The 56,048-nt window shown below is 61.4% G+C and carries 58 protein-coding genes and 1 pseudogene (2 of these 59 cut by a window edge); 21 read left to right on the forward strand and 38 right to left on the reverse strand.

Features of this window, described 5'->3' with window-relative positions; translation table 11 throughout:
* A protein-coding gene (locus ESZ53_RS09260; RefSeq protein WP_129072564.1) for a MarR family winged helix-turn-helix transcriptional regulator crosses the window boundary here: on the reverse strand, positions 1-362 show its 5' portion. 121 nt of this gene lie to the left of the window's left edge; 362 of the gene's 483 nt are visible here — the first part of the coding sequence; its start codon is at positions 360-362; the stop codon falls past the left edge of the window.
* 137 nt (positions 363-499) lie between these two features.
* Between ESZ53_RS09260 and ESZ53_RS09265 the strand changes: the two genes are divergently transcribed.
* Positions 500-1,285 (forward strand): SDR family NAD(P)-dependent oxidoreductase, encoded by a 786-nt coding sequence (locus ESZ53_RS09265; protein WP_129073568.1) that lies wholly within the window; start codon positions 500-502, stop codon positions 1,283-1,285.
* Positions 1,286-1,412: 127 nt separating this feature from the next.
* Here the strand turns inward: ESZ53_RS09265 and ESZ53_RS09270 are convergent, their stop codons facing one another.
* The 3 genes from ESZ53_RS09270 to ESZ53_RS09280 all read right to left on the reverse strand — a co-directional run bounded on the left by ESZ53_RS09270 (position 1,413) and on the right by ESZ53_RS09280 (position 5,058).
* Positions 1,413-3,650: an LLM class flavin-dependent oxidoreductase gene (locus ESZ53_RS09270; RefSeq protein ID WP_129072565.1), complete on the reverse strand. Its 2,238-nt coding sequence runs from the start codon at positions 3,648-3,650 to the stop codon at positions 1,413-1,415.
* A gap of 101 nt (positions 3,651-3,751) precedes the next feature.
* On the reverse strand, positions 3,752-4,180 hold the full coding sequence (locus ESZ53_RS09275; RefSeq protein WP_129072566.1) for a nuclear transport factor 2 family protein: 429 nt from the start codon (positions 4,178-4,180) through the stop codon (positions 3,752-3,754).
* Between the two features lie 44 nt (positions 4,181-4,224).
* Positions 4,225-5,058, reverse strand: coding sequence for an SDR family NAD(P)-dependent oxidoreductase (locus tag ESZ53_RS09280; protein ID WP_129072567.1), 834 nt, complete (start codon positions 5,056-5,058; stop codon positions 4,225-4,227).
* Between the two features lie 97 nt (positions 5,059-5,155).
* Here ESZ53_RS09280 and ESZ53_RS09285 point away from each other — a divergent pair, with 97 nt between their 5' ends.
* Positions 5,156-5,644, forward strand: a complete 489-nt coding sequence (locus tag ESZ53_RS09285; RefSeq protein WP_197122529.1) for a MarR family winged helix-turn-helix transcriptional regulator — start codon at positions 5,156-5,158, stop codon at positions 5,642-5,644.
* Between the two features lie 104 nt (positions 5,645-5,748).
* Here ESZ53_RS09285 and ESZ53_RS09290 read toward each other — a convergent pair whose 3' ends face one another.
* Positions 5,749-7,728 carry a heavy metal translocating P-type ATPase gene (locus ESZ53_RS09290; protein WP_129072568.1) on the reverse strand — a complete coding sequence of 660 codons (1,980 nt, stop codon included), beginning with the start codon at positions 7,726-7,728 and terminating at the stop codon, positions 5,749-5,751.
* A 70-nt stretch (positions 7,729-7,798) separates the two neighbouring features.
* Here ESZ53_RS09290 and ESZ53_RS09295 point away from each other — a divergent pair, with 70 nt between their 5' ends.
* Positions 7,799-8,101: a DUF2470 domain-containing protein gene (locus ESZ53_RS09295; RefSeq protein ID WP_129072569.1), complete on the forward strand. Its 303-nt coding sequence runs from the start codon at positions 7,799-7,801 to the stop codon at positions 8,099-8,101.
* 130 nt (positions 8,102-8,231) lie between these two features.
* Positions 8,232-8,639 carry a DUF4383 domain-containing protein gene (locus ESZ53_RS09300; RefSeq protein ID WP_129072570.1) on the forward strand — a complete coding sequence of 136 codons (408 nt, stop codon included), beginning with the start codon at positions 8,232-8,234 and terminating at the stop codon, positions 8,637-8,639.
* 25 nt (positions 8,640-8,664) lie between these two features.
* Here ESZ53_RS09300 and ESZ53_RS09305 read toward each other — a convergent pair whose 3' ends face one another.
* Complete coding sequence (locus tag ESZ53_RS09305; protein WP_246837278.1) at positions 8,665-10,179, reverse strand: MFS transporter; 1,515 nt, start codon at positions 10,177-10,179, stop codon at positions 8,665-8,667.
* Between the two features lie 108 nt (positions 10,180-10,287).
* Here ESZ53_RS09305 and ESZ53_RS09310 point away from each other — a divergent pair, with 108 nt between their 5' ends.
* Positions 10,288-10,935, forward strand: coding sequence for a heme oxygenase (biliverdin-producing) (locus ESZ53_RS09310; RefSeq protein WP_129072571.1), 648 nt, complete (start codon positions 10,288-10,290; stop codon positions 10,933-10,935).
* 99 nt (positions 10,936-11,034) lie between these two features.
* On the opposite strand, the gene ESZ53_RS09315 is transcribed toward ESZ53_RS09310, so the two are convergent.
* Both ESZ53_RS09315 and ESZ53_RS09320 read right to left on the reverse strand, forming a co-directional pair.
* Complete coding sequence (locus ESZ53_RS09315) at positions 11,035-12,051, reverse strand: Gfo/Idh/MocA family protein (protein WP_129072572.1); 1,017 nt, start codon at positions 12,049-12,051, stop codon at positions 11,035-11,037.
* Complete coding sequence (locus tag ESZ53_RS09320; RefSeq protein WP_129072573.1) at positions 12,048-12,641, reverse strand: N-acetyltransferase; 594 nt, start codon at positions 12,639-12,641, stop codon at positions 12,048-12,050. Before ESZ53_RS09320 ends, ESZ53_RS09315 begins: the two co-directional genes overlap by 4 nt.
* A 209-nt stretch (positions 12,642-12,850) precedes the next feature.
* Here ESZ53_RS09320 and ESZ53_RS09325 point away from each other — a divergent pair, with 209 nt between their 5' ends.
* The 7 genes from ESZ53_RS09325 to ESZ53_RS09355 all read left to right on the forward strand — a co-directional run bounded on the left by ESZ53_RS09325 (position 12,851) and on the right by ESZ53_RS09355 (position 19,840).
* Positions 12,851-13,591, forward strand: a complete 741-nt coding sequence (locus ESZ53_RS09325; RefSeq protein ID WP_246837279.1) for a GntR family transcriptional regulator — start codon at positions 12,851-12,853, stop codon at positions 13,589-13,591.
* Positions 13,591-14,514 (forward strand): N-acetylglucosamine kinase, encoded by a 924-nt coding sequence (locus tag ESZ53_RS09330; RefSeq protein ID WP_129072574.1) that lies wholly within the window; start codon positions 13,591-13,593, stop codon positions 14,512-14,514. The genes ESZ53_RS09325 and ESZ53_RS09330 overlap by 1 nt, the downstream gene beginning before the upstream one ends.
* Positions 14,511-15,275 carry a sugar isomerase domain-containing protein gene (locus ESZ53_RS09335; RefSeq protein WP_129072575.1) on the forward strand — a complete coding sequence of 255 codons (765 nt, stop codon included), beginning with the start codon at positions 14,511-14,513 and terminating at the stop codon, positions 15,273-15,275. The genes ESZ53_RS09330 and ESZ53_RS09335 overlap by 4 nt, the downstream gene beginning before the upstream one ends.
* Positions 15,272-16,693, forward strand: coding sequence for a beta-N-acetylglucosaminidase domain-containing protein (locus ESZ53_RS09340; RefSeq protein ID WP_129072576.1), 1,422 nt, complete (start codon positions 15,272-15,274; stop codon positions 16,691-16,693). The genes ESZ53_RS09335 and ESZ53_RS09340 overlap by 4 nt, the downstream gene beginning before the upstream one ends.
* Before the next feature lie 2 nt (positions 16,694-16,695).
* A complete protein-coding gene (locus tag ESZ53_RS09345; RefSeq protein ID WP_129072577.1) occupies positions 16,696-17,964 on the forward strand; it encodes an ABC transporter substrate-binding protein in 1,269 nt (422 codons plus the stop codon).
* Positions 17,965-18,065: 101 nt separating this feature from the next.
* Positions 18,066-18,947 carry a carbohydrate ABC transporter permease gene (locus tag ESZ53_RS09350; protein WP_129072578.1) on the forward strand — a complete coding sequence of 294 codons (882 nt, stop codon included), beginning with the start codon at positions 18,066-18,068 and terminating at the stop codon, positions 18,945-18,947.
* On the forward strand, positions 18,944-19,840 hold the full coding sequence (locus ESZ53_RS09355) for a carbohydrate ABC transporter permease (RefSeq protein ID WP_246837280.1): 897 nt from the start codon (positions 18,944-18,946) through the stop codon (positions 19,838-19,840). The genes ESZ53_RS09350 and ESZ53_RS09355 overlap by 4 nt, the downstream gene beginning before the upstream one ends.
* 74 nt (positions 19,841-19,914) lie before the next feature.
* Here ESZ53_RS09355 and ESZ53_RS09360 read toward each other — a convergent pair whose 3' ends face one another.
* Entirely contained in the window at positions 19,915-21,213 is a 1,299-nt protein-coding gene (locus ESZ53_RS09360) for an ATP-dependent RecD-like DNA helicase (RefSeq protein WP_129072579.1), read from the reverse strand.
* Between the two features lie 95 nt (positions 21,214-21,308).
* On the opposite strand from ESZ53_RS09360, the gene ESZ53_RS09365 reads away from it, so the two are divergent.
* Positions 21,309-22,355 carry a hypothetical protein gene (locus ESZ53_RS09365; RefSeq protein ID WP_129072580.1) on the forward strand — a complete coding sequence of 349 codons (1,047 nt, stop codon included), beginning with the start codon at positions 21,309-21,311 and terminating at the stop codon, positions 22,353-22,355.
* Positions 22,356-22,392: 37 nt separating this feature from the next.
* Here ESZ53_RS09365 and ESZ53_RS09370 read toward each other — a convergent pair whose 3' ends face one another.
* From ESZ53_RS09370 to ESZ53_RS09410, 9 genes are all read right to left on the reverse strand, one after another.
* Positions 22,393-24,354, reverse strand: a complete 1,962-nt coding sequence (locus ESZ53_RS09370) for a cytochrome c oxidase assembly protein (protein ID WP_210403787.1) — start codon at positions 24,352-24,354, stop codon at positions 22,393-22,395.
* A 122-nt stretch (positions 24,355-24,476) separates the two neighbouring features.
* Positions 24,477-24,767 (reverse strand): HU family DNA-binding protein, encoded by a 291-nt coding sequence (locus ESZ53_RS09375; protein WP_100387826.1) that lies wholly within the window; start codon positions 24,765-24,767, stop codon positions 24,477-24,479.
* Between the two features lie 72 nt (positions 24,768-24,839).
* Entirely contained in the window at positions 24,840-25,145 is a 306-nt protein-coding gene (rpsN, locus tag ESZ53_RS09380; RefSeq protein WP_129072581.1) for a 30S ribosomal protein S14, read from the reverse strand.
* A 2-nt stretch (positions 25,146-25,147) separates the two neighbouring features.
* On the reverse strand, positions 25,148-25,315 hold the full coding sequence (rpmG, locus tag ESZ53_RS09385; protein ID WP_009773536.1) for a 50S ribosomal protein L33: 168 nt from the start codon (positions 25,313-25,315) through the stop codon (positions 25,148-25,150).
* Entirely contained in the window at positions 25,315-25,551 is a 237-nt protein-coding gene (gene rpmB / locus ESZ53_RS09390) for a 50S ribosomal protein L28 (RefSeq protein ID WP_129072582.1), read from the reverse strand. Before rpmB ends, rpmG begins: the two co-directional genes overlap by 1 nt.
* A gap of 160 nt (positions 25,552-25,711) precedes the next feature.
* A complete protein-coding gene (locus ESZ53_RS09395; protein WP_129072583.1) occupies positions 25,712-26,095 on the reverse strand; it encodes a Fur family transcriptional regulator in 384 nt (127 codons plus the stop codon).
* 10 nt (positions 26,096-26,105) lie between these two features.
* Positions 26,106-27,017 carry a metal ABC transporter permease gene (locus ESZ53_RS09400; protein ID WP_129072584.1) on the reverse strand — a complete coding sequence of 304 codons (912 nt, stop codon included), beginning with the start codon at positions 27,015-27,017 and terminating at the stop codon, positions 26,106-26,108.
* Complete coding sequence (locus ESZ53_RS09405; RefSeq protein WP_129072585.1) at positions 27,014-27,862, reverse strand: metal ABC transporter ATP-binding protein; 849 nt, start codon at positions 27,860-27,862, stop codon at positions 27,014-27,016. The genes ESZ53_RS09400 and ESZ53_RS09405 overlap by 4 nt, the downstream gene beginning before the upstream one ends.
* Positions 27,863-27,875: 13 nt before the next feature.
* On the reverse strand, positions 27,876-28,883 hold the full coding sequence (locus tag ESZ53_RS09410; RefSeq protein WP_129072586.1) for a metal ABC transporter solute-binding protein, Zn/Mn family: 1,008 nt from the start codon (positions 28,881-28,883) through the stop codon (positions 27,876-27,878).
* 153 nt (positions 28,884-29,036) lie between these two features.
* On the opposite strand from ESZ53_RS09410, the gene ESZ53_RS09415 reads away from it, so the two are divergent.
* Positions 29,037-30,290 carry a D-arabinono-1,4-lactone oxidase gene (locus tag ESZ53_RS09415; protein ID WP_129073573.1) on the forward strand — a complete coding sequence of 418 codons (1,254 nt, stop codon included), beginning with the start codon at positions 29,037-29,039 and terminating at the stop codon, positions 30,288-30,290.
* 4 nt (positions 30,291-30,294) lie between these two features.
* On the opposite strand, the gene ESZ53_RS09420 is transcribed toward ESZ53_RS09415, so the two are convergent.
* The 5 genes from ESZ53_RS09420 to hisC form a co-directional block, all read right to left on the reverse strand.
* The gene (locus ESZ53_RS09420) at positions 30,295-31,437 is read right to left on the reverse strand and encodes an AI-2E family transporter (RefSeq protein WP_129072587.1); all 1,143 of its coding nucleotides are present in this window, start codon (positions 31,435-31,437) and stop codon (positions 30,295-30,297) included.
* Positions 31,438-31,507: 70 nt separating this feature from the next.
* Entirely contained in the window at positions 31,508-32,911 is a 1,404-nt protein-coding gene (locus ESZ53_RS09425; protein WP_129072588.1) for a dihydrolipoamide acetyltransferase family protein, read from the reverse strand.
* 14 nt (positions 32,912-32,925) lie between these two features.
* Positions 32,926-33,903, reverse strand: coding sequence for an alpha-ketoacid dehydrogenase subunit beta (locus ESZ53_RS09430; RefSeq protein ID WP_129072589.1), 978 nt, complete (start codon positions 33,901-33,903; stop codon positions 32,926-32,928).
* Positions 33,903-35,018 carry a thiamine pyrophosphate-dependent dehydrogenase E1 component subunit alpha gene (locus tag ESZ53_RS09435; protein WP_129072590.1) on the reverse strand — a complete coding sequence of 372 codons (1,116 nt, stop codon included), beginning with the start codon at positions 35,016-35,018 and terminating at the stop codon, positions 33,903-33,905. The genes ESZ53_RS09430 and ESZ53_RS09435 overlap by 1 nt, the downstream gene beginning before the upstream one ends.
* A 24-nt stretch (positions 35,019-35,042) precedes the next feature.
* On the reverse strand, positions 35,043-36,113 hold the full coding sequence (gene hisC, locus ESZ53_RS09440) for a histidinol-phosphate transaminase (RefSeq protein ID WP_129072591.1): 1,071 nt from the start codon (positions 36,111-36,113) through the stop codon (positions 35,043-35,045).
* A gap of 62 nt (positions 36,114-36,175) precedes the next feature.
* Between hisC and ESZ53_RS09445 the strand changes: the two genes are divergently transcribed.
* Positions 36,176-36,571, forward strand: coding sequence for a phage holin family protein (locus tag ESZ53_RS09445; RefSeq protein ID WP_129072592.1), 396 nt, complete (start codon positions 36,176-36,178; stop codon positions 36,569-36,571).
* Here ESZ53_RS09445 and ESZ53_RS09450 read toward each other — a convergent pair.
* Both ESZ53_RS09450 and ESZ53_RS09455 read right to left on the reverse strand, forming a co-directional pair.
* Positions 36,568-37,995 carry a hypothetical protein gene (locus ESZ53_RS09450; RefSeq protein WP_129072593.1) on the reverse strand — a complete coding sequence of 476 codons (1,428 nt, stop codon included), beginning with the start codon at positions 37,993-37,995 and terminating at the stop codon, positions 36,568-36,570. The two genes, ESZ53_RS09445 and ESZ53_RS09450, sit on opposite strands and share 4 nt — an antisense overlap.
* Complete coding sequence (locus ESZ53_RS09455; protein WP_129072594.1) at positions 37,985-38,245, reverse strand: hypothetical protein; 261 nt, start codon at positions 38,243-38,245, stop codon at positions 37,985-37,987. Before ESZ53_RS09455 ends, ESZ53_RS09450 begins: the two co-directional genes overlap by 11 nt.
* Before the next feature lie 125 nt (positions 38,246-38,370).
* Between ESZ53_RS09455 and ESZ53_RS09460 the strand changes: the two genes are divergently transcribed.
* Both ESZ53_RS09460 and purB read left to right on the forward strand, forming a co-directional pair.
* Positions 38,371-38,901: a low molecular weight protein-tyrosine-phosphatase gene (locus tag ESZ53_RS09460; protein ID WP_129072595.1), complete on the forward strand. Its 531-nt coding sequence runs from the start codon at positions 38,371-38,373 to the stop codon at positions 38,899-38,901.
* Positions 38,902-38,909: 8 nt separating this feature from the next.
* Entirely contained in the window at positions 38,910-40,301 is a 1,392-nt protein-coding gene (gene purB, locus ESZ53_RS09465; RefSeq protein WP_129072596.1) for an adenylosuccinate lyase, read from the forward strand.
* Positions 40,302-40,410: 109 nt separating this feature from the next.
* Here the strand turns inward: purB and ESZ53_RS09470 are convergent, their stop codons facing one another.
* From ESZ53_RS09470 to ESZ53_RS09525, 12 genes and pseudogenes are all read right to left on the reverse strand, one after another.
* Positions 40,411-41,166: an ABC transporter ATP-binding protein gene (locus ESZ53_RS09470; protein WP_129072597.1), complete on the reverse strand. Its 756-nt coding sequence runs from the start codon at positions 41,164-41,166 to the stop codon at positions 40,411-40,413.
* Complete coding sequence (locus tag ESZ53_RS09475; protein ID WP_371683528.1) at positions 41,163-42,329, reverse strand: iron chelate uptake ABC transporter family permease subunit; 1,167 nt, start codon at positions 42,327-42,329, stop codon at positions 41,163-41,165. Before ESZ53_RS09475 ends, ESZ53_RS09470 begins: the two co-directional genes overlap by 4 nt.
* A complete protein-coding gene (locus ESZ53_RS09480) occupies positions 42,322-43,308 on the reverse strand; it encodes an ABC transporter permease (protein ID WP_129072598.1) in 987 nt (328 codons plus the stop codon). Before ESZ53_RS09480 ends, ESZ53_RS09475 begins: the two co-directional genes overlap by 8 nt.
* Before the next feature lie 91 nt (positions 43,309-43,399).
* Positions 43,400-44,383 carry a siderophore ABC transporter substrate-binding protein gene (locus ESZ53_RS09485; RefSeq protein WP_129072599.1) on the reverse strand — a complete coding sequence of 328 codons (984 nt, stop codon included), beginning with the start codon at positions 44,381-44,383 and terminating at the stop codon, positions 43,400-43,402.
* 201 nt (positions 44,384-44,584) lie between these two features.
* On the reverse strand, positions 44,585-44,830 hold the full coding sequence (locus ESZ53_RS09490) for a hypothetical protein (RefSeq protein WP_129072600.1): 246 nt from the start codon (positions 44,828-44,830) through the stop codon (positions 44,585-44,587).
* Positions 44,827-45,474: a DUF308 domain-containing protein gene (locus tag ESZ53_RS09495; RefSeq protein ID WP_129072601.1), complete on the reverse strand. Its 648-nt coding sequence runs from the start codon at positions 45,472-45,474 to the stop codon at positions 44,827-44,829. Before ESZ53_RS09495 ends, ESZ53_RS09490 begins: the two co-directional genes overlap by 4 nt.
* A 72-nt stretch (positions 45,475-45,546) precedes the next feature.
* A complete protein-coding gene (dnaB, locus tag ESZ53_RS09500) occupies positions 45,547-46,935 on the reverse strand; it encodes a replicative DNA helicase (protein WP_129072602.1) in 1,389 nt (462 codons plus the stop codon).
* A gap of 394 nt (positions 46,936-47,329) precedes the next feature.
* Positions 47,330-47,782: a 50S ribosomal protein L9 gene (gene rplI / locus ESZ53_RS09505; protein ID WP_129072603.1), complete on the reverse strand. Its 453-nt coding sequence runs from the start codon at positions 47,780-47,782 to the stop codon at positions 47,330-47,332.
* Between the two features lie 12 nt (positions 47,783-47,794).
* Positions 47,795-48,058, reverse strand: coding sequence for a 30S ribosomal protein S18 (gene rpsR / locus ESZ53_RS09510; protein ID WP_009773575.1), 264 nt, complete (start codon positions 48,056-48,058; stop codon positions 47,795-47,797).
* A gap of 42 nt (positions 48,059-48,100) precedes the next feature.
* Positions 48,101-48,622 carry a single-stranded DNA-binding protein gene (locus tag ESZ53_RS09515; protein ID WP_129072604.1) on the reverse strand — a complete coding sequence of 174 codons (522 nt, stop codon included), beginning with the start codon at positions 48,620-48,622 and terminating at the stop codon, positions 48,101-48,103.
* Between the two features lie 152 nt (positions 48,623-48,774).
* Positions 48,775-49,116: pseudogene (gene rpsF / locus ESZ53_RS09520) on the reverse strand (30S ribosomal protein S6); the annotation flags it as partial.
* 169 nt (positions 49,117-49,285) lie between these two features.
* The gene (locus ESZ53_RS09525; protein WP_129072606.1) at positions 49,286-50,713 is read right to left on the reverse strand and encodes a CCA tRNA nucleotidyltransferase; all 1,428 of its coding nucleotides are present in this window, start codon (positions 50,711-50,713) and stop codon (positions 49,286-49,288) included.
* A gap of 124 nt (positions 50,714-50,837) precedes the next feature.
* Between ESZ53_RS09525 and ESZ53_RS09530 the strand changes: the two genes are divergently transcribed.
* The 4 genes from ESZ53_RS09530 to trxA all read left to right on the forward strand — a co-directional run bounded on the left by ESZ53_RS09530 (position 50,838) and on the right by trxA (position 55,721).
* Positions 50,838-52,514, forward strand: a complete 1,677-nt coding sequence (locus ESZ53_RS09530; protein WP_129072607.1) for a DUF6049 family protein — start codon at positions 50,838-50,840, stop codon at positions 52,512-52,514.
* The gene (gene murJ, locus ESZ53_RS09535; RefSeq protein WP_129072608.1) at positions 52,507-54,192 is read left to right on the forward strand and encodes a murein biosynthesis integral membrane protein MurJ; all 1,686 of its coding nucleotides are present in this window, start codon (positions 52,507-52,509) and stop codon (positions 54,190-54,192) included. Before ESZ53_RS09530 ends, murJ begins: the two co-directional genes overlap by 8 nt.
* A gap of 157 nt (positions 54,193-54,349) precedes the next feature.
* Complete coding sequence (gene trxB, locus ESZ53_RS09540; protein ID WP_129072609.1) at positions 54,350-55,336, forward strand: thioredoxin-disulfide reductase; 987 nt, start codon at positions 54,350-54,352, stop codon at positions 55,334-55,336.
* Between the two features lie 58 nt (positions 55,337-55,394).
* Positions 55,395-55,721 carry a thioredoxin gene (trxA, locus tag ESZ53_RS09545; RefSeq protein ID WP_129072610.1) on the forward strand — a complete coding sequence of 109 codons (327 nt, stop codon included), beginning with the start codon at positions 55,395-55,397 and terminating at the stop codon, positions 55,719-55,721.
* Positions 55,722-55,754: 33 nt separating this feature from the next.
* Here the strand turns inward: trxA and ESZ53_RS09550 are convergent, their stop codons facing one another.
* Positions 55,755-56,048 carry the end of an oxidoreductase gene (locus ESZ53_RS09550; protein ID WP_246837281.1) on the reverse strand. It continues 654 nt past the right edge of the window, so only the last 294 of its 948 coding nucleotides appear in the window; its start codon lies beyond the right edge, outside the window; it ends in the stop codon at positions 55,755-55,757.

The raw sequence follows: 56,048 nt of genomic DNA on the forward strand, positions 1-56,048 counted from the left end.
TGGCCGGGGGTTGCCTGTTCGACCTTCTCTCTGCCGCGATCAGTCAGGCTTGCAAGCGTGTATCTGCCATCGCCGGGGTCGGGAACGCGGCATACCCAATTTTTGGTCTCTAGCCGCGCAACCGCCCGCGAAAGCCGCGACAGCGAGCTGTTCGAATAGGTAGCGAGCGTACTCATCCGGAGGGTGCAGTCAGCAGCGTCCGAGAGCGCGAACATGATGCCGTATTCGAAGTGCGTGAGATCGGAGTCGCGCTGCATCTGGGAGTCGAGGGCGGCTGGCAGCCATTCGAGAAGCGTCGCCAACGCCGCCCAGGTCTCGAGCTTTTCATCGTCGAAAGCTGACGCAGGGCTGATATCTGTCATGGCTGAAGATTACCTGAAATCGAAGGAAGTCACCGCAATTTGACTTTACCGAGAAAGTCAATCAGGATCAGTTTCACTTGCTTGGGAAAGTGAAACGGGCTCGTCGTTACTCATCGAGAGCAGGAGAAATTGTGGATATGCAACTCAGCGGCAAGAAGGCGTTCATCAGCGGATCGACTCAAGGAATCGGCTACGCGATTGCCCAGGCGATGCTCGCTGAGGGTGTTGACGTGACGATTAATGGGCGGAGCGAAGCCAAGCTTCACCAAGCAGTTGCCCAGCTCCGAGCATCCGAGCCGGGTGGAACCGTCTCCGGAATCGTCGCCGACCTCAGTGACGCCACTGCGACCGAGAACCTACTCGAGCAGCTAGGCGACATCGACATTCTGGTGAACAATGTCGGGCTCTTTGAGCTGTCGCCCTTCCACGACATTCCCGACTCAGAGTGGCAACACTATTTCGAGGTGAACGTCATGAGTGGCGTGCGGCTCTCGCGGCACGCACTGGGCGGCATGATCGCAAAAAACTGGGGTCGGATCATATTTATCGGCAGCGAGTCGGGAGTGAACATCCCGGCGGACATGGTCCACTACGGTCTCTCTAAGGCGGCAAACCTCGCCCTGAGCAACGGACTCTCGAAGCTCACACGCGGCACAAACGTGACGGTCAACACGATCCTCGGAGGACCAACCTATTCCGACGGGGTGGCAAACGCCGTCAACGAGATCGCTGAGGCACAGGCGATCTCCGCAGACGACATGAAAGCCGCCATCATTGGCGGCAACACAACCTCTCTTCTCCAGAGGTTCATCGACCCCACTGAGATTGCCAACCTTGCTCTTTACCTAGCCAGCCCCCGGTCTTCAGCAACAAACGGGGCGGCGGTTCGCGCAGATGGTGGAGTTCTCACCACACTGATCTAACAGGGCCTCGTAAAGCTGGGCCCCCTGTCGCCGGTCGAGGATTATCCGGCACCAGGCGAGTGGCAGTGTGATTTCGCACGCAGCCCCGAGCTTCACGCTACTCGCGTGACCGCGTCATCCGGCGGCGTTAGGCCTGCGCCGCCGGAATCACCGAGAAGTTGTCGCGGAACAGCCCCTGCGGGTCAACGCGCGCTTTGATGTCGCGAAGACGCGAGAGTGTCGGCGGCGGGAAGGCATCGTGGATTCGTTCGGGGTCGAGCGATGTTTCGAAGCTCAGGTAGGTTCCGCTGAGGAACGGCTTCACCTTGGCCCACTCTTTGGCGAGGCGTTGGGCGTTGGAGCTGCCCGCACTGATCGCAAAGTTTGCTGACCGATGGGCGTAGGCCGTGGCATCCGCCGCAACATCTGAGACGGCACCGCCGACGCAGCGAATCTGGATGAACGTGCTGGCCCCGCTTTCGATGAAGCGCGCCAACGCCTCGGCAACGTCAGGCGTGAGGTGCTCGATGAGGCCGGATGCGGAAACGGGTTCGCCCCGCCCGGAATGTGGTGCCGGGCTGGCATTGCCCATCAGCGCGCTGTACGGCAAAAGCTGAACGGATTGACTGGTGAGGGGCGCAATTTCGGCGAGCGGTTGGAGGCAGTTCAGGATGGTGTCGGGCTCGTCTGATGCCACAGCGCCCAAGACGTTGACGCCAACGTACGGCGCCGAGTTTTGGCGAACGATCGCAAGCTCGGTCGTGAGGTCGCGGGGAGCTTCCTCCATCGCAGCACCCCACCGCTCGAGCAGCTCCGGCATGTTTCCGGGATCGAAACCCAGCTGGGCGAATCCGATGTCGGCGACTTCCTCCACCACAAAGTCGAAGCTGACGACGATTCCCATGTTGGCGCCGGCACCGCGGATGGCCCAGAACAGATCCGGGTTCTCTTCAGCGCTGGTGTGCACGAGCGAGCCATCGGCCAACACGATGTCGGCGGCGATGAGATGGTCGATCGTGAGCCCCTGTTGGCGCGCAAGCCAGCCGACGCCACCCGCCGTCGCGAGCCCACCCACTCCTACTCCGCCGTAGTCGCCGGAACTCAAAGCCCAGCCTTCGTCGCCCAAGACGGTCGCGACATCCGCCCACCGAGCGCCCGGCCCGATGCGTACGGTCTTCGCTTCGCGGTCGAGAATCTCGATCGAGTTCAGTTCTTTGAGATCGATGACCAGGCCACCATCGTTGGTACTCCGTCCGCTGATGCCGTGGCCACCGCTGCGCACAGCAAGTTCAAGATGGCGATGAGTGAGAGCGAACTCGACGCTCTCGACAACCTCCTCCACAGTGCGGGGCTGCAATACCAGACCCGGGGAACCGCCGCGCATGTAGGTGGATTTCACACTCGAAAAGTTGTAGTCACCGGGCTCGATAACGCGCACGCCCTCGGGCGCAGCGTCATAGTCAATCCCACTTCGCCGCGCGGCGACCGCTGCGGCGCTCTTCACTTCGGCTGGCTCAAGACCCGTGCGGGCGCGCTCCGTCGCGACCAGTTCGCGTACCGCAGGCATCACTTCTTCGGCGAAGAGCTGCAAGACCATCGCGCTGTCGTTGGCGAGAATGAACGTACTCGCACCGTCTTCTAAAGCCAGCGTTGCAAGCTGCTCAGCCCAGCCATCCAGACCAGTCTGAGGAACGGTGATGTTGGCGAGCCGGCGAATTTCGCGAGGATCGCGGCCGGCCGACACTGCAGCCTTGTCGATGGTGGCGTTGCCACGTGCGAAGTCTCCGGGCTGGAGATACCCCAGCGACGGCAGCCAGCCATTGGCTTTGCGACCAATGAGGCGCAAGCCGCGCGGTTTGAGAGCGCCAATCCAGATCGGAATATCGTGGGCTGCGAGCGGCCCGCGTTGAGCGCCGCGAACGCTGTGCACGGTGCCATCCAAGCGCAAAAGTTGCCGATTTCCGGCATCCCAGATTCCCCGCATAATGTCGATCGCCTCTTCGAGCGCGGTGATCGATTCTCCGGGAGTCAGCCGCGGAACGCCCATGGCGACCACAGCATCCCAGAACGCTCCCGCCCCCAACGCCATGTCGATGCGCCCGCCCGACAGAAGGTCGAGGCTGCTCGCCGCTCGCGCCGCAACAGCGGGATTACGCAACGGAACATTCATGACGTTCGGCGCGATGTGAATGCGGTCAGTTCTCGCCGCAACGTACGAGATCAACGTCCAGGTGTCGAGGAACGAGGGTTGGTAAGGGTGGTCCTGAAAGGTGACGAGATCGAAGCCCAAAGACTCCACGAGCTGCGCCGTTTCGACGGGTGCTTGCGGCGATGCATTCGCGGGTGTCACAAATGCGCCGAATTTCAACGGATGACCGTAGTCCATGAGGGCTCCAATTCTGAGGTAAAGATTTTAGACAGAGAGGCAGTACGCCGGGTGTTCGACCGAGGCCAACATCCGCGGCGCACTGCCGCAACAGGGTTCGGTTAGAACATTCCGTGACCGTTGACGGGGCTAACCGCGGCCGTGATGGGCTGAAGAACATCCCAGTGCTCGAGGGCAACGCCGTCGGCATCCATCTTCCAAATGTCGACGCCGGCCACGCCCAGGTCGTCAGCGTCATCGTTGTACAGGTTGAGGAAGTTAACGTGTGCCCACACCCAGTCGCCAGAAGCAATGATGCGGTGGATGACGACGCGCGCGTTCTGGCGCTCAGCCGTGAGAGCAGCGAAGGTGGCACCGAGCCCGGCAGCGCCATCCGGCAGCAGCGGGTTGTGCTGAATGTATTCGTCGGCGACGAGCTTGTTTGCCGCCTCAACCGAGTTCTTCTGGTTGATGGCTTGCTCATAAAAGTCGATGAGGTTGTTCTTGTTGCGAACGGCACGCTCGTCGGTGGGGTCTACTGCTTCAATCATGATCTGTTTCCTTTTCTATGGGGGGATGGGTTAGGCGGTGTTGGTTAGGCGAGAGTGAGACGCAGGGCGTCCTGCTCCTCGGGGGTTGATGAGCTAAGGAACTGCACGAGCTGCGCAGCGTCGTCACCGATCGTGGCGGTGCTGGGGGCAGGGGTGCGTTCGGCGATGTCAACAACTTCGACTGCTGCGGCCGCCGAAGTGAGGCCCTTCGCTTGGCCGTCGTTGAACCCAGCCGCAAAACGGGCAAGAGCTTCGCCGTAGTGTTCGCGCTGGTCATCGGTGAGAGTGTTCGTGAGTTCGCCGAGGAGAGCGGCCGATTTGGTGGGGCCTCCCGTGAGCATGCTGCCGGGCTGGATAATCGTGACCTCAACCCCGAAGCGGTGAAGTTCGGTGCGGTACGCCTTCATCAGAGCTTCAACGGCGATCTTGGAGGCAGCGGATGGCGCGTTGAACGCCATCGGAAATGCGGCCGAAATGGTGCTGATCTGAACGATTCGCCCCTGAGCTGCACGCAGCTGCGGCAGGAACGCGTTGACAACAGTGAGCGGCGCGAAGGTGTTGACTTCGAATTCTTGGCGAATCGCGTCAAGAGGCACAAGCTCAAGCGGGCCTGGGGTCAGGATGCCCGCGTTGTTGATGAGCAGGTTGACCTTTCCCCCCGACTTGGCCGCAACATTTGCGGCCCAGATACGCACGGCATCAGGGTTCGTGATGTCAACGCGGGAGAGAACAATGCGCGGGTTGCCACTTGCCGGCTCGCTACTGAGCGTCGTTCCGTACACGGTGTAGCCCTTCGCTGCGAGCTCCTCGGCAATGTCTTTGCCGAGCCCGCTCGCCGCGCCCGTTACTACCGCGGTCGCGCTTTCGTGTTCGTTCATGGTCTCGCCCTTACCGATCTCGAGCCTGTCGCCCGGTGAGAATTTACTTGACTGGGCAACTATAACACTTACTTGCTTGATCAAGTACAATTGCGTTATGGCTCACCACAACAACGGCATGACCCGCGACGAAAAGGCTCTAATGCAGGCACTCTCGCGGGCGATTAGCGTCGTACCGCGCGTGCTCGATGCCGACCTTCAGCGCGACCAGCAGTTGCCTCTCACCGACTACTTCGCCCTCACCTACCTCTCTGAGGCAGAAGGCCAGCGCCTGCGCATCAACGAAGTCGCCACCCGGCTATCGATGACCATCAGCGGCGCGACTCGCACCGTGAACCGCCTCGAAGCCCTCGAGCTTGTCGCCCGAGAACGCTCCGCTAGCGACGGTCGGGGCGCGGATGTCGTACTCACCGACGTCGGCCTGAAACGCCTCAAAGCGGCCTGGCCCAGCCACCGCGACAGCGCCCGTCGGCGCGTGCTCGACCGTCTCGACGCGAACGAACTCGCGGTCCTCACAAAGGCACTGAACAGCATCGGCGCAGAACCCGACGATTTCGATTCCACGGACTGCCCTCCCCAATCCTGAAACCACCCTGGCGACGAAACCACAGCGCTGTCGAAGCGCTGTCGAAGCGCTTTCGAAGCGCTAGCGACGCCGAAGCGCGCGCACTGTGAGAGCTCGGCCGCTGGTTAGTCCTTGGCGATAACCGCCTCGGGCCGCAGGTCGAGGCGGCGCAGCAGCTGCGCGTTCGCCGCGACAACAACGGTCGAGGCTGACATGAGTAGCGCGCCCACCGAGATGGGCAGCACGAAGCCGATAGGCGCAAGCACGCCAGCAGCGAGGGGCACTGCGAGGAGGTTGTAGCCGGCAGCCCACCACAGGTTTTGGCGCATCTTGCCGTAGCTGCGGCGCGAGAGTTCGATCACGGCAAGCACTGAGCGCGGGTCGTCGCTCGCGAGCACGACGCCGGCGGAAGCGATTGCTACGTCAGTTCCGGCGCCGATCGCGATTCCGACGTCCGCCTGCGCAAGGGCCGGCGCATCGTTCACGCCGTCACCGACCATGGCAACGGTGGCGCCTGCCTTCTGCAGTTCGGCGACTTTGCTTGCTTTGTCTTCGGGATGCACGCCCGAGAACACCCGGTCGATGCCGAGTTCGGCGGCTACTGACTGAGCAACGGCATCCGCGTCTCCAGTGATCATCACGACCGTGACGCCCTGCGCGTGCAGCGCATCGATTGCTTGGCGCGAGTCTTCGCGCACTTCATCTGCGAGCCCAATTGCCCCGATCACGTGACCGCCAGAGAGCACGTGCAGAATGATCGCGCCGGCATCCGCCCACTCGGTTGTTACGCCGACGGGCTGCTGGTTGTGCTGGCGCAACATGCTCGGCCCTCCAACACTGATCGTCGCGCCATCGACAGTAGCTTCGACGCCAACACCGCTCGACGAACTGAAGTTGGAGGCGCCTACTCGTTCGAGTTCGCGCTCCTTCGCGGCGGTCACAATCGCCCTGGCCAGCGGATGCTCACTGTCGTTTTCCGCTGCCGCTGCGAGTCGAAGAACGTCATCTTCACTCGCATCCCCGACCGCCACAACGTGCGTGACGGCGGGCTCGCCCTTCGTGAGGGTTCCCGTCTTGTCGAAGAGAACGGTGTCGACCTTGCGCATCGTTTCGAGGGCAAGGCGGTCTTTCACGAGCACTCCGGCACGAGCCGCCCGCTCCGTAGAAATGGAGACGACGAGCGGGATGGCGAGGCCGAGAGCATGCGGGCAGGCGATGACGAGCACGGTGATGGTGCGCACGATGGCATCGTCGGGACTGCCGACAAGAGTCCAGACCGTAGCGGTAATTGCTGCAGCACCGAGCGCGAACCAGAACAGCCAGCCCGCCGCGGTGTCGGCGATGCGCTGCGCGGGTGACGACGAGCTTTGCGCCGTTTCGACGAGCTTCGTGATGCCCGCGAGCGCCGTGTCCTCGCCAATCGCGGTGACCTTCACCCGGATCGAGTTATCGGTCGCAACGGTTCCCGCCACGACGCGGTCGCCCAGGCCCCGCTTAACCGGCTGCGACTCTCCGGTGATCATCGACTCATCCACCTCGGCTGAACCGTCAATCACTTCGCCGTCGGCGGGCACTCGTCCGCCGGGGCGCACGATGACGACGTCGCCCACCACGAGGTCAGCCGGCGGCACGGTGACGAAGTCGTCGCCCTTAACCTTCTCCGCTTCATCCGGAAGCAAAGCGGCAAGAGAGTCGAGCGCGCTGGAGGTCTGAGCCAGCGACCGCATCTCGACCCAGTGACCGAGCAGCATCACAACGATGAGTAGCGCGAGCTCCCACCAAAAGTCGAGCTCGGCCGCGATGAGGCCGAGAGTGGATGCCCATGATGCAACGAACGCGACGGTGATCGCCAGAGAAATCAGCAGCATCATTCCCGGCTTACGGGCTTTCAACTCAGAAAAACCGCCCGTGAGGAATGGCTTGCCGCCCCAGAAGTACATGACGGTGCCGAGAACCGGCGAGATCCAGTGAAGGAGCGCGACATCGGGCAGCGAGTACCCCAGGATCTGCGCAAACATCATGCTGAAGCCGGCAACCGGAATTGCCATCACCAGCATTATCCAGAAAAGCCGGCGGAACTGAGCGACATGGTGAGAGTGATCCATGAACGCCACGCTATACCCCTAGAGGGTATGCCTCAACCCAAAGAACTCAACTCCCAGCTAGCGTAGACCCGTGATCACCTTCAGCGCAGAAATCGTGTCCGCCGTCCTCGCCCACATGAATAGCGACCACAACGATGACAATCTGCTCATCGTTCGTGCGTTTGCGGAATCTGCCGCCATTTCAGCGGCCATGGTGTCGCTCGACGGCACCGAGGGCACGTGGCAGTATTCGGATGTCGACGGCATCGAGCATCACGTGACCGTGCCGTGGAGCACCGAGATCACCGAGCGCGCCGAGATCCGCCATGAGATCGTGAAACTGTACGACGCCGCGTGTGAAAAGTTGGGTGTCGAGGCTCGACCTCACAGCTAGCGTTGCTGCGGCATCCGCCACAACGCGTTATGTTTCACCCGGCGCTCCCCTAGCCAAATGCCCCCGGTTAGGAGTACCAATAGAGAGCACGATCGCGCACTTACCTAGGGTGCGCAAGGGGGAAGTACTCATGACTCGATCACCTAACCGCATGCTCGGCGCGATTGTGGGCGCATTTTTTGTGCTCTTCGGGCTACTCGGTTTCACCGTTACGAACGGCGTCGGCTTCTTCGCCACCGAGGGCGGGCTGCTCGCCAATCTCTTTCAACTCAACGTTTTCCACAACGTTATCCACATAGTGATAGGTGCCGCTCTGGTGCTGGCAGCGCTCTCACATCGGGCCGCATCACGTGCGGTCAACGCCGGCCTCGGCTTCACTTTTCTCGTTCTCGGTTTCGCGGGGCTGCTTCTCGTCGGCTCGGAGTTCAATATCTTGGCGATCAATCCGGCCGACAATGTTCTGCACTTCGCCGCGGCCGTCGTGCTGCTTGTCGTGGGCATCGGAGCCGACAGTCGGGCTACCGGCGTCAGTGTTTAACGGGGAAGTACGACCAATCGCCGCGTTAGCTGCGCACTGACCTCAACGTCCCCAGAGTGATCGCAATCGCCACCGCCATGAGCGCTACGGCCACCCACGAGGTGGTGACGACTCCCGAATCGAAGGCGTGACGCGCCGAAATAAGCAGCTCTTCGGCGGTCGTTGCGGGCAGAGTCGAGGCGACTTCTACCGCGCCGCCCAACGTTTCGCGGGCCGCTGTTGCATCGCCAGGCGCGACCCCCTGTGGAATCTCGATCGTTGAACGATACGACGCGGTCAGGATGCTGCCCAACACCGCAGTGCCCAGCACAGCGCCCAGTTCGTACGCGGTTTCGGAGACTCCGGATGCCGCTCCCGCCTTGTCTGGCGGAACGCTCGAGATGATCAGGTCGTTTGAGAGGGTCTCGGCCGAACCAATACCGGCACCGAGAACACAGAACGCGATGATGTAACTCAGAACCGTGGCTTCGCTGCCGGTCAACGCGATAAAACCGTACGCGAGCAGCGACAGCGTGAGGCCACCCGCCATCAGATAGCCCGGCCGTACAAAGCGCACTACGGGCACCACCACTAGCCCAGCCACGATGATCACGAGGATGCCCGGGGTCAGGGCGAGGGCCGCGTCAAAGGGGCTCAGCCCTTCCACAAGCTGGAGGTGCTGGGTGAGAAAGAAGAGCAAGCCGAGCAGCGAAAAGACGCTCACGAGATTCACGAGCACGGCACCACTGAACGAGGGCACTCGAAACAGTTGCATATCGAGCATGGGGTTTGTCTGCCCCAGCAGGCGGCGCACAAAGAAAGTGCCGGACAGCGCGGCGACTACCAAAAGGGCAATGGGCAGCACTCCCACGCCCTCGGTGGCGAGCTCCTTGATGGCGTAGACGGCCGGCCCGAGCGTGAGAATCGACAAGATGATGCTGCCCCAGTCGAACGGTCCCGGGGCGGGATCCTTCGATTCAGGGATCAAGATGGGCGCGAAGATCAACAGCGGAAGCAGGAACGGCACGGCGACGAGAAATACCGAGCCCCACCAGAAGTTCTCCAGCAACACTCCCCCGACGAGCGGCCCGATGGCCGAACCGGCCGAGAACCCGGCGGCCCAAATCGCGATCGCGAGCCGGCGCTGACGGCGATCGACAAACAGCGAGCGAAGCAGCGACAACGTCGACGGCATCAGCATCGCGCCAAAGACGCCCAACAGAATGCGAGCGAGAACAAGAGTGGTCGCATCCGGAGCAAACGCCGCAAGCACCGAAACGATGCCAAACCCCGAGGCGCCGATGAGCAACAAACGGCGGCGACCGAAGCGATCGCCGAGATTACCCATCCCGACCAACAGCGCGGCTAAGACCAGGGGGTAAACGTCAACAATCCACAGCTGGGCAACCGCGCTCGGGCGCAGGTCGCGGGCAATGCTCGGCAGCGCAAAACTGAGCACGGTGTTGTCGATCGACACCAACAGTGTCGGCAACATCAGTACGCCGAGCGCCAGCCATTGCTTCGTCGTTGCCAGCACTCGGGGCTGTTCAGTTGCACTCACCTGCTCACGATACAGTCCCGCCGAAGACCCAACTTTCGGATGATGTTTCGCCCAATTCGCCTTCGCTAGAGTGAGGGTCACCTAACCCCGCTTTCGCTAGGAGACCCCGTGGCAGTAATTCCGTTCTCGCAGGCACTTCGCGAGCGCACCTGGTCGAGCCACGGCGATAGCGAGGGTGCCGACTTCATGAAAGACCTCATGACGGGCAAGGGAACACGCGAAGACTACGTTGCGCTTGTTGCCCAGCATTACTTCATTTATGAAGCGATTGAAGCGGCAGCCGACCACTTCTCCACCAACCCCGAGGCGGCGCCGTTCATCACGTCGCAGCTCACCCGCCTCCCCGCGATCGAAGCAGACCTCGAGTTCTTGATCGGCGCCGACTGGCGCGACAAGATCACTGCGTTACCGACCGCCGCCGCCTACGCCGCTCGCGTGCGCGAAATCGCCGCCCAAAACTGGGCCGGTGGCTTCATCGCCCACCACTACACCCGCTACCTCGGCGATCTGTCGGGCGGTCAGGTCATCCGCACCATCATGCAACGCCAGTTCGGTTTCGACACCAACGGCGTCGGTTTCTACCTGTTCGACGAAATTGCCAAGCCCAAAGAGTTCAAAATCACGTACCGCGATCAGCTTGATGCTGTCGAGTGGGATGACGCTGAACGCGACCGAGTCATTGACGAAGTGCTCGCCGCGTACAAGTTCAACACCGACCTGTTCATCGACCTGTCGCGCGCGAAAGCGGCCGCCTAGCCTGCCGCGCGGGTCGTGTCGCCGAACCGGCACGGCCCGCCTTGGGCTCTTTATGCGCGGACCAATGTGACCCTGCCCGCGGTCGCCTCTGAAGCTGGGCTACCCCGCAGCCTCTACCTGCGCCCGCAGCCCATCAAGCGTGCGCAGCACGCTGAGCGATGCATCGAGCGGATGCTCGGGCGCTTCCGTTCGTCCGGCCGCAACGTGCGCCGCAATCGCCGTCGTTTGAAAAGCGAGCCCCTCGCGGCCCCGCAACCCTGTGCGATCCGTGAACTCGGTGCGTTCGTCATCGCGCACAAACGCGAACCCGTTCGGCGCATAGAACGGCGTGCGCACCTCGACTCGAGCGCGCGTGCCGCTGATGCGGGCCTCCGTGGGGGTGTCGGCGAGCATCGTGGTGTGCAACACCGCCTGGGCACCGGTGGCGTGGTCGAGAATCATGGCCGCCTGCGCATCGACACCGCTCGCGAGCATCCGCCCCGTTGCCACTGCTGCGCTGGGGGCGCCGAGCACAAACTGCGAAAACCAGACCGGGTAGATGCCGATGTCGCGAAGCGAACCGCCGCCCATCGCCGGGTCGAAGACGGGCTGACCGGATGGTTCGCCAAAGTTGGCGCCGAAATCTGCCGTGACCATCGCCACGTCTCCGAGCTCGCCGGCTGCTAACAGTTGCGCCACGATCGTGGTTTGCGGCAAGAAGCGGGTCCACATGGCTTCCATGGCGAAGACACCAGCGGCGCGGGCGGCATCCACAATCACTTGGGCGTCAGCGGCATCGATACCGAGAGGCTTCTCGATCAAAACGTGCTTGCCCGCGGCGATCGCAAGCAGCGCCAGAGGCTGGTGAAACACGTTGGGCGCGGCGATGTAGACGATGTCGACGTCGGGGTCAGCAACGAGCTGGTCGTAGCTGCCATAACTGCGCTCGATGCCGTGCTTGTGGGCGAACTCGGCGGCGCGATCGGCCGAGCGAGACGCCACAGCGACTACCCGCTGATCGGTGTTCGCGTGCATCGCCGCGACCCAGTCGGTGGCGATACCACCGGGAGCGAGAACGCCCCAACGCAGTGTCGGGCCGCCCCGAAGCGGGGTTGCTGTCGATTCAGGCAGGATCATGACAGTTCCATTCCCAGGTAGATCGAGTCGGTGCCGCGAGCCAGCTCAACGAAGCCGAGGTGATGGTAGAACGAGATCGCATTGTGGTTGTCTTCGCCAACATCCAAATGAACGCCGCGCACTCCGCGAGCGCGAAGCGCCGCAAAGAGTGTCTCCATCATTGCTCGGCCCGCCCCTGTGCCCTGCACGCGCGGCAGTAGATCGATGTGGAGGTGGGCGGGATGGCGTTCGACCGCCGCTGCCGGCGACTTCACCGGTGTGTGAAGGTGCGCGATGAGTTCGTCGTCGAGCGAACTGCCCGCAGTTGCCGGATACTGTTCGCGCAATATCGGCCACCATTCCCGCTCTTGCCACTGTTCGAATTCGCGCGTATCGGCGGCTCCCAGAACGTAGCCGGCGACTCCGAGTTCGTCCGCGATGACGAACGCAAGATCGAGGGCACCGACCAGATACGGGCCCACGTAGACGTGGCCCAGGAGGTCAGGATTCTCGACGAGTGCGCTGCCGTCGGCCCCGGCATCCGCAGTCTGAAGACACACACGATAGGTGCCGGGAAGATCATGGAGCGCCGCGGGCCGAATGTTGCTCATGGATTCACCCTAGCGGTCGCGTCAACTGGTCTACATTGACCACGTCCCAACCCGGCTCCAGTGGTCTAAGCGGACCCAATAAAGAGCAATATTCGCCTACTCAAAGGGCGCAGCTAGCGGGATGTTTCGAGAATGTTACGACACAATGTACCCCAAATTGGTCTACTCGGCTCTTTACCGCTCCCCTCAAAATGGGCTTCAATGAGAGGGTGACAGTCGTAGAAGAGTCAACCCGGCACACCCTTCGCGCACGCCTGCGGGAGCTCGTGGCCTCCACAGAGGTCGGCAAGAGCCTCCCGAGCGAGCGCGACTTGAGCGCCCGCTGGGGTGTCGCCCGCATGACCATTCGTCGCGCCGTCGATGCCCTTGTGGCCGAAGGTTTGGTCGAACGCCGCCACGGCTCCGGCACCTACGTCACCCCTCAGCCGTTCGTTCGATTGCTCGGGCTCACCTCGTTCTCACAAGACATGCGCGACCGTGGCCTCGAGCCGAGCGCACGCTTGCTCGCCTATCGCGTGGCTCCCGCCGATTCCGCTATCGCCGCCCAACTGCACATCACCCCTGGCGACCTTGTAGTTAGTTTCACGCGACTGCGCCTCGGCAGTGGCGAGGCAATGGCCGTCGAGACCGTTTGGATTCCCCAAGCCCTCGTTCCCGGCATCAACGGCAGCGATCTCGGCGGCTCGCTCTACGAACTCTTGAGCAACCGATACCGCATCGCTCCCGGTGCTGCGAACGTGTCGATCGAGCCCGTGCTGCCCGACGAGCGTGTGCGCGAGCTGCTCACCATCAGCGAGAACCAGGCCTGCCTGCGCATTCGGATGGTCGATTCCGACGCACGGGGCAACATCATCATGATCGCCAACTGTTTCTACCGCGGCGACAAGTACCAGCTCACCGCGCAGGTCTCCGGCGGAGCGTTCACTTCAGATCAGGCTCGGAAAAGCTAATGCTTCGCGTGCTCGCTGTCGATGGCGGCCAGTCTGGCATCCGGCTCAAAAGCAGCGCACAGCCGGGCACCGTTGAAGTGGATGGCGTCAGCCGTCTCGAAGGCGACACCATGCGGTCCGTCGCTGGTGCAGTCGCTGTGGCGTGGGGCCATGGCAAATTCGCCCCGGTTGACCGCGTAATCATGGGGCTGACGACTGTTCCGGCGGATGCTGCCTCCTTTTCACGCCTAGCCGAATTGGTGGCTACGACCACGGGGGCCAGCGAAGTGTGGATCGCCAATGACACTGCCACCTCCCACGCCGGCGCCCTGTCTGCCGAGGCGGGCGTCTCGCTCAATACGGGAACGGGCGTCGCGTGCCTCGCCGTGCGCGAGAACGGGGAAACGCACACGGTCGATGGTGATGGCTACCTCTTGGGCGACTCTGGCGGCGGATTCTGGCTCGGCAGCCGCGGAATTTCGGCGGTACTTCGTGCCGGTGACGGCCGCGGAGAAAAAACGGCGCTCAGTGCTCGAGCCGCCGAGCAGTTTGACGGACTCAGCAATCTCGCGGCCCGACTTCATAGTGCCCACCGCCCGGTCAATCGCATTTCTCAATTCGCGCGCTCGGTTCTCGCCGCGGCAAGCGACGGAGATGCCGTTGCCAACAACATCGTGGAGGAAGCCGCGCGCGAGCTTTTTCTCACCGCACGCGTTGCCGTTGACTGGGTGGCAGCGGATGCCCCGCTCGCGCTCGGCGGCAAATTGCTCGGCCCCAACACTCTGCTTTTCGCTCGCCTCGTCGAGCACCTCGCCGCTGAAGGTATGTCGTTCCGTCCCGCCGATGGCTCGGCGCTGGAAGGCGCGCTGTTGATCGGCACGGGCGACACCGACAATCTTTATCGCAGCCTCATCCACGTGTGGAAAGAAGGAAACCTCGCATGACTCACCCGAGCCCGAGCCCCACCACCCTCGACGAGCACTCGCCCGCTGCTCGTTACTTGGATGTCGCCACGACGCTCGTCGAGCGGCTGCGCACCGACGAAGGCGGCAACATTCTTGCCGCCGCCCGAATCGTCGCTCGCGCTCTTGTCGCCCAGCGCACCATCCACATATTTGGTACTGGCCACTCGCACATGCTGGCGGAGGAGTTGTTTTACCGTGCTGGTGGTCTCGTCAACGTGAAGCCCCTGCTCTTCGAGGGCCTCATGCTGCACACGAGCGCTCTGCTCAGCACCTCGCTCGAGCGCCTGCCCGGCCTCGCCGCGGCGCTGTTGCGCGATCACCCCATCGCCCCCGATGACGTGTTGATCGTGGCATCTAACTCGGGTAGCAACGCCGTAACTTCTGAGCTCGTGCAGTTGGCGATGGCCGGTGGCACCCCCGTCATCGCGATCACCAGCCTGAACCACGCCACCTCCCCAGAGGCCCGCCCCACCACACTGCCGCGACTCCACGAACTCGCGACCGTCGTGATCGACAACGGTGGCGCCGTCGGTGATGCTGCTGTCGACATCGCCGGCCTAGGCAGCCGGGTCTCCGCGACCTCTACTGTGGTGGGAGCAGCAATTCTGAACGCCGTGATGGCCGAAGCCATTCAGCTTTCTGTCGATGCCGGGGTGATTCCTGATGTCTACGAAAGCAGCAACACGGCCAGCGGAGATCTCAGCAACCACCAATTCGTTGGCCGGATAACGACACCATGACCACTAGCTCTCGGGGCGGCGCCATCCCCTCGCCCTTCGCCGTCCGCGGCGTTATCGAGGGGTTCTACGGCGCGCCCTGGAGCCATGAACAGCGCCTCAACCTGATCGATTTTCTCGGGGAGCGGGGCATGAACACCTTCGTATACTCCCCCAAAGACGACCCGCTCGTGCGTCACGACTGGCGCACCCCCTACGAAGGTTCCGAGCTTGAGCGCCTGGCCGAACTCATTGCGCGCTGTGCCACGCACGACATGACTTTCATGTACTGCCTCTCCCCCGGGCTCACGATGAAGTACTCCAGCGATGACGACATCGAGATGCTGCTCGCTAAGTTCGGCTCCGTGCGCGAACTGGGCGTCACCAGCTTCGGCCTGTTGTTGGATGACATTCCCACCCGGCTGCAGCATCCAGCGGATAGAGCGGCCTTCCCCGATCTCGTCACCGCCCACCAATCGGTCGTTGGCCGCGTGTTCGCGAAGTTTGACTCGAGCACTCAGCTCACCGTGTGCCCCACGCAGTACTGGGGATACGGCGACGAGGAGTACATCAGCCGGCTCGGGCTCGGCATTGACCCGCGCATCGACCTCTTCTGGACGGGCCGCGCCATCTGCTCGGCGACCCTCGATCTCACCGACGCCGCCGTTTTCGCTCGCGCGACAGGTCGCCCCGCGACCTACTGGGACAACTATCCCGTGAACGATGTCGCCATGGGCCATGAGCTGCACATCGGCCCGTATCGTGGCCGCGACCCGGAGTTACACCGGTTCTCAACCGGCATCATCGCCAACGGTATGGAGCTTTTCGAGTCTTCCAAGATTCCCTTCGCAACGATCGCCGACTACCTGCGCGACCCCACAGGCTACGATCCCGAGGCCAGCTGGAAGCAAGCGATTCTGGATGTCGTCGGTCCCGAAAACGCTGAAGACTTCAGCGTCTTTGCCGACACTGTTCGCTCCTCGTGCCTCTCTGCTGACGATGCTCCCGCCCTGGGCGAGGCCCTCGAACGCTTCACTTTTGAGTCGGAGTATGGCGACCCCGTCGCTGCGGCATCCGAGTTGCTCACGATTGCAGACTCGATGGTGCATAGCGCCGACCGCTTGCTCGACGGTCCCGTCACTAACCAACCTCTCATTGACGAAGTTCGCCCCTGGCTCGAATCGTTCCGCGTGGGGGCTCACGCTCTCGTCGAGGTCGCGCAGCTCGCAGCGGCAGGCCAGCTCACCACCGACGGCCCCGCGCGGCTTCGTCCTTTCCTCGATGCGCTCCGCGCCGCTCGCCGCCGAGTATTCGGCGACCTGCTCGATATGACTTTGGCGGAGCTCGTTGCCGCCGGGGCTTCACCACCCGCACCACCTGCTCCACCTGCTCCACCCCGCACTGCATCACCCGACACTGCATCACCTACAGCAAAGGAATGATCATGCCCGTCACGAGAAAGAAGACTCTCGCTACTGTCGCTGCCCTCAGCGCCACAGCCCTGATCCTCACCGGTTGTTCTGCCGGCGGTGAAGGCTCCGACGACAACGTACTCCGCATCGCCATGGGCTCCCCCGGAGAAGCCCAGATTCGCGTCTGGGACGACGTTGCCGCCCAGTTCGAGGCCGCCAACCCCGACGTGACCGTCGAAATGAACTACCAAGACGACGATCTGTACCAAACCATTGGGCTGCCCAACCTGCTCAATGGCCGCAACGCTCCCGACATCTATTTCGAGTGGGCAGGCGCACGGCTCGAACAGCGTGCCGCTGATGGTTTTGCCGCCGACCTCACCGATGCCGTGACCTCCGGCCCCATCGCTGGCCTCTTCGACGACGAAGTCTTCACCTCGCTCACCGTCGACGGTGCCGTCGCGATGGTGCCTCACTCGGCCGACGTCACCAACGTGCTCTGGTACAACGAAGACCTCTTCGCGGATGCCGGACTCACCCCGCCCACCACCTGGGACGAACTGCTCGCCACGTGCGACGCCCTTGATGCTGAGGGAATCATCCCCATCGCCTCGGGCAATAAAGATCTCTGGGCGGCAGGTAACTGGCTGGCCCACCTCACGTCGCGCGTTGTGGGCGAGGACGCCTACAGCTCAGCTCTCGCCGGCGAAACCGATTTCAACACCCCGGAGTGGGTCGAAGCCTTCGGTTACGTCGAAGAACTCGCCGACCACAGCTGCGTCAACGAAAGCGTGAATGCGGTTGACGACAACGAAGGCGCGCAACTGTTCTTCCAGGGCAAAGCCGCCATGCATGCCATTGGCTCCTGGCTTGTCAGCTGGGCAATCGACGAGGCACCCGACCTCAACTTCGACTACGTCAACCTCCCCGCCATGCCCGGCGAAGGAAACCAGGAGAGCGTGATCGGTGTTGTCACCGGCTACGTCGTCAATGCCAAGAGCACGAAACAGGATGAGGCAGCAGAGTTCCTCGCGTTGCTCAACAGCGACGAGAACGTTCAGCAATTCATCGGAGCAGAACTCACTCCGATGACACTCTCGGCGGCATCCGGCGAAGACATCGACTCGCGCACCGCGTCGCTCACTTCGCTCCTGGAGACTGCCCCGGCGATCGTTCTCCCGCCCGACAACGGGTATGACCTCGAGACCGCCAACGCCCTATACGCAGCCCTTGCTGAAGTGCTCGGTGGTCAGACCTCTCCGGCGGATGCCGTTGCCGGCATAGATCAGAAGCTCGGCTAGCTACGACTCGCTAGTTAGCCGCCCCGCTAGCTAGCCCCTCCCTCTGGTCGTCCGTCACCCGAAGGCGGACGACCAGTTCTCTCTTTCGAAGGGATCTCCCCATGAAGCCGAACCGTGCGGTAACCCCGTATCTGTTCGTGGTGCCCGCCATGGCGGTCTTCGGCTTTGCGGTGCTCTTCCCCGTGATCATGACGGTCGCGTACAGCTTCACAGAGTGGAACGGCTACGGCACCATGGTGTTCGTCGGCATCGACAACTACCTCAAGGCCGCTAACGACGCGCTTTTCCGCGACTCGTTCGTGCACGTTCTCATCTACATCGCCATCACGATCGTGTTGGAGGTCGTCGTTGGCCTCGTTCTCGCTGGCCTCGTGAGTGTGCACCGCCGCGGCTCGCTCTGGTTCCGCGTCGCCATCTTCACCCCCGTCATGTTGCCCATGGTCGTGGTGGCCGTGCTGTGGGCTTTCGTTTACAACAACGACTTCGGTCTTCTCAACGCTGCACTACAGACTCTGGGCCTTGATAGTCTCCAACGGGTCTGGCTCGGTGATCCCGCCACGGCGCTGATCGCGGTCAGCGTGGTGTCCGGTTGGGTATATGCCGGTTTCTACATGACTATTTTTTATGCTGCCTTCAATCAGGTGCCGGCCGAGGTGATCGAGGCTGCTCGACTCGATGGCGCGAACGAATGGCAACTCTTTCGCCGCGTGAAGGTACCGATGATTCGCAATGCGATCACCGTCGCGCTCTTACTCTGCATTACCGGCGGCTTCCAAGGCTTCGATCTCTTCTACGTCATGACCAACGGTGGCCCATACGGCGCCACCGAGATCCCCACCACCTACCTCGTGAAGTCTGTATTCAGTTTCCAGAATGTTGGCTATGGCTCTGCGATGGCGGTCGTGCTCACTGCTGTCGTCGTTGCTTTAGGCCTGGTCTTTCTGCGAGTGAATCGTGAGAAGCCAGAGGACGTGCGCTCATGAGCGTGACCAAACGCACAGCACCCTCCGCCGCACAGCGACCCCCCGGTAGTCGGCATCATGCCGGGCGCACGACTCCCCTGCGCTTACCCGATGTGCTCTTCACTGCTGCCCTAGCGGTCATCGCCGTGGTGTTCTTTTTCCCCATGCTCTGGATGGTGTTCTCCAGCTTCAAATCAAACTCCGCGATCTTCGCGACTCCCTTTGCGCTGCCGACCGAGATCGACTTCGGTCGTTGGGTGGAGGCCTTCGAGGTTGGTCATATCGGCCAGTACGCGCTGAACAGCATCATCGTCACGGGCGCTTCGGTGCTGGGCATCCTACTGTTCGGGGCCGCCGCAGCGTTCGCCTTCAGCCGTTACCGCTTTCGCGGTCGTAACCTTCTCATGGGGTTACTCGCCCTGGGCTTGCTGTTGCCCCTGCAGTCGTACTTCATTGCCCAGTCGACCCTGTTCACCCAGCTGGCCATTACCGACACCCGCTGGGCACTCATCATCCCGTACACCGCCATGGGCTTACCGCTGGCCGTGTACTTGCTCAAGGTCTATCTGGATGCCGTACCCCATGAACTCTTCGAAGCCGCGCGAATCGACGGCGCTAGTGACCTGCGCGTCTTCGGATCGATCGCTCTGCCGCTTCTTCGCCCCGGTCTCGCGACGGTCGCCATCTTCTCGGCGCTCTCAAGCTGGAACGAGTTCCTGCTCGCGCTGCTCTACATTCAGGATGACGCGCTCAAGACGATTCCTACTGGACTGCTCGCATTCTCCAGCCGGTATGTAACCGACTACGGGCTGCTCTTCTCGGCGCTCTCGATCGTGACGCTGCCGATGATTGTGATCTACATCGTCTTCAATAAGCAGATCGTGGAAGGCATCACGGCTGGCAGCGTGAAGTAGCCGAACGTAGCACCGCACGAACGCGAAAGCGGGGGGAGTGCGATCCCAACCCGGGGGAGCGCTAGCCCAGTCCGCTACGCCTGAATGGCGGGAATGGGCTTCGATCGCGACATGAAGCGCACCACGTTTTCATCGACGATGATGTCGCTCGGGCGCAGCGGACGCGTGAGGTACAGCCCCTCAAGCCGGCTGATGCGACTGAGTGCAACGTAGGTCTGGCCCGGTGCGAACGAACGTGGCCCGAGATCGACAATCGCGCTGTCGTAGGTCTTACCCTGCGACTTGTGGATCGTCACGGCCCACGCCAGGCGCAGCGGAAACTGCGTGAACTCGGCCACGACATCTTTACGCAGCGCTTTGGTGCGCGCCGAATACGAATACTTGAACTTCTCCCAGACAGCGGGCTTCACTTCGTAGTCGCGCCCGTCGATCTCGACCCAAACGGTGTCGGCGACTTTAACCACGGTGCCAACGCTGCCGTTGACCCAGCGCTGAGTGCCGCCCTCTTGCGTGTCGTTGCGCAAGAACATCACTTGAGCACCGACCTTGAGCTCAAGGGCTTCGTCGGCCGGGTATGCGCGCCCGCCAAACTCTCCCGAGATTTGCGCTTTGGCGGTGAGCACTCGACCGGGAAGGCGGGCGAGCGCCGAGGCGTTGATGCGTGTCACGGTGCTGTTCGTGGTCGCCAGCGTTATCGTGCCGTCGTTCGGCGCGGGGCGAGCACCGACGGAATTCAGGCGGGCCGCGATCTCGGCGGTGACGCCATTGTGACGCACCGCATTGAGCATGTACTTGAACTCATCCTCATGCTGGCGGTGGATGCTCGTGAGTTCGTAAATCGTCAGGTCGGTTTCTTGCCACACGAGAGCGTCAAAGAACCAGATGGAGCGGTAGCGGTCTTCAAAGTACGCGCGTTCGTCGGGGTCACCCGGAACCGGAGCGAGTTGATACGGGTCGCCGAAGAGCACGACCTGCACGCCGCCGAACGGTTCCTTCTTGCGTTGCCGCGCTTGACGCAGACTGCGGTCGATCGCGTCGAGCAGGTCGGCATTGACCATCGAGACTTCGTCAATGACGAGCGTCTCGATCGTGTTGAGCAACTTGCGCAGTTGATCAGTCTGTTCGAGCTCGTGGTCGGCGATGACGCCAATAGGCAAACGAAACAGCGAGTGAATCGTCTGACCTCCCACATTGAGCGCGGCGACCCCGGTGGGTGCACAAATCACTATCTGCTTGGAGGTGTTGTGCGCCAAATGGTTAAGGAGCGTGGATTTACCAGTGCCCGCCCGCCCCGTAACAAAGAGGTTCTCGCGCGTCGTCTCGATGGCAGCGAAGACGGCTGCTTGCTCGGGCGCGAGGGTTATTGTGGACACTCAATCACCCTAATGCTGCTGATGGCCTCGACTGTGCCTGCGCGCCGCATTCTGTGTGCAGGAGATCTCTCACCTCAGCGGTTTAGGATGTGTGAATGCGTCGCGAGCTTGTCACCTGGTCTATCGTGCTCGGGCTGATCATTGTTGCCTTCATCACGACAGTTCTCATCGTGAACTCCACGCTGTTCAGTGCGGGTGGCTTTGTGCGCAGCTATCTCGGCGCTCTCGCCCGCCACGACATGGCATCCGCCTTGCAGATCTCCGACATCCAGCTGCCTGAAGAGTTCGGCGCTTCGTCGGATGATGGCGCGGGCGCAACCCCCATCGACACCACCGGCGCCGGCTCGATGCTGCTCGCCGGTTCGCACGATCTCTTGCGACCGTCGGCACTCAGCACCCTCGACGACATCGAGCTCGTCGACCGCACAATCAACGCGGATGGCACCGAGACCGTGACGTTCGATTTCGTTCTCGATGGAACGGCTTCCAGTTCGACCTTCACGGTTGAGCGCGATGGAACGAGCTTCGGGGTGTTCGCCGACTGGAAGTTCGTCACCCCACCGCTCGAGATCGTTCGGCTCACCGTCACGAACTCTCAAGAGTTCTCGGCTAATGGCTCTGAATTCGTCACACCGAGTTTCGGCGCCGCCGCACCCTATGTCGTTCTCACCCCCAGCAGTTTCGAGATCAGCCACACTTCCGCGTTTCTCAAGGCTGATCCGATCATGGTTTCCGCGGTCGAGCCCGGGGCCACCGTGCGTGCGAACCTCGAGGTCGTCGCGAACGAAGCAATGGTGTCTCACGTGCAACGCGAGGTAAACGATTACCTTGACGAATGTGCCACCCAGGTTGTTCTTCTGCCCACGGGATGCCCCTTCGGCCAGCCCATGTCGAACCGCATCGTGACCTCGCCCGAATGGAGCATCGCGAATTACCCCGCGGTCTCACTCGTTCCCGGCTCCGAAGCGGGAACCTGGCTCATGCCCACGACGGATGCCGCCGCCCACCTCAAGGTTGATGTGCGATCGATCTTCGATGGTTCGGTCTCCACCTTCGACCAAGACGTTGACTTCACCTCGAGCTACCTCGTTACCCTGATGCCGGATGACGAGTTACTCGTCACGGAGCAGTTTCCCAACTAGCGAGCATCCGCCCCGCTAAGAATTCGTTATTCAGCGGTTAGCGCTTAGCGAGCATCTCGTTGTAGGCATCCAGTTCGGCATCGCCGTCGCGATCGGCCTTGCGGTCGTAGCGAACCGAGGCGCGGCCGTCGCTGCGGCGCCACATGATGGCCACCGCAATCGCGAGGGCGATCGTGGGGATCTCGCCGACGCTCCAGGCGATACCGCCTCCGATGCGCTGGTCTTCAAGCGCGCTCACGCCGGTATCCCAGCCCATCGCGCCGTACCAGTCGGCCAACAGCAGCCCGGTGCCGGTCATGAGGCCGAGGCCAAAGAACGCGTGGAACGCCATCGTGGCCAGCAGAATCAGCAATCGGATCGGGAAAGCCGGTCGGTGTGGTGACGGGTCGACTCCGATGAGCGCCTGCACGAACAGGTAGCCGGAGGCCAAGAAGTGGATGATCATCCACTCATGCCCCACATGGTCGGTCGACGCCCAGCGGAATAGCGGCGTGTAATAGAACACCCACAGTGAGATCACGAAAATAGCGGCGGCGACGACCGGATGCCCGATGACGGCCAAATACCGCGAGTGCACGATCAGCAGAATCCACTCGCGCGCTCCGCGGCTGCCGTCGGTGCGCTTGCTGATCGCGCGCATCGCCAGCGTCACGGGAGCGCCCGGAACCAGCAGCACGGGAATCATCATGCCGAGCGTCATGTGCCCGAGCATGTGCATCGAGAAGAGGTAGCCCTCGTAGACGTTTACGCCGCCGTTGGTGATGTAGAACAGCAACAGCATCCCGAGAACCCAGAACACCGTGCGGTGAACCGGCCAGCTGTCGCCGCGCTTGTGCAGTCGCCAGACCCCCGCGAGGTAGAAGAAGATCGCAAAGGCACAGATGAGTACCCAGATGAGGTCAAAGCTCCAGAGGGTAAAGAGATTGACGGCAGTCACAGGCGGCGGCAACGGAGACCCGGTGAGGTAGGCCGCGGGGGAGGAGTCGGGCACATCGGCGGCCACAATCTCGGGAACGGGAGTGGGTGTCGTAGCCAGTGCAGCGGCAGCGCCCGAAGCGAGGCCCATGAAAGCGAGCTCAGCGGTGACGATCCACCAGAACCATCCGCGTTCCTTGCGTGGGCTGGCTTCGAGCCTGCCGATCGCATAGTTGCGGTACACGGCACCGAAGAGCCCCATGACGATCAAGGCAAATACTTTAACGAGCACGAGGATGCCGTAGGGCGACAGTAGGTTCGCTAAGTTTTCGACGCGAATTTCTGCACTCACATACCCGGAGGCAGCGACCACGATGAAGCTCACGAGCGCGATGCTCGAGTAGCGACGCAGCACGATCGCGAGGCGATCCTTGCCCAGGGCGGGGCGGGCTACCGCGATGGCGAGCAGCCCTCCGAGCCACAGGGCGGCGAAGACGAGGTGCAGGTAGATGGCGCTCGTGGCGGCGTCGTGATCTGCCGTTCCGCCGCTGTGGCCCTGAAGCGCCATGGGGATGAGGCCGGCAACGGAGAGCACGAGAACGAACACGAGGGCGCTCATATTGCGCACCGCAAAGCACAGAACGGTCACAACAGCCGCTATGAGCACTGTGGCGAGCCAGGCTTGACCGAGTTCGGTGACCGTCAAAAAGCTGGCGAGAACGTCACCAAAGGCGCTTGAGAGGTCGATGGGCTGGTTGCGCACCGCCAAGAACGTGAAAAAACCCGTGAAAGCGGATGCCACGGCCCAGACGGCAGCGCCGGCGGCGGCGAAGTCGAGCGTGAGCGTGAATTCGTCACGCTTCGGGCTCATCGCGAAGATCGCGATCATGAGCGCACCAATAGTGGCAGCGAGCCCCAAGTTCACGAATAGCTTGGAGATGGGCAAGCCCCACCGCACGACGGCGCCGGGGTCAAGCAGAATCGGAGCTTCTGCTCCGCCGCCGAACCGCAAACCTGCCACCACCACGATAAACGCGACGATGATCAGCAGGGCGGGACCGGCTATCCGGCTGATTCGTAACACGCTTCAAGAGTACTCGCGGTTATCCGAGAGTGTGCCCAGCGGCCACCCACCGCGGCGTTCGCCCCTCAGCCATGCAAAAAGGGCGGCATCCCGCAGGATGCCGCCCTTTTCAAAGTTGCTACTTAGCCCTTGGCTGCTGCCTTGAGCTTGCTGCCTGCACTGAGCTTGACGCCGTGGCTGGCCTTGATCTCGATGGCTTCACCCGTCTGCGGGTTACGGCCGGTACGAGCCTCGCGGAAGGTACGCTCTGCAGCCATCCATCCGGGGATCGAAACCTTGGTTCCTTCGCCGACCGACTTGGACAGCACGGAGAAGAAAGCGTCAACGACGCCGGAAACGGCAGCCTGGCTCTGGCCAGACTCTGCGGCAACCGCCGCTACGAATTCAGTACGGTTTAGCGACTTGTCAGCCATAAGGTGGTCCTCCTCGGACGTAGTGCAGTTAGTTGTTCCGAAACGTTAGAAAACGTCGGAACCGCTTGGAATCTACCAGCTTGACTTGGTAATTCCGGGCAACTCGCCCCGGTGAGCCATTTCACGGAAGCGAACACGGGAAACACCGAACTGCTTGAGGTATCCACGGGGACGGCCGTCAATGGCGTCGCGACCGCGTACGCGGATCGGCGAAGCATCGCGGGGGAGCTTCTGAAGTCCGAGGCGTGCTGCCTCGCGTGACTCGTCAGTTCCGTTGACGTCAACGAGAGCCTTCTTCAGCTCGAGACGACGCTCGGCGTAACGCGCAACGATAACTTTGCGCTGTTCGTTCTTTGCAATCTTGCTCTTCTTAGCCATGTTTAGCGCTCCTCGCGGAATTCAACGTGCTTGCGAACCACCGGGTCGTACTTCTTGAGTACGAGGCGGTCGGGGTTGTTGCGACGGTTCTTGCGCGTCACATAGGTGTAGCCCGTTCCAGCAGTGGAACGAAGCTTGATGATCGGACGTACGTCCTGTGCCTTTGCCATTAGATTTTCTCCCCACGTGCAAGGAGGTCCTTGACAACGGATTCGATGCCACGAGCGTCAATAACCTTGATGCCCTTTGCGGACAGCTGAAGCGTTACGTTGCGGCGAAGCGACGGTACGTAGTACGTCTTCTTCTGGATGTTCGGGTCGAAACGGCGCTTGGTGCGACGGTGCGAGTGCGAGATTGCGTGTCCGAAGCCGGGAATGGCGCCGGTCACTTGGCAGGTTGCTGCCATGGTGATACTCCTGTTCTAGTTACCGTAAGGACTAAGCCTTACCCAAGATCACTTGTCGGCACACACACTGCATTCTTCTTGAGCCGTGTTTTCACGCGGTTTCAATCAGGGTGGGATGTGTCTGCGAGAGCGGAAGATACCGCTCGATCAACGGTATATGTTACGTGCTAGAGCACGCCGGGCACAACCCGAAGACGTCAACAATGTGATGCGGTTGCGTAAAACCGTGTTCGGAGGCGACGTTCTTTGCCCACTCTTCAACGGCATCCGCCTTGATTTCGACCGTGGTTCCGCAATTGCGGCAGATCAAATGGTGGTGGTGCGAGTCGGGCGTGCACGCGCGGAACAGACTCTCGCCGTCTTGCTGCAGTGAATCGGCGTCGCCGGCTCCGGCTAGGTCAGCCAAGGCGCGATAGACCGTGGCGAGCCCGATTGAGCTACCGGCGTCGCGCAGGGCCGTGTGCAGCGCCTGAGCGCTCACGAAACCCTCTGACTCAGTCAGAGCATCCCGCACCGCTTCTCGCTGCCACGTATTGCGCTTCATAGCGACCATTCTAGCTTTTGCCTGCTGGGCTAGCGGTGATCAATTCGGCTCCGGATGCGCGGCTCGCGGTGCGGCGGCCGCCCCGGTTGCGACGCACCGCGATGATGCGACACACGATGTAGATCAGGAACGAAATAGTCGTGATGTACGGGCTGATCGGCAAGGAGCCGCCGATCGCGAGCAAAACGCCACCGGTCGCCGACACAAAACCGAAGATCATGCTGAGCACGGGTACGAGCCTCGGCGACGACGACACCTGCATCGCAGCCGCGGCTGGCGTCACGAGCAGCGCCATCACCAGGAGAGCTCCAATAATCTGCACCGCCACCGCGACCATGAGACCCAGCAGCACCATGAATCCGAGCGAAAGCAGGCGGGAAGGAACGCCGCGAGCGCCCGCAACCTCCGGATCGAGGCTGTCGAACGTCAGTGGACGCCACACGACAAAGAGGGCGGCCAGTACCACGACGCTGATCACGATCAGCAGTCCGAGTTGCTCGCTGTCTACCGAAATGATTTGCCCGGTGAGGAGGCCAAACTTGTTTCCACTGCGTCCGGGATAGAGCGCCAGAAACAGGATGCCCAAACCCATACCGAACGGCATGAGTACGCCAATGATCGAGTTTCGATCGCGAGCCTTCGCCCCGAGCATCCCGATCAGAATCGCAGCAACAAGGGAGCCCGCGATCGAACCCGCGACAACGTTGACCCCGAACAGTAGCGCGGCGGCAGCTCCCGCAAAGGAGAGTTCGCTGATGCCGTGCACCGCAAACGCCATGTCTCGCTGCATGACGAAGACGCCGATGAGCCCGCCCGCGATGCCGAGCACCGCGGCGGCAATCAGGGAGAAGCGCACCAGGTTGAGCAATTCGCCGTAGTTGGTGAAGTTGACGACCTGACCCCAGAATTCGTCGAAGGTCATTCGCTCTCCTCCTCGTGGTGGTGATCGCCGTGCGGCGTTCCGGCCACGATAACGCGGCCCCCCACGCGCACGACCTCGACGGGTGTGCCGTAGAGCTCGCTCAGCACTTCGCTGCGCAGCACTTCATCAGGCGTGCCAATGGTGAACTTGCCACCGGCGAGGTACAGGATGCGGTCAACCATGCTCAGAATCGGGTTCACGTCGTGCGTAACAAAAATGACGGCGGTGTCGTGCTCGCGACGGCGGCGGTCGATCAACTCAGACACGCCACGCTGATGCTGCAGGTCGAGGCTGAGCAGCGGTTCGTCACAGAGCAGCAGCACTGGATCGGCAGCGAGGGACTGGGCGACCCGCAAGCGTTGCTGCTCGCCGCCCGACAGCGAACCGAGGGGCTGGCCTGCGTAGCTGGTGGCCCCCACGTCAGCGATCAATTCGTCGACGCGGTCTTTCACAGCGCGGGGGAGGGTCGGGAATCCGAAACGGTGCCCGTTGACTCCGAGAGTCACGAGATCTCGCCCTCGTAATGGAGTGCCGGGGGCGGCAAGTTTTTGTTGAGGAATGTAGCCGATGCAGCGATCGCCGCGGCGAACCGGATGCCCGGCCACCGTGATCGTGCCCGAGTCGAGCTTCTGCTGGCCAAGAATCGTCTTCAGCAGGCTCGATTTTCCTGAACCGTTGGCTCCCAGAATCGCCAGAAACTCTCCGGGCGCGACATCGAGGTTCAGGTCTGACCAGAGAGTGCGCGCGCCAAAGCCGAGCACCCCATCGCGGATGCTCAACACGGGAACTGCCGCGGACGCCGAAGCATCCGCGGCAGAAGCCGGTGTAGTGGCTGTAGCACTCACAGCGTTGCCATAGTTACGGGACAAGTACCACCGCGAGTGAATCCAAGTTTGAAGACATCCATTGAATGTAGTTTGCACCCTCGGGCAGCGTCTCGGTAAATGACACCACGGGGAGGCCTGCTGCTTCGGCCGCTTCGCGGACGCGCTCAGTCTCGGGGCTTGCGGTCTGCTCGTTGTAGGCCAAGAGCGCAGCATGACCGGAATCGATCAGCTCAAGCACCTCAAGTAGAGCGGCCGGGGGAACATCCGAACCCTCTTCAATGGCCTCGGTGAACTCAGGCGACGTGTCATCGTGGAGACCGACCGCTTCGAGCAGGTACACGGCAACAGGCTCGGTTACCGCAGCACCCTTACCCTCCGCGCTCTCGGCGATGGTGTCAGCCTGGCCTTCGAGTCCTTCAAGGTCTGTAAGGAACGCGGCGAGGTTAGCTTCGAAAGCGTCGCTGTTCTCGGGGCTCAGCTCAATGAGCTCTTCGCTGATGTGTTCAGCAACGTGCTCGATAGCGTGAAAGCTGTACCAAATGTGCTCGTTGAAGCCCTCGATGTGGTCGTGGTCTTCGTGACCCTCTTCATCGGCATGCTCGTCTTCGTCAGCGTGCTCGTCGTGATCGTCGCCGTCTTCCTCAAGCAGGCCAGAGGCGTCCACCGCATTGATGAGAATGGCGCCTGAGCCCGCCGCTTCGTACAGGGCTTCAGCGAAGGGGTCGTAGCCGCCGCCGTTGAGCACAACAAGCTCGGCTTCGGAGACAGCCAGCTGGTCGCGGGCGGATGCTTCGTAGCTGTGGGGGTCTTGGGCCGGGTTGTCGATCAAGCTAGTGACCGACACGGCGTCGCCGCCCAGCGTGGAGACGAGATCTCCGTAGACACTGGTGGAGGCAACGACGGCAATTGTGCCGTCGTCTTCGGCGGGCTCGGTGGTCGAGCATCCGGCGAGGGTCAGCGCGGAGACCGCGAGTACGGCTCCGGCGGTCAGCGCGCGCGAGCGCGGAGTGACAGAAAAAGCAGAGGTGAGGCGAGACAAGAGAGTGTCCTTCTAAAGCTGTAGCTGATAGCGGTAATGAGATTCGTTATCAATAGAATACACGCGGACGAGGATGACGGCGAATCAGCCGACATCCATCACTGCTGGCTACGCTCAAAGAACTCTGTGATGGGCACGGAAAGAGGGCGCGTGATGTCACCAAAAAACACCAACTGGGCCGGCAACCTCAGCTACGGTGCCGAAACGATCGAGCAGCCGACCACCGTGACCGAGGTACAAGCGCTTGTGGCCCGCTGGCCCCGCGTTCGAGCGCTCGGCACCCGACACTCCTTCACCGACATTGCGGATACCGCCGGCGCACTGATCAGCCTCGCCGGCCTCGACCCTGACATCCAGATCGACGAGGCGTCGCTCACCGTGAGCGTCACCGGGGGCACCAGTTACGGCATCCTGATGGCCGAACTGCAGCAGCACGGGTTCGCTCTGCACAACACGGGGTCGCTCCCGCACATCTCCGTGGCCGGAGCCACCGCTACCGCAACCCACGGCTCCGGAGACGGCAACGGCATCCTCTCCACCGCCATCGCCGCGCTCGAACTCGTCACCGCTGATGGCTCGCTCGTGACCGTGGACCGCTCCAGCGATGACATGCCAGCGCTAGCGGTGGGCCTGGGGGCGTTCGGGATCATCACGCGCGTGACCCTCGACATCCAGCCCAGCTATGTTGTGCGCCAAGACATCTACCGGTTCGCCCCGTGGGAGACCGTGCTCGAACAGTTGGACGCCGTGATGGCCAGCGCCTACAGCGTGAGCCTTCTTGCCGACTTTGCGAGCCCTACCGTGGCCCAGATCTGGCTCAAGACGCGTCTGGGCGCCGGCGCTGAACCACCGCTGGCATCCACTCTGTTCGGCGGCGCCTGGTACGACGACTCAGAAGAAGGCCCGAGCGAACATGTAAACCCACGCGCAAGCGTGCCTGGCCCGTGGTCAGAACGGATGCCGCACTTTCGTCTCGACGGCCAGCCTTCCAACGGCGGCGATGAGTTGCAGAGTGAGTACTACGTGGCACGAGAGCACGGCGTTGAGGCGCTGCAGGCGCTGCGCGCTCTCGGCGCCCAGATCTCGCCGCACCTGCTGATCTCAGAGATCCGAACGGCCGCCGCCGACTCCCTGTGGATGAGCCCCGCCTACGAGCAGGATGTGCTGTGCATCGGCTTCACGTGGGCGAAGCACCCGGCCGAGGTCACGGCGCTACTGCCGGTGATCGAGCAGGCGCTCGCGCCCTTCACACCGCGGCAGCACTGGGGCAAGCTGTTTCACTACGGCGCCGATGTCATCCGCGAACGGTTCCCGCGAAGCACAGACTTCGTCAGCGTGCAGCGCGAGTACGACCCGCGCGGCAAGTTCTGGAATCCGTTTCTCGAACGAACCCTCGGGCCGCGCTAGCGCGCTACTTCTTCTTTTTCGCCTTCTTCGGAGCAGAATCGAGATCAGGCTTGTGGCCCTTTTCGTTCCACGTCTTGAGAATCGCCCAACCGACCGCAGCGATCGGCACGGCCAATACGGCGCCCACGATGCCGCCGAGGATCGTTCCGGCGGTCAACGCCACCAAGATGACCAACGGGTGGATGCTCAACGACTGCGCCATGACGACGGGCTGCAAGAAGTTGCCCTCGAGCTGATTGACCAACACGACGATGCCCAGCACGATGAGCGCCACGACCCAACCGTTGGTCACGAGAGCGACAACGGCGGCCAAGATGCCGGCGACCGTGGCACCGACGAGCGGGATGAACGCGCCCAAGAACACAATGACTGCAAGCGGCAGCGCCAGCGGAACCTGCAAAATGAGCAGCCCGATCCCGATACCGAAAGCGTCAACTGCCGCGACCGTTGCGGTGCCGCGGACGTAGCCGCCCAGGGTGCGTACGGCGGTGTGACCGATGCGGTGTCCGCGGGCGAGGCGTTCGCCTTCGAGCGGGCGAAGGAAGAACTCCCAGATGCGGTCGCCGTCTTTGAGGAAGAAGAAGAGGATGACCAGGCCAAGCAGAATCCCCGTGACCACCTGAGCCGCTGCGGACACGCCCTGAATCGCACCGAGACCAAAGGTGGCGCTCGTCACGAAGTCGATGACTGCGTTCCACGCGTCGTCGAGGGCGGTCTGATCAATGGGGAAGGGACCGTCGAGGGCAAAGTTCTTGAGCTGCTCGAAGCCCTCAACCGCCGAGTCAGAAAGCTCCGACCACTGGTCCTCCACCGCAAAGACAACGGCCGTGACCAGTCCACCAAACACTGCGATGCCGCCCAGCAGGGCAATCCACGTCGACAGGGCGCGGCCAACGCCGCGGCTACGCATCCAGACCACGACCGGTGTTGCGGCTGCAGCGAAGATCAGCGCGATCAGCACCGGGATGACCACGAGTTTGAGCTGCGTGAGCGCATACACGATCACCGAGATGAGCGTCAGAAGCAAGAGAACCTGCAGGGCCCGGGTCGACCACGCGCCCAGACGATCCGTCCAGAGTTGTTCAATTCCAGGGCGCGTCGAATCGGATGCTGGCTCTGCCGCCGACGATTTCTTTCGGAAGATCATGCGGCTACATTACCTACCGCTTCACCTGTTGTGGTGAAGCTGAGGCCCGTTGCTGCCGAACGCTCAGCTGCTAGTCGAGCAGCAGAGCAGGTTCTTCGAGCACACTCGCGAGGTCGGCCACGAAACGGCTGGCGACATCCCCATCAACAATGCGGTGATCGAAGCTCGCACTTACGGTCGTCACGTAACGGGCCCGCACTTCGCCATCGACAACCCACGGCTTCTGCTTGATCGTGCCCATCGCAACAATCGCCGCTTCACCCGGGTTGATGATGGGGGTTCCCGTATCCATGCCGTACGAACCGAGGTTAGTGATCGTGATCGTGCCGTTCGACATTTCGGCGGGTTGGGTTTTGCCATCGCGTGCCGTCAGCGTGAGCTGTTCGAGGGCCTTGGCGAGCTCGAGCAGGCTCAGTTCTTGGGCATCCTTGATATTCGGAACGATCAGTCCCCGCGGCGTTGCCGCAGCGATACCGAGGTTTACGTAGTGGTGAACGGTGATCTCTTTATCGGTCCAGCTCGAGTTCACGGTCGGGTTGCGACGCACAGCCCAGTTCACGGCCTTCGCCATGATTAATAGCGGACTCACACGCACGCCAGCAAAGTCGGTGGAACTCTTGAGGCGCTTCACGAACTCCATGGTTCGCGTGGCATCCACGTCTGTAAAGACGCTGACGTGCGGTGCAGTAAAGGCGCTGTGAACCATTGCCTTCGCGATTGCCTTGCGCACACCCTTGACCGGAATGCGCTCTTCGCGTTCGTCACCCCACTCCGGGGTTTCGATGTTGCGGAAGACACTCGCTTGCGACGCGTGACGAATCACGTCTTCGCGGGTGGTCTCACCAGCCAAACCTGTCGCCTCGACCTCGGCAAGCTCAACGCCCAAGTCTTTGGCGAGCTTGCGAATCGGGGGCTTCGCAATGATCGGGCTTGCGAACGAAGCGGGGACGGATGCCGGACGCGGCTTCGAAGGAGCACTGGCGGCAGCGACATCCTTCGCCGGCTGCGCACCCTTGCGACGACGCGAGCTGACATGCCCGCCGGTGCCGTAGCCCACGAGCACTGCCCCTGGCTTGTCGTCTTCGCTGGCAATAGTCGATGCCGTGTCAGCGACAGCGGCGGCAGCGTCATCCGCTGCACTGCTGGCGGCGCCACCCTCAGAACCGACGTCAGACATCAGGCCGTGGCTTTCGTCTTCGCCCGAGCCGGGCGCGGTCAGCTCAACCGAGCCTCCGACGGACTGCACGCTGATGATCGGGGTGCCGACTTCCACGGTCGCGCCCTCTTCAACAAGCAGCTTCTGCACGGTGCCGGCGAACGGCGAGGGCAGCTCGACGAGCGACTTCGCGGTCTCAATCTCGACGAGCACCTGGTTGACGGTGATCTCGTCACCGGGCGCAACCTTCCACGAAACGATCTCGGCTTCAGTCAGCCCCTCGCCCACATCGGGGAGAGGAAATTCAGATACGGCCACGGGGGCCTCCTTCGTCAGTAGGCCAATGCCCGGTCAACAGCATCCAAGATGCGGTCAACGCTGGGCAAGTACACGGATTCCAGCTTGGCGGGAGGGAACGGGAGATCGTAGCCACTCACGCGCAGCACAGGGGCTTCAAGTGAGTAGAACGCACGCTCGGTTACCGTGGCGGCAACCTCTGAGCCCACGCTGACATTCCCGGGTGCCTCCTGTACGACAACGACGCGGCCCGTTTTTTGGGCGGATGCCACAATCGGGTCGTAGTCGATGGGGGAGAGCGATCGAAGGTCAACGACCTCGATGCTCGTGCCTTCTTCGGCAGCGAGTTCCGCCGCCTGCAACAGGGTGGAGACGATAGCGCCGTGACCCACGAGCGTCACTTCGGTGCCTTCGCGAACTACCCGGCTGGCGTGAGTGGCGATGCCGCTCGACTCGCGGTCGACCTCGCCCTTCTGCCAGTAGCGCGACTTGGGCTCGAAGAACATAACAGGGTCATTGCTGGCAATGGCCTCTTGAATGAGCCAGTACGCGTCGTGCGGGGTGGCCGGGCTCAGCAGGCGCAGACCGGGAGTGTGTGCGAAGTACGCCTCCGGGCTTTCCTGGTGATGCTCAACCGCGCCGATGTGACCGCCGTAGGGAACACGAATCACGACGGGCATCTGCAGCGTGCCCTCGTGACGGGCGGTCAGCTTGGCCAGTTGAGACGTGATCTGGTCGAAGCCGGGAAAAATAAAACCGTCGAACTGAATCTCACACACGGGGCGGAATCCGCCCATCGCGAGCCCGACCGCGGTACCCACGATGCCGGACTCTGCCAGCGGAGTATCGAGAACGCGCTTATCTCCGAACTCGGCCTGCAGCCCTTCGGTGACGCGAAAGACGCCGCCGAGCGGCCCAATGTCTTCGCCCATCAGAAGAACGCGGTCGTTCGCGCTCAGGGCGGCACGCAAACCCTCGTTGAGAGCCTTCGCCATTGTCATGGTTTCAGTCATTAGTTGCCCTCCTCAAACGATGCCTCGAAGTCGGCGAGCGCTTGGCGCTGCGCATCCATCACGGGGTGAGGGTCGGAATAGACGTGGTCGAAGAGCGTCGAGGTAGCCGGAACTGGCAGCTCGAGAATGCGCTTACGGATATCGGCGGCGAGGTCGTCGCCTTCCGTCGCGAGCTCGTCGAAGAAGCTTTGGCTCGCGCCGCGGGCCCGGAGGAACGTTTCGAAGCGAGTGATGGGGTCGCGCTGGGCCCAAAACTCGAGCTCGCTGTTGTCGCGGTACTTCGAGGGGTCGTCGCTCGTGGTGTGGGCACCCATACGGTAGGTGAGGGCCTCGATAAAGCGGGGTCCCTCGCCGGAGCGGGCGGCATCCAAGTTGGCTTTGCTCACGGCGAAGCTCGCGAGAACGTCGTTGCCGTCGATTTGAACGCTCGGGATGCCGAAGCCTTCGCCGCGCAGGTACAGCGGCGTGCGCGACTGGCGTGACACGGGAACCGAGATTGCCCAGTGGTTGTTCTGCAAGAAGAAGACTTGCGGGGTTTGGTAGCTCGCAGCGAAGACCATTGCTTCGCTCACGTCGCCCTGGCTTGTGGAGCCGTCGCCGAAGTAGACCATGACGGCGGCGTCCTTCTCGGGGTCGCCGGTTCCGCTGCGGCCGTCAAGGCCCATTCCCATGGCGTAGCCCGTGGCGTGCAAAGTCTGCGAGCCAATGACGAGCGTGTAGAGGTGGAAGTTGTCGTGATCTTTCGGATCCCAGCCACCGTGGCTGAGGCCGCGGAACATCGAGAGGATCGTGATGGGGTCGACGCCGCGCATGAGCGCGATGACGTGTTCTCGGTACGAAGGAAAAAGGTGGTCTTGGGGCTTCGCGGCAAGCGCTGACCCCACCTGGGCGGCCTCTTGACCGTGGCTCGGAACCCAGAGGGCGAGCTGGCCTTGACGTTGCAGGTTGGCGGCTTCGATATCGAAGCGGCGCATGGTCACCATGTGGCGGTGAAACTCCTGAAGCGCGTCATCACTGAGCTTGTCGACATACGGGAGGTACTGTTCGCTGGCATCGCTGTGAACGAGCGTGCCTTCGGGAGACAGCAGCTGAACCGTCGCGGCGGTATAAGACATTCGACTAATCTAACGCGGCTCGGGTCAGTTCGTTTTCCGTGAAGCCACAACCTCTTGGGCTGCTCTTAGGAGTTTCTCCACAGATTCTGCTTCACCGACGCTGATTCGCAGGCCTTCGCCGAGGGCGCGAACGACGATGCCGTGGCTGCGGAAAACCTCGGCGGCCCAGTCAGTTACTGCCCCGGTGGGTAACCAGACGAAGTTGCCGTTGGGCGTTGGCACCGACCAGCCCTGCTCGGCGAGCCCCGCCACGATCCGTTCGCGCACCTCGTTAATGCGGCTCACGCGCTCTAACAATTCATCTTCATGTTCGAGGGATGCGGTGGCCGCTTTTTGAGCAAGCTCCGTGACCGAGAGCGGAATTGCTACCGCTCGCGCCGCATCCATTACGTATTCGGGGCCAATGGCGTACCCAATACGCAGGCCGGCGAGGCCATAGGCCTTGGAGAAGGTGCGGAGCAGAACGAGGTTCGGGTATCGGCCGACGAGGGTTTCTCCTCGAACCGCGTCGGGGTCGGTCACGAACTCGCCGTAGGCCTCGTCGAGAACGACAAGAACGTTCTCGGGAACGGTGGCCATGAATTCGCGGAATTCGGCATCCGTCACGACGGTGCTGGTGGGGTTATTGGGGCTGCAGACAATGACGACACGAGTGGATGCCGTAATAGCGGCGCTCATAGCCGCTAGGTCGTGCCGGTGGTCGGCCCGATTCGCGACCTGCACGCTCGTGGCACCAGCCGCGGATACCAGCAGGGGGTAAGCCTCGAAGCTGCGCCAGGCGTAGATGACTTCATCACCGGGGGCGGCGGCAGCGCTCACGAGTTGGGCGAGCACGGCAACGGAACCGGCTCCCACTTGCACACTGTCGGCGGTGACTCCGAAGCGTTCTGCTAGCTGCGTGCGCAGTTCGAGGGCGGATGCGTCGGGGTAGCGGTTGATCGAATGCGTCGACAACTGCGCCAGCACCGAGGGCAGCGGCTCGTAGGGGTTTTCGTTGGAGGACAGCTTGAAGGAATCCGCGGTGGCGGGCGCGCCCTGACGGTAGGGCACGATGGCGGCGATTTCGGGGCGGAGCTGTACTCGTTTGCTGGTCACGTCACCAGCCTAGATGCGCGTAACCATTGCGGCGTGCTAAATAGGTGCTGCATAGTTGAGGCATGAGAATCGTCGTGCGCTTGCTGATCAATGCTCTTGCTTTGTGGCTTACAACGGTGGTTGTCGCCGGGGTCGAAATTGTCCCCTTTGCTCCCGGAGGAACTCTTGAGGTCGTGCTGACCTTCTTGCTGGTCGCCGCCGTCTTCGGAATCGTCAACGGCGTGCTCGGTAACCTCATCCGCATTGTTGCCTTCCCGCTCTACGTTCTGACTCTTGGGCTGCTCGCGCTCGTGGTCAACGGCCTTCTGCTCCTTCTCACTAGCTGGATCTCGGGCCTCTTCGGCTTCGGTCTTGTCGTGAACGGCTTCTGGTGGGGCGTGCTCGGCGCTCTCGTGCTTGGTCTCATCAGCTGGTTCATCGGCATTCTCGTTCGCCCGATTGTGGGCAAGCGCCACTAAGGCTTCACCCGCTCAAACTCGTAGCTCGTCACCGTCGTTGACGCATCAGCGTAAACTTTCGGCGTCAGTTGAGCGATTACCGCCCGCAGCTCCTCGCTATCGTCGCTGTCCATGAGGCGCGCGGTTTCGCGATATTCGCTGAGCTGATGCGCGGGAGCCAGAACCCCTTCGGGTAGTTCTCTCCCGCCGAATGCTTCCCGGGTCACGACTGTTGCGTGCTGGTTATCCTGGGGGCCGCCCACCGCGGGAACGATGTCGTCCTCATGCTCGACGAGAACGGTATCCACGGTGACTGGAATGGGAATCTGGCCAGTGTTACCTCCGAAACTGAGCACTCCCGTGACGTTGAAGTCACCCGACGCCGCGATCAACGCCGCGACAGCCGCACCCTGTGAGTAGCCGTTGATGACCACCTCGCTTTCAGCGGTGATTCCCGCTTCCGCCATCGCTCTCAGTACGGCTTTCAGCGCGGCCGCCTCCTGACCCGCGGCTAGGTTGACGTTGCTTGAACCATCAAAAGGCTGCGCGGAGTCGCCGAACGCGAAGTCCACCGTGCCCCCGATATACAGTTCGAACGTGTCCTCTTCCCCGGGGCGCGACGTCGTTTCGATGCTTACTTGAAACGGGCTTTCATCGGTCGGTTGCGGGATTCGCTCCGCTCGCTCCTCCACGGTCTGCGCCGGCTTCACGGATGACGTGTCACTCTTGCTGACCAGAGCCACGGGGGTTTCGGCCATCTTCCCGGCCAATCCCGCAATGCGTCCGACGCCAGCCGCTGATGACGACAGTCCGATCACTCCGGTGGTGCTCAACAAGCCCACAAGCACCGGCGGCAAGCCCGCAGCCCCGGCAACAATCTCGTCGACATTCATCACGCCGAAGCGCACCGTCTGCACGAAGAGCGGATCTGAAATTAAGGTGTTCAATCGCGCCATGAACTCCTTGTCGGCCATCAACTCGGCGGGCTGGCGGCCTGTCACCATTGCTGCCGCGGCGAAGCCGAGCACTACCGGCACTCCAACAAGCGTCACGCCCAGCACCGCGAGGTGTTTGGGAAAGAGGAATCCAAAGAGCGCCGCGGCTTCAGCAGAGAACTTACGAGTCAGCCCCTCTGCAAATGCCTCCGCCAGGCCGTAGCTGTCGGCGGCAAATCGCACCAAGCCGCTCAGCCGCTCAGCGCGATCCGCCACTGCGTGGAGCTGAGTAAAAGCGCATTCAAGATCGTTCTCCGCAAGGGCGGCAGCGGTGGGGATGCCGAGCGACACTAGCTGATTGGTCGTCAGCCGGGCATCCACCATCGAGATCGCTCCCGCAATATCGCGGGACATGCCTGCCGTACGCTGAAGCGCGCTCGCACTGACCAGCATTTCCGTGGTTGAGACAGCGGTGCTGCCCCCGCCCGAAATGGTGAGGCTATCCGACATGGAAACCCATTTGGGTAGCCGCGAGTACGGTGCGGGAGTACGCCGCCTCGAGCAGGGTGCGCACAACGGCCAGCTCTCGGTACAGGTCAAGAACCCCCGCATCGAACAGTTGCTGAGCAGGCCCGCACCAGTCGATGCTGGCGTCAGGGAGGAGGCCTCTGACATACGTCAGGCGTTCAAGAATCATCCGGAGTTGTTGAGCTTGAAAGTTGAGGGCATCGTGAGCCATCGCATTCGGGGGAGTCGTCATTTCCTACCTTTCGAGAAGACAACTCTCGCTAAACGCCAGCCGTCCCGAATCCTGCCAGCAGGTATCGGGGAGGAGAATCCGGCGGCCGTCCCTGTTGAGGAGGCGAAACTGCGACACAATGAGGCATGACCTTCGAGCGAGCATCCGATCACTCGACCGCGTTCTCGATCTGTTTCGTGTGCACCGGAAATATTTGCCGGTCTCCGATGGCCGAAGCTGTCTTTCGAGACCTTGTGGCGAAAGCTGGCCTCGAGGGCCGCATCGCGGTGACATCCGCCGGAACAGGCGACTGGCATGTGGGCGAGCCGGCCGACGATCGCACCATCGATGCGCTTGCCGCACGCGGCTACAATGGTTCTGGGCATCGCGCCCGCCAGTTCGACCCCGAATGGTTCAGCAAATTCGACCTCATCGTCGCGTTTGATCGAGGACAGGAACGAATTCTGCGCACGTGGGCACCCAACGATCAAGACCGATCGAAAGTGCAGCCCATGTTGAGCTTTGACAGCGAACTCGCTCCGCTCGTTGACGTGCCAGACCCTTACTATTCGGATGCCGCACTCTTTGATCATGTCCTCGGCATGATCGAGCAGGCGTGCGGCTCGCTTTTTCGTCAGATCACGCCAGGAATCTCGGCATCCACCGCACACAACTAGGGAGCCCCATGAGCCCGTTGCCCGTTCAACCACTGAGCCCCCTCGATGGCCGCTACCGCCCCGCCGTTTCGGCCTTGGGGGAGCACCTCTCCGAGGCCGGCCTCAACCGGGCCCGCGTGCACGTTGAAGTCGAATGGCTGATCTTCCTCACGAGCAAAAGTCTCTTTGGCTCGAGCCCGCTGAGCGCCGACCAAATCACCGCCCTGCGCGCCTTCGCCACCGATTTTGGCCAAGAGCAGATCGATGAACTCGCTCGCCTCGAAGCCACGACCCGCCACGACGTCAAGGCCGTCGAGTATCTGGTGCGCGCCAAGCTCGACGAGCTGGGCCTCACCGCGATCGCAGAACTCACTCACTTCGCGGCCACGAGCGAAGACATTAACAACCTCTCCTACGCGCTCACCATCTCGGATGCCGTACGTGAAGTGTGGCTGCCCAAGTTCCGTACCGTGCTCGATGCGCTTCGCGCGCAGTCCGAGCTCATGCGCGACAACGCGATGCTCGCTCACACCCACGGTCAGCCGGCGACGCCGACCACCATGGGCAAGGAGTTCGCGGTCTTCGTGTACCGTCTCGACCGCATCCTGACTCGCATCGAAGGCATCAGCTACCTCGGCAAGTTCAGCGGAGCGACCGGCACGTTTGCTGCTCACCTCGCGGCAGACCCTGAGCAGAACTGGCCAGCCCTCTCGAAGGAGTTCGTGGAGTCGCTCGGGCTCGACTGGAACCCGCTGACCACGCAGATCGAATCGCACGACTGGCAAGTGGAGCTGTACCAAGCCACGAGTCACGCCAACCGCGTGCTGCACAACCTCTGCACCGACGTGTGGTCGTACATTTCGATGGGCTACTTTCGGCAGATTCCGCAGGCGGGCGCAACCGGTTCGTCGACGATGCCGCACAAGATCAACCCGATCCGCTTCGAGAACGCTGAAGCCAACCTCGAGCTCTCGAGCGCTCTTCTGGAGTCGCTCGCTCAGACTCTCGTGACCTCACGACTCCAGCGCGACCTCACCGATTCCACGACGCAGCGCAACGTGGGCGTCGCCTACGGTCACTCGCTGCTCGCTCTCGACAACATCGAGCGCGGCCTCAAGGAGATCGCCCTTAACCCGGTAGCTCTCGACGCTGATCTCGACAGCAACTGGGAGATCCTGGGCGAGGCCATCCAAACGGTCATTCGCGCCGAGGTCACCGCGGGCCGCAGCACCATCAGCGACCCCTACGCCATCCTCAAGGAACTCACGCGCGGCAAGCGCATCAACTCCGTCGACCTCACCGAGTTCATCTCGGGGCTCGACATTGGTGCGGATGCCAAGGCGCGTCTGCAGGCGCTCACGCCGGCCACCTATGTCGGCCTTGCGAGCTCGCTCGTCGACTACCTCGGCGACTCCAAGTAGTTCACGCTCTACAGCGAGCAACTCACGCTAAACAAAGGCCGGTCTCCACACGGAGGCCGGCCTTGTGTGATTGCGCTGCTCGACAGGGGCGCTGCAGACCCCTCGGGGCTTAGTAGTACACCGCGAGCGCGCCGTTAGGCCCGTCGATGACCTGCACCGGGGTATCGAAGATCCGGGTGAGCACGTCATCGGTCAAGATCTCAGCGGGCGTTCCGAACTCGGTGACTTGGCCATCCTTGACGGCGCAAATATGGTCAGCGTAGTGGCCGGCAAAGTTGATGTCGTGGAGCACGATGATGATGGTGCGGCCCAGTTCTTGGGCGGCGCGCTTCAGGTGGCGCATCATCTGCACCGAGTGCTTCATGTCGAGGTTGTTGAGAGGCTCATCCAGAAGCACGTATTCGGTGTCCTGCGCGAGCACCATGGCCACGTAGGCGCGTTGGCGCTGTCCGCCTGAGAGCTCGTCGAGGTAGCGGTCTTGCAAGCCTTCAAGGTTCAAAAAAGTGATGGAGTTATTGATCGCCACCTCATCCGCTTCGGTCAATCGGCCCTGCGAATACGGGAAGCGGCTGAACCCCACCAGCTGACGCACCGTGAGTCGGGCAATGAAGTGGTTCTCTTGGCGCAGGATCGCAATGATCTTGGCGAGGTCTTTCGACTTCGTCTTCGCGACGTCGTACCCCGCGACTTCGATGTGGCCGGAGTCGATCCCGAGCAGGCGGCCAATCATCGTCAGTAGCGTGGATTTGCCCGCACCGTTCGGGCCCACCAGCGCAGTGATGCCGCCCTCGGGGATCGTCAGGTCGACGGGGCCAATGGTGATTTCGTGGCCGTAGCTTTTTCCCACATTGTTCAGGGTGATCACAGGCGGCCCTTTCTCAGAATGACAATGAGGAAAACGGTTCCTCCGACAAGTTCAACGATGATCGACACCACTCCTTGCGCGTAGAACAGGTTCTTCATCACGAAGTACGCGCCGCCCAACACCACAAATCCGGCCAACACCGCGATCGGGAAGATGCGGCGATGGTCGTAGGTGTCCGCGAATTGGTAGGCGAGTGTCGCGACCAGAAACCCAAAGAAGGTCATGGGGCCGACGAGCGAGGTCGAGACCGCCATAAGAATCGAGACAAAGAACAGCACACGCATGATCTCGAAGCGGTAGCTGATTCCCAAGTTCGTGGCGGTGTCAGACCCCAGCGCGATGATGTTGAGGCGTCGGCCCTGCGAGAGCAGGAAGACGCCGGCCACCAAGCAGAGCACGAGCGAGATGGGCAGGTAGCTGGCATCCGCATTGGAGATGGACCCGAACAGGCGGGCTGTCAGGATGTCGAACTCGCTCGGCGTGAGCAGGCGCTGCATGAACGTCGACACTGCTCCGAGCCCGCCGCCGATGATGATGCCCACGAGCAGCATGATCTGCAGGTTGCCGTACTTTCCCGTGAGCAACCAGCCGTACAGCAGCAGCGAGAGCCCGACCATCAGCGCGATCTGAAGCAAAAACTGGGGGAGTCCCTGCAGAGCAACGATCCCTGCGATGCCCAAGAAGTACACGGATGAGGTCTGAACAGCCACATACAGAGACTCGAAGCCCATAATGGATGGCGTGAGAATCCGGTTGTTGGTCACGGTCTGAAAGCTCACGGTTGCTATCGCCTGACAGAAGGCCACGACGGCGATCACGATCACGTTGGTCGCGCGCAGCTCAGCAATGAGCCAGAACCCCTCGGTGCCCGCCGGCATTGGGTTGTCCCACGCCAGCAGGCCGACAGCGATCGCGACAGCAGCCAGGCTCAGGATGCTGAGGAGTATCCAGTAGCGGCGACGCGCCTTGACCGTGGGGAAGGGCCCCGTCACGCCGGGTGACGCAGACCCATTCTTTGCAACTCTCGCGGGCTTGGGCTTCTTTGGCGCCCTCGACAGCTTCACAAACTTGGGTTTCTTCGGGCCCGTGGGCTTCGTCACCGGGCGCGCCTGCGACACGACCTCGGTCGCAGGCGTCTCTTCAGCATCCACGGGACTATGCACGACGGCGCTGCTTCAACAGAAGGGCAATGAAGACGATCGCGCCCACGACACCCAAGATGAGCGACACGGGAACCTCAAACGGCATGATGATCGTGCGGCCGACAATGTCGCACACCGTCACGATCGCGATGCCGAGTAGGCACACCCAGGGTAGGTTGCTGCGCAGATCGTCGCCACGGAACATCGACACAATGTTGGGAACGATCAGGCCCAGGAACGGCAGATTGCCGACGACAACGGTCACGACTCCGGTGGCTACCGCAATAAGCGCGGTGCCGATGAGCAGAATCTGGTTGTAGTTCACGCCGACATTCGTCGCGATGTCTTGGCCGAGCCCTGCCACGGTGAGCCGGTCGGCGAACAGGAAGATCACGACCACGACGAGCGCGACGATCCAGAGCAGTTCGTACTGCCCGCGCATCACCGAAGTGAAGCTGCCGGCGAACCACACGGAGAGGCTCTGCAGCATGTCGGTCGAAAGAGCAATGTAGGTGGAAACGGCGCCAACGACTGAACCAAGCATGATGCCGACGATCGGCACAATCAGCGACGAGCGCAGGGTGACGCGGCGCAAGAAGAGAAAGAACACCCCGGTGCCGATGAACGCGGCGATGACGGCACCGGTCATGCGGGCGAGGATGCTGGCTCCCGGAAAGAGGATCATCACGGTGAGCAGTCCGAGGCCTGCCCACTCGGTAGTGCCGGTCGTGGTCGGTTCCACGAAGCGGTTCTGCGTCAGCAACTGCATGACGAGGCCGCTCATTGCCATCGCTGCACCGGCGAGCACGAGGGCAATCGTTCGCGGGACGCGCGTGATGCCGAACATTCTTTGGCCGTCATCCGCCCCGAAAATGTCGTAAACACCCGTGAAGAGCGAGGCAACCAACAGCAGCACAACGCCCACCGTCGCGAGCAGGAGTTTCCAGTCGAAGAGGGTGGTCGTGTTGGCGGGCCGCCGTCGGGCCAGTGTTGACGTCATCCGTGAGTGAGGGTTTCTGATTGAAGGCCAGAACCGTTCGGCGCTGAAGCTCGCCTGGGGCACGCTTCAGCGCCGAACGGCGTGAGTAACGCTAGTTCTTGGCTTCGAGAGCGTCAGCGAGAGCGTTGAAGAACTCGGTGTACGTCTGGATGCCTTCGTTCGTGTAGGTGTCAGCCGGCATGTATACGAGGTTGTCGTCCTGCACGGCGGTGACGCCCGAGAGAGCTTCGGAGTTCTCGAGAACTTCGCTGCCCTGCACGTAGCTGGGGTCGTCCGCGAGAATTGCGGCGTCGCGGTCCATGACGAGAATCCAGTCGGGGTTGGAGTCGGCGATTGCCTCTACCGAAATGTCATCACCCTGGTGGTCTTCGCTGCTGTCATCGACATCCAGTGCGGCGGTGAAGTCGAAGATGTCGAAGACCGGTCCGAGGGTGCGACCGACGCTGGGAGCGGAGTATCCAATTTCCCCACCTGAGGTGATGACAGCCATGACCGAATCGTCGCTGTTGTAGGCCGCGTTCACGCGCTCGATGGAGGCGTCGAAGTCAGCATTCAACTGTTCGGCCTCTGCCTGCTTGTCGAAGATCTCGCCCAGAACTGTGGTCTGGCGCTTGAGCTCGGCGTCGAAGGGCTCGCCTTCGCGCGGGTCGAGCGAGACGATTACGGCGTCAGGAACCAGCTTGGCGAAGTCGTCGTAGTACGGCGTGAAGCGCTGGCCGTTGATGATCACGTCGGGCTGGACGGCAACGACAGCTTCGAGGTCAGGCTCATTGTGATTACCGAGGTCGATGATTGAATCATCTTCGGTGTAGGCAATCGTGCTGGGCATCAAGGCGACAGCAGCGGCACTGAGCTCGATGCCCCAGTCTGAGAGAGTTTCGAACGTGCGGTTGTCGGTGGCCACTACCGAGGTGAGCGGCGTCGACAGCGTGTGGCTGCCGTTGTTGTCTTCGAACTGAACGGATGCTTCTGCTCCGTCGGAATCTGCAGTTTCAGGCGTCGCGGTGCTGCAGGCAGCAAGAGCAAGCGCCAGTACTCCGACGAGTACTCCGTGCCGGGTGCGAGAGAAGTTCATAGTGTCCTCAGTTATTTCGGATGACCGAAAGCGGTCGGGCGTAAAAAGGCAACACCCGCTGCAGCGAGTGTTGCTTAGGTAAGCCTAACCTTAATAAAGACTGGGAGTCAAAGGGCTTGGGGCGACATTGTGAACCCCGGGCGCGCCACAATTATTGCCGCGCTGAGCCGCCTCTCGGCGGCAGGCCAGAACGGGAGGAGGCTAGTGCCCGGCTTCGCGATCCTGCTCATCGAGATCGATGAGTTCGTTCTTGTCGGGTCGCACCGCGAGCGTGAGCATCGCAATAACGACGAGCGACACGATGAAGGCGACGCCAGCGAAGATAAGGCCGAGCATCAGGTCGCGGGTAGCCATGAAAACCACCAGTCCCGTGAACAGCCCGAAGACTGCGGAGAGGCCGAGCATCTCTGCGGGGCGCGTGCGGTCACGCTTGTCTGGGGTAGTCACGAGTCCTCTTTCTCTTGCACGGCTGCGGTTACAGCATCGTGATCGGTTGTGCTCCACTTGAGAGAGAGTGCAGCAATCACTAGATACACACCAAGAATGGCCCAATAAGCTCCGAGAAGCCCGACCACCACGATGGATGCCGTCAGTTCACGGTCAATTCCATCCGGCCCGGTAAAGGGTTGGCTGAATCCCGGCGGCACGAGCAGCACCACGAGGGCGAGCAGGGCGGTAAGGCCGCCGACGAAAACCCAATCGCGGGATGACGCGTCACGGCCCCGGCTGCGCAGTCCGAGATAGAGCTCGATGAATCCGGTGATCGCAGCGAACGCGGTCAGCAGAAAGACGAAATAGGCCTGGCCACCATTAGACGCGATGAAGGCGGCGATGGCGGTAGCAATGGAAAGAGCACCCTGCGTGATCGTGAGGTTGCGACCGATTCCGCGGTGAGTGGAGAGCACGCTGGCGGTCAGTAGCACTGCGCCGACGATAAGGGTGTAACTGGCCAGCGTGACAAGCCCGAGGCGCGACGAATGGTCAGCCGAGAACGTGATGACAACAGCGAGAATCAGGGCGGGGATGGCGCGGGCTAAGGGCACGTACCACGCAGTAGATGCAGGCAGCGGCTCGGGGTGAGCACTAGTCAAGCGATCGCCTTCTTTCTGAACAAGCGGGTGCTCCCAGTCTAGGCCGCTTGCGCCGGTCTCTCGCCCGGGTGTTTACGAGCCCGGCGGAAGGTCGACGAAGCGCGAGAAGTGACCGTGGAAGCCCACGGTGACGGTACGCGTCGGTCCGTTACGGTGCTTAGCAATGATCAGGTCGGCTTCACCGGCACGAGGGCTGTCGGCTTCGTAGGCACTCTCACGGTGAAGCAGAATCACCATGTCGGCGTCTTGCTCAAGCGATCCTGATTCACGAAGATCGGAGAGGGCGGGCTTCTTGTCAGCTCGCTGCTCCGGACCACGGTTCAGCTGAGAGATTGCGATAACGGGAACTTCGAGTTCCTTGGCGAGAAGCTTGAGAGCACGCGAGAACTCACTGACCTCTTGCTGACGCGATTCGACTTTCTTACCGCTCGTCATGAGCTGCAGGTAGTCGATGATGACCATGCGCAGGCCAACCTTTTGCTTGAGTCGACGGCACTTGGCGCGGATCTCCACCAAGGTCATATTGGGGCTGTCATCGATATAGAGCGGTGCATCGTTGATGCGACCACGCGTTTGAGCAATCGTGGTCCAGTCGTTGGCGTGCACCGACCCCTTACGCATGTGCTGAAGGGGAACGCTAGCTTCAGCCGAAAGCAGACGCATGGCGATTTCGCTACGACCCATTTCGAGCGAGAACACGATCGACGGCAAATCATGGTGAATGGATGCTGCGCGAGCAAAGTCCAAACCAAGAGTTGACTTACCGATAGCGGGTCGCGCGGCCAAGATGATCAGCTGACCGGGGTGTAGCCCGTTAGTGAGTTCATCGAGCTCCGCAAAGCCGGTGGGAACACCGATCATCTGCCCGTCGCGCCCGCGCGCTGCTTCGATTTCGTCGATGGCGCTTTCGACGGCGGTCGTGAGCGGCACGTAGTCCTCGGTTTCAACACCACCGGTGACGGAGTAGATCTCAGCCTGGGCGTTGTTGACGAGGTCGAGAACTTCGCCCTCACTGGCGTAACCCATTTGAACGATGCGAGTGCCCGCTTCAACAAGGCGTCGCAGAACGGCTTTCTCCGTAACGATGGTCGCGTAGAACCCGGCGTTGGCTGCGGTCGGAACGATGCCGGTGAGGGTGTGGAGGTACTCAATACCGCCGGCGCGCGATAGTTCGCCGGTCTTCGTCAGTTCGTCGGTGACGGCGATAACGTCGGTGGGTTCACCGTGCGAGTAGAGAGTGAGCACTGCATTGAAGATTGTTTCGTGCTTGGGAACATAGAAGTCCACACCACGCACGGTTTCGATTACGTCAGCGACGGCGTCCTTGCTCAGGAGCATGCCGCCGATAGCGCTCTGCTCGGCAAGAAGGTCATGTGGAGGAACGCGGTCGCCGCGTGATGCTCCGGAGGAGCCACCTGATTGTCGCTCGTCTCCGGCGAGACCGAGATGCGCAATCGACATAGTTCTCCTTTTAGTGGGCTGCTCTAGTTATACGTGCAGCCGCAGACACTCGGGCAGCGTCAAAGCGGGTTGGGCTTCAAGGCTGCTTCACCTTACGAACCAGAATCAACTACCCACAACTGGGGCTGTGTATAACTTTGTGTATAACTTGGACGAAACGCCGGAAGCCGTGTGAACAAACTGTGGAAACTCCTGTGGAAACAATGGCGCTGAATCCGTAAATAATGCTTCTGACCAGCATTTCTAGTTTTCACACACAGTGTGTAGAAACCGACCTAAAGTAAGACTTGAGGGTTCGAATTTTTTCTTCATCCTGTGCACAAAAGCCTTGACAACCGGGCTTAAAGCACAAGGACGACGAGCCAACCGGCCCGTCGTCCTTGTTCTCAAGCAATTACTTGCTAGCGACCACCTGAAGGGTGATCGTTGCAACGATGTCGTCACGCAGACGGATCGTAGCTTCGTGGTCTCCGACAATCTTGATTGCCGAGGGGATCTCGATCTTGCGCTTGTCGATGTCGCCAAGACCTGCAGCGGAAACAGCATCTGCTACGTGCGCGGGCTTGACTGAACCGAACAGACGTCCACCCTGACCAGCGGTCACGGTGAGCTTGACCTTGGTCGCCTGGAGGCGAGCCTTGAGGTCCTGCGCTTCTTCGAGAGTGGCGTGCTCGCGCGATGCGCGTGCTGCCTTGATGGATTCAACCTGCTTTTCGCCACCGCGAGTCCATGCCACGGCGAAGCCTTGGGGAACGAGGTAGTTACGAGCGAAGCCGTTCTTTACGTCAACAACGTCGCCAGGCGCGCCGAGACCGGTCACTTCGTGAGTGAGGATGAGCTTTAACATGTCGGTGGCTCCTTAACGGCCTGCGCCGGCGTAGGGCAGCAATGCCATCTCACGGGCGTTCTTGACGGCCGTGGCGATGAGACGCTGCTCCTGAACGGAAACACCGGTGATACGACGGGCGCGGATCTTTCCACGCTCGGAGATGAACTTGCGAAGCGTAGCGACATCCTTGTAGTCGATGACGCCTACGCGGATCGACTTGGCGGGTGCGGCGTTCTTGCCGTCCTTGCCTTTGCGGATGGGCTTGCGGCGGTCGCCGCTGCTCTTTCCTGCCATGAGTGTTACTTCTTTCTGTAAATAAGACTGATCGTCGAGTGCCTAGAAAGGCGTCTCGTCGGAGTAGTTGCCAGGGGTATTCCACACGTCGCCGGATGAAGCTGCAGGAGCGCTAGCTGCCCACGGTTCTTCCTTTGGCTGGCCGCCACCGTTCTGCTGGCCGCCGTTCTGCTGAACTCCACGAGGAGCCGAGCTGTCACGGGGTGCACGGGTGATCTGCGTCGTTGCATAACGGAGGCTGGGACCGATCTCGTCGATCTCCAGTTCCATGCTCGTGCGCTTTTCGCCCTCTTTGGTGTCGTAGGAACGCTGACGAAGACGACCCTGCGCAACAACGCGGGTTCCCTTAGTCAGTGAGCTGGCAACGTGCTCGGCGAATTCACGCCAGCAGGAAGCACGGAGGAAGAGAGCTTCTCCGTCTTTCCACTCGTTGGATGCTCGATCGAAGGTGCGCGGCGTAGAGGCAATGGTGAAGTTAGCTACGGCAAGTCCGCCCTGCGTGTAACGCAGTTCGGGATCTGCCGTGAGGTTTCCCACGACCGTAATGACTGTTTCGCCGGCCACGATTACTTAGCTTCCGCTTCAACCTCGGCGTCTGCAGCAGGAGCCGCTTCAGCCTTAGGTGCAGCAGGAGCAGCAGGAGCAGCAGGAGTCTTGGCTTCTGCAGCAGGAGCCTTAGCTTCTGAAGAAGGAGTCTTAGCGTCTGCGGCAGGAGTCTTTGCCGGAGCAGCAGCCTTGCGAGCAGCCTTCTCTTCAGCAACCTTCTTGGCAGCAGCTACCTGAGCGAACCCAGCTTCTGCACGCAGCACCTTGGTGCGCATGACAGCTTCGCTGAGTGAGAGCTGGCGGTCGAGCTCGTCAGTCGACGCGCTCTCTGCGGTGAAGTTGACGACGGCGTAGATGCCTTCGGTCTTCTTGTTGATCTCGTAGGCCAAACGACGGCGTCCCCAAATATCGACGTTATCGATGGTGCCACCGTCATTGCGGATGACATTGAGGAACTTTTCGAGACTGGGAGCCACGGTACGTTCGTCGATCTCTGGATCGAGGATAACCATGAGTTCGTACTGATGCGTCACAAACCCACCTCCTTCGGACTTAAACGGTTACAGACGGTCTGTAACAGGAGGGTGTTGACGTTCATCCGACTGCACGAAAGCAGTCAGACAACCTGCCTAGTGTAGTTGTTCCTTGGGCCAATACTCAAGGCGAAGTTTAAAGCGAAGCTTAGGAGCGTTCAGCCCACCACAGCCGCAGCCGCTTTTCGGCTTCGTCCGCGCCGAGTGGCCCTTCATCAAGGCGCAAATCGAGCAGGAACTTGTAGGCCTCGCCGACCTCGCGGCTGGGCTTCAGGCCCAAGATCGCCATGATTTCTTCACCATCGAGGTCGGGCCGCACTGCAGCGATCCCCTCTGCCTCGGCAATGGCACCGATCCGTTCTTCGAGGTCGTCGTAGGCAAACGACAACCGGTCGGCCTTGCGCACATTACGAGTGGTGACATCCGCCCGAGTAATGATGTGCAGACGTTCTAGCTGGTCGCCAGCATCCCGAACATAGCGACGCACCGCCGAGTCGGTCCACGCGCCTTCGGTGTAGCCAAAGAAGCGCAAGTGAAGCTCCACCAGGCGCGCGACAGAGTTAATAGTCTCTTTGTCGAAGCGCAGAGCCCGCAGTCGCTTGGTCGCGAGCTTGGCGCCGACAACGTCGTGGTGGTGGAAGGTCACGACTCCACCGCGCTCGATCTTGCGAGTGGATGGCTTGCCAATGTCGTGCAGCAGCGCTGCCATCCGCAGGATGAGGTCGGGGCCCTCAATACCGGGCCGACTCTTCTCCAGATCAATCGCCTGGCGTAATACGGTCAAGGAGTGCTCGTAGACATCCTTGTGGTGAGCATGCTCATCCACTTCAAGCTTCAAGGCAGGAACCTCGGGGAGTACCTGGTCAGCGAGGCCCGTCTCCACCATTAAGCGGATGCCCGGCACCGGGTCATCCGTCTTCAAGAGTTTCGTCAGCTCATCACTCACGCGCTCAACGCTCACGATCTCCAGGCGCGGAGCCAGTTCCTTCATCGCCGCCACCGTGGCGGGGTCGACGGTGAACCCGAGCTGCGACGTGAAACGTGCAGCCCGCATCATCCGGAGCGGATCATCGCCGAAGGACACTTCGGGGGAGCCCGGTGTTGTGATCGTTCTCGTGAGAAGGTGTTCTACTCCTCCCCAAGGATCGACGAGAACACGTTCCGGTAGGCGCAATGCCATGGCGTTGACGCTGAAGTCGCGGCGTTCGAGATCCTTCTCGAGAGAGTCGCCGAATGCGACGACCGGCTTACGGGTTTCGCCGTCGTAGCTATCCGCCCGATACGTCGTGATCTCCACGGTCTCGCCATCGATACGCGCGGCGATAGTGCCGAAGTCCCGGCCGATGTCCCACTGGGCGTCAGAGATCGGCTTTACTAACCGCATGATGTCGTCGGGGTGGGCGTTCGTTGCGAAATCCAGGTCGGTGACCTTACGTCCTAAGAACGCATCCCGAACTGGTCCGCCCACAAGCGCGAGTTCGAAGCCCTCAGCAGCGAATCGCGCCGCTAGGGTAGCTACTGGCTTAGAGTCGGCAAGTTTGTCGAGACTCTCGATCGCGTGGGCAACACTCTCCATGGTGGGACTAGTTTCGCACGGACACCGGCTGCGTTTTGCGCCTCTGTGATCAAAGCACCCATCATTCAGGCAAGGACGAATAAACTCACACCATGCTGGCCGAGCGAGAGTACGGGGTTTCCCGTTGCCTATAAGAGTCTTTAGCGCTGCCATAGCGCTCGGTCTCGGGCTCACGCTCGCTGCGACTGGAGCCCAGGCCGCCCCCGCCGCCAGCGACGTTCGTGCCCTCACTACGGCATCCGCAGCGACCGATGTCGCTCTGATTGCGCCGCTCACTGTCCCCAGCGGCAGCGGTGGCATCATCGACGCTGAAACCCTCGCGAACTACACCGAACCGCTCGGATTGCTCACCCGTCAGTTGGATGCCCTCGACGGTAAGCCAGTGGCGATCGCTATTGACCCGATGATTATCGCGTCAATCCGGGTTCTCGGCACGAGCGTGCCGCAATCAGCTCGCTTGTGGCTTGAACGCCTTTCTTCGGTTAGCAATGACATCGTGCCTCTTTCCTACGCACATGCTGACCCGACCCTCGCGACGCAATCGGGGCAGGCCTCAACGCTCGAGCCGATTTCTTTCGATTTTGCCTTGGATGCCGCCAACTTTTCGACCGCTGAACCCACGGATGCGGAGCCAGACCCGGCCGCAACCGCTAATCCCCAAGACGGCGCGTTTGACGACAACGCGAACTATCCCACCACCGCACAGCTTCTCGACTGGGACTACGCGATCGATGGCTTTTTGCGGCCCCGCTCTGACACCGTCGTGGCCAGCGATCTCCCCGCTTTCGCTGAAAGCGGCTACAGCACGATCGTGCTGTCCTCGACAAATGTTTCACGGCAATCGGATGCGGGATCTGTAACCAGCATCGACGGTGTCACCGCCCTTATTTCGGACTCTGCGGCGTCAGAAGCCATGGATGAGGCACTCGAGTCAACAATTGACAGGGATGTTACTGCCGCGAACCTTGCGCTCAATCAAGCGGTGCTGAGCGCGGGTGCAGCGCAGAGCGCAGGAACGGCATCCGTTTTGATCGCCATTGATCACTCGCTTGAGCTGAGTGCGGCCCGGCTCGATGCCGCTCTAGCAACGCTCACCGCCAGCCCGTCGATCACGACAGTGTCGCTGACGCAACTCGCCGAGCGCACCCCGGTCGCCGCGACGATCAAGGACATGCCTCAAACGGAATCCCGCGTAAGCGACGCAAAGCGGCTACTGTCCGCCGCGTATAAGGAGCGCTCATTCTTCGCCATTGCTGACGATCCCGAGGCGCTGATCGCCCAGCGGCGCCTGGCGCTTCTCGATGTCCTCGGAGCCGTTCCCTACGAAGACCCCTCCGAGTGGCTCACCGCTGTTAACGGATTCCTCGTCGACTCGCGTGACACCCTCGACGCCGTGAGCGTCGTTGAGTCGAGCAACTTCCTTCTGATCGCAGACAACGGACCATTGCCGGTTTCAGTCAGCAATGCTCTCAATCAAGCCGTCACGGTCTACATCACGGTCGATCCCCGCACCGGGCTTATGGCAGTAGAAGACTCACGCGTTGAACTTCGCATCGAACCCAACTCCCAAGCCAAGGGGGAGGTGCCGGTGCAATCTCTCTCCAATGGTGTCGTCGAAGTTGAGATCAGCTTGGCGAGTGCAAACGGCGTCGCAGTAGGTGCGGCCACCGTCGGTGAGGTCAACGTTCGAGCCGGTTGGGAAACGCCCATCGTTCTCACGTTTGGCGCGCTCGTCGTGGTGATCTTCGCCTTGGGACTAGTTCGCAGTATTACTCGCCGAAAGAAGCCTCTCAATGACTAACCAGCTCGGTCCAGACGCCGAGCCGGCACCCGGCCTTCCGACCGCCTCCATCGGCCTGCCAGACCCGAAACCCGCGTCGATCGGGCGAGCCAGTGCGCTTCTTGCCTCCGGTACCTTCGTTTCACGCATCCTAGGCTTTCTCAGCGCACTTCTTCTCGCTCGCACGCTCGGCATCACCGGGGGCGCTGCCGACGCCTACGGGATCGCCAACCAGCTGCCCAAGAGTGTCTACGCAATCGTGGCGGGAGGCATGCTCAGCGCTGTCATCGTGCCGCAAATAGTCCGCGCTGCCATCCACAAAGATGGCGGCCAGAAGTTCATCAACCGACTCGTCACGCTCGGCCTCGTGATCTTCCTGGTTGTGACCCTCGCGGCCACACTGAGCGCGCCCCTGCTAGTCGATCTTTACACCAGTGCGAGCTTTGGGTCGAACAAAGTCGCGCTCGCCACAGCCTTTGCGTATTGGTGCCTGCCCCAGATTCTCTTCTACGCGCTCTATTCACTCTTCGGCGAAGTTCTCAACGCACGCGGCAAGTTCGGTCCCTTCACCTGGGCTCCCGTCGTAAACAACGTCGTGATGCTCGCGGGCCTGGTTGTCTTCTCCTTTATCTTTGGAAGTGCCTCAGGAGTCGCCGCTGCTGACTGGACTCCCGGCATGATCGCGCTTCTCGCCGGTAGCGCGACAATGGGCATTGTCGTGCAGGCATCGTTGCTCGCCTATTTCTGGCGCCGAGCTGGGCTGCGCTATCGTCCTGAGTTTCAGTGGCGCGGCGTCGGGTTAGGCCGTGCCGGCAAAGCCGCCGCATGGACGTTCGGGATGATTATGGTCACCCAAGTCGGCGGTGTGGTCGAAAGCGTCGTTGCCTCCCAGGCCTCGGGCGACAACCCATCAGTCTTCCTCATGAGCAACGCGTGGCTCATTTTTATGCTTCCGCACTCGGTGATCGCCGTCTCGATCGGAATGGCCTATTTCACGCAAATGAGCGGCCACGCTCGCGACAACGACCTTGTGTCGATGCGCAGCGATGTTTCTTCCGCACTGCGTTCGATCCTGATGTTGCTGGTGTTCGCTGCCATTGGGCTCATGGTGATTGCTGTTCCCTTTAGTGCTCTGTTTGGCACCACTTATGCCCAGATCATGGCTTTGGCAGGCGTACTAGTTGTCTACCTCATTGGTCTCGTACCGTTCAGCATGATGTACGTTCTGCAACGTGTTTTCTATTCCTTCGAAGACACGCGCACTCCCTTCTTCTTGCAAAGCTTTCAAATCGTTCTCTACGTTGCGGCAGCTCTGGTAATTTCAACGTTCCCGGTCGAGCGCATCGCTATGAGTTTGGCGCTGGCCATCTCCATTGCCGGCACCATCCAAACGACGATCGCGCTGTTCGTTCTGCGCAAGCGCCTCCCCGGTTTCGAGATTCTGCCTCTCCTGCGACGCTTGCTGTGGTTCGCTACGGCGATGATTCCTGCCGCCGCCGCGGGTGTGGGAATCCTGCTGCTACTGGGCGGATTCGGGGAAGGGTCGTTCGTGGTGTCCAGTTTCCTTACGGGCTTCATTTCAATCGCCGTGGCTGGTATCGGCATGCTGCTGGTGTACTCGGCGGTACTCGCGCTCACTAAGAACGATGAGTTTCTTGCCTTCGTTCGCCCGATCGTTGCGCGGTTGACGCGACGCTAGAGGTCGCTTTCCTTATTGCCTTGACAATAAAAAGCGAACTAAAAGCGGCGGGGCTACGAACATTCAGTAGCTAGCCCGCACGCCACAGCCACACGGAATACTCCGTAGCTAGGATGTGTTGAACCGGGTAATCACAATCCCAAGGAGACACGAAAAAGTGCGTCAAGTCATCATCATCGGATCCGGCCCCGCTGGGTACACCGCTGCGATTTACGCAGCGCGTGCCAACCTTGCGCCGCTGTTGATCGCCAGTTCTGTCGAAGCAGGTGGTGAGCTTATGAAGACCACCGAAATCGAAAATTACCCGGGGTTTGCTAACGGCATCCAGGGTCCTGATCTCATGCTCGAAATGCAGAAGCAGGCCGAACGCTTCGGCACCGAGATCGTTCTGGACGACGTCACCGATCTGCAGCTCGAGGGCCAGATCAAGAAGGTCACTCTCGGCAACGGCGACGTTCACGAGGCGCTCTCTGTCGTCTTCGCAACAGGCTCCGCCTACCGCAAGCTTGGACTCGCTGATGAAGAACGACTCAGCGGCTACGGAGTTTCGTGGTGCGCCACGTGCGACGGGTTCTTCTTCCGCCAAAAGACGATCGCGGTCGTCGGCGGTGGAGACTCAGCCATGGAAGAAGCAACCTTCCTCACCAAGTTTGCCGAGAAGGTCTACGTCATTCACCGCAAGGATGAGTTGCGTGCGTCCAAGGCGATGCAGGAGCGTGCTTTCAGCGATCCGAAGATTGAATTTGTCTGGAATAAGGCTGTAACCGGCATTACTGGTTCCGAGCTCGTTGATGGCATCGACCTCACGGATACGGTTGACGGTTCCACTTCCCACCTCGACGTCAGCGGCCTTTTTATCGCTATCGGCGCCGACCCCCGCACGCACCTCGTGCACGGGCAGCTCGACATCAACGCTGACGGAACAGTGGCCGTGGATGGTCGTTCCTCACGCACCAACATCACCGGAGTATTCGCAGCTGGCGACGTTATCGACCCGACCTATCGTCAAGCAGTCACAGCTGCCGGTTCCGGCACTGTTGCTGCACTCGATGCGGAGCACTACCTCGCATCACTGCCGCGCGAACTCGTGGCGGGAGCGGTTCAGCCCGCTCGCGTTGAGGACGCAGACGAAGCAGCAGCCTAGGAGCCCCGCGCTCTCTCCACCATCAGCTTTTCAACTTCACCGAACAAAGGAATACACAATGTCAACAGCAACAGATGTAACCGACGCCAACTTCGAAGAGATGGTCATCAACTCCGGAGAGACCATCATGGTCGACTTCTGGGCTGAGTGGTGTGGCCCCTGTCGCCAGGTCGGCCCGATCCTCGATCAGATCGCTGCCGAAAACTCCGACAAGATCAAGATCGTCAAGCTCAACGTTGACGACAACCCGCAGATGGCCATGAAGTACCAGATCACGTCGATCCCCGCGATGAAGGTCTTCAAGGGCGGCGAGGTCGTCAAGACTGTTATTGGCGCCAAGCCGAAGCCTGCCATCGAAGCAGACCTCGCCGAGTTCTTGGCCTAAAGCTCAGACTCTGCCGAGAGCCTCCGGCATCCACTATTTGGTGGATGTACGGAGGCTTTCGTAGTTAACGCCGGTCAAGCGCTCGGACTCGACCCAGAGCTTGCGCGCATCGACTTCAGAGTGCGACGCCGCATTTGACTCCACCAAGACCGGAGCACCCCGGTACTCCTTGCGGCCTCCGGGGCCGAAGAAATCTCCGCCCTTCGCGAGCGGGTCTGTCGCAGCCCGGAGTGAAGGCCGAGCGCCCTGCTTGGGAGTTTGAATGCCCAGAAAGACCAGAGGCTTCAACGGCCGCAGGTACCAGCGGTTGAACAGGTGGTCGGCGAG

Source organism: Salinibacterium sp. UTAS2018, from assembly GCF_004118935.1.
GTDB lineage: Bacteria > Actinomycetota > Actinomycetes > Actinomycetales > Microbacteriaceae > Rhodoglobus.

Coding starts and splice junctions, on each gene's coding strand:
- ESZ53_RS09485 (WP_129072599.1), bottom strand. CDS start 44,383: ATGAACTTCTCTCGCACCCGGCACGGAGTACTCGTCGGAGTACTGGCG.
- ESZ53_RS09270 (WP_129072565.1), bottom strand. CDS start 3,650: ATGGACTACGGTCATCCGTTGAAATTCGGCGCATTTGTGACACCCGCG.
- ESZ53_RS09455 (WP_129072594.1), bottom strand. CDS start 38,245: ATGACGACTCCCCCGAATGCGATGGCTCACGATGCCCTCAACTTTCAA.
- ESZ53_RS09460 (WP_129072595.1), top strand. CDS start 38,371: ATGACCTTCGAGCGAGCATCCGATCACTCGACCGCGTTCTCGATCTGT.
- ESZ53_RS09285 (WP_197122529.1), top strand. CDS start 5,156: ATGGCTCACCACAACAACGGCATGACCCGCGACGAAAAGGCTCTAATG.
- ESZ53_RS09345 (WP_129072577.1), top strand. CDS start 16,696: ATGCCCGTCACGAGAAAGAAGACTCTCGCTACTGTCGCTGCCCTCAGC.
- ESZ53_RS09265 (WP_129073568.1), top strand. CDS start 500: ATGCAACTCAGCGGCAAGAAGGCGTTCATCAGCGGATCGACTCAAGGA.
- dnaB (WP_129072602.1), bottom strand. CDS start 46,935: ATGTCGATTGCGCATCTCGGTCTCGCCGGAGACGAGCGACAATCAGGT.
- ESZ53_RS09340 (WP_129072576.1), top strand. CDS start 15,272: ATGACCACTAGCTCTCGGGGCGGCGCCATCCCCTCGCCCTTCGCCGTC.
- ESZ53_RS09275 (WP_129072566.1), bottom strand. CDS start 4,180: ATGATTGAAGCAGTAGACCCCACCGACGAGCGTGCCGTTCGCAACAAG.
- ESZ53_RS09525 (WP_129072606.1), bottom strand. CDS start 50,713: ATGGAGAGTGTTGCCCACGCGATCGAGAGTCTCGACAAACTTGCCGAC.
- ESZ53_RS09315 (WP_129072572.1), bottom strand. CDS start 12,051: ATGATCCTGCCTGAATCGACAGCAACCCCGCTTCGGGGCGGCCCGACA.
- ESZ53_RS09300 (WP_129072570.1), top strand. CDS start 8,232: ATGACTCGATCACCTAACCGCATGCTCGGCGCGATTGTGGGCGCATTT.
- ESZ53_RS09400 (WP_129072584.1), bottom strand. CDS start 27,017: ATGACCTTCGACGAATTCTGGGGTCAGGTCGTCAACTTCACCAACTAC.
- purB (WP_129072596.1), top strand. CDS start 38,910: ATGAGCCCGTTGCCCGTTCAACCACTGAGCCCCCTCGATGGCCGCTAC.
- rpsR (WP_009773575.1), bottom strand. CDS start 48,058: ATGGCAGGAAAGAGCAGCGGCGACCGCCGCAAGCCCATCCGCAAAGGC.
- trxA (WP_129072610.1), top strand. CDS start 55,395: ATGTCAACAGCAACAGATGTAACCGACGCCAACTTCGAAGAGATGGTC.
- murJ (WP_129072608.1), top strand. CDS start 52,507: ATGACTAACCAGCTCGGTCCAGACGCCGAGCCGGCACCCGGCCTTCCG.
- ESZ53_RS09450 (WP_129072593.1), bottom strand. CDS start 37,995: ATGTCGGATAGCCTCACCATTTCGGGCGGGGGCAGCACCGCTGTCTCA.
- ESZ53_RS09355 (WP_246837280.1), top strand. CDS start 18,944: ATGAGCGTGACCAAACGCACAGCACCCTCCGCCGCACAGCGACCCCCC.
- ESZ53_RS09280 (WP_129072567.1), bottom strand. CDS start 5,058: ATGAACGAACACGAAAGCGCGACCGCGGTAGTAACGGGCGCGGCGAGC.
- ESZ53_RS09365 (WP_129072580.1), top strand. CDS start 21,309: ATGCGTCGCGAGCTTGTCACCTGGTCTATCGTGCTCGGGCTGATCATT.
- ESZ53_RS09435 (WP_129072590.1), bottom strand. CDS start 35,018: ATGTCTTATACCGCCGCGACGGTTCAGCTGCTGTCTCCCGAAGGCACG.
- ESZ53_RS09335 (WP_129072575.1), top strand. CDS start 14,511: ATGACTCACCCGAGCCCGAGCCCCACCACCCTCGACGAGCACTCGCCC.
- rpsN (WP_129072581.1), bottom strand. CDS start 25,145: ATGGCTAAGAAGAGCAAGATTGCAAAGAACGAACAGCGCAAAGTTATC.
- ESZ53_RS09330 (WP_129072574.1), top strand. CDS start 13,591: ATGCTTCGCGTGCTCGCTGTCGATGGCGGCCAGTCTGGCATCCGGCTC.
- ESZ53_RS09480 (WP_129072598.1), bottom strand. CDS start 43,308: ATGACGTCAACACTGGCCCGACGGCGGCCCGCCAACACGACCACCCTC.
- ESZ53_RS09445 (WP_129072592.1), top strand. CDS start 36,176: ATGAGAATCGTCGTGCGCTTGCTGATCAATGCTCTTGCTTTGTGGCTT.
- rplI (WP_129072603.1), bottom strand. CDS start 47,782: ATGTTAAAGCTCATCCTCACTCACGAAGTGACCGGTCTCGGCGCGCCT.
- rpmG (WP_009773536.1), bottom strand. CDS start 25,315: ATGGCAAAGGCACAGGACGTACGTCCGATCATCAAGCTTCGTTCCACT.
- ESZ53_RS09320 (WP_129072573.1), bottom strand. CDS start 12,641: ATGAGCAACATTCGGCCCGCGGCGCTCCATGATCTTCCCGGCACCTAT.
- ESZ53_RS09420 (WP_129072587.1), bottom strand. CDS start 31,437: ATGATCTTCCGAAAGAAATCGTCGGCGGCAGAGCCAGCATCCGATTCG.
- ESZ53_RS09290 (WP_129072568.1), bottom strand. CDS start 7,728: ATGGATCACTCTCACCATGTCGCTCAGTTCCGCCGGCTTTTCTGGATA.
- ESZ53_RS09395 (WP_129072583.1), bottom strand. CDS start 26,095: ATGAAGCGCAATACGTGGCAGCGAGAAGCGGTGCGGGATGCTCTGACT.
- ESZ53_RS09375 (WP_100387826.1), bottom strand. CDS start 24,767: ATGGCTGACAAGTCGCTAAACCGTACTGAATTCGTAGCGGCGGTTGCC.
- rpmB (WP_129072582.1), bottom strand. CDS start 25,551: ATGGCAGCAACCTGCCAAGTGACCGGCGCCATTCCCGGCTTCGGACAC.
- ESZ53_RS09430 (WP_129072589.1), bottom strand. CDS start 33,903: ATGACTGAAACCATGACAATGGCGAAGGCTCTCAACGAGGGTTTGCGT.
- ESZ53_RS09415 (WP_129073573.1), top strand. CDS start 29,037: ATGTCACCAAAAAACACCAACTGGGCCGGCAACCTCAGCTACGGTGCC.
- ESZ53_RS09350 (WP_129072578.1), top strand. CDS start 18,066: ATGAAGCCGAACCGTGCGGTAACCCCGTATCTGTTCGTGGTGCCCGCC.